General features: G+C 46.3%; 46 protein-coding genes and 1 other RNA gene (1 of these 47 only partly in view). 43 read left to right on the forward strand and 4 right to left on the reverse strand.

Going from position 1 to position 57,671, the window contains the following annotated elements:
• From PG862_RS12985 to PG862_RS13035, 11 genes are all read left to right on the forward strand, one after another.
• On the forward strand, positions 1 to 220 hold the 3' portion of the coding sequence (locus tag PG862_RS12985) for a hypothetical protein (RefSeq protein ID WP_022360338.1). The gene continues 17 nt to the left of window position 1, outside the view; only the last 220 of its 237 coding nucleotides appear in the window; its start codon lies off the left edge, out of view; it ends in the stop codon at positions 218 to 220.
• 375 nt (positions 221 to 595) lie between these two features.
• Positions 596 to 1,381: a ZIP family metal transporter gene (locus PG862_RS12990; protein ID WP_117795818.1), complete on the forward strand. Its 786-nt coding sequence runs from the start codon at positions 596 to 598 to the stop codon at positions 1,379 to 1,381.
• Positions 1,382 to 1,864: 483 nt separating this feature from the next.
• Positions 1,865 to 3,784, forward strand: a complete 1,920-nt coding sequence (locus PG862_RS12995) for a DNA gyrase/topoisomerase IV subunit B (RefSeq protein ID WP_270707657.1) — start codon at positions 1,865 to 1,867, stop codon at positions 3,782 to 3,784.
• 85 nt (positions 3,785 to 3,869) lie between these two features.
• Positions 3,870 to 6,113 carry a DNA gyrase/topoisomerase IV subunit A gene (locus PG862_RS13000; protein ID WP_107000028.1) on the forward strand — a complete coding sequence of 748 codons (2,244 nt, stop codon included), beginning with the start codon at positions 3,870 to 3,872 and terminating at the stop codon, positions 6,111 to 6,113.
• Between the two features lie 53 nt (positions 6,114 to 6,166).
• On the forward strand, positions 6,167 to 6,889 hold the full coding sequence (deoD, locus tag PG862_RS13005; RefSeq protein WP_270707659.1) for a purine-nucleoside phosphorylase: 723 nt from the start codon (positions 6,167 to 6,169) through the stop codon (positions 6,887 to 6,889).
• A gap of 187 nt (positions 6,890 to 7,076) precedes the next feature.
• A complete protein-coding gene (locus PG862_RS13010) occupies positions 7,077 to 8,648 on the forward strand; it encodes a nitrite/sulfite reductase (RefSeq protein WP_107000026.1) in 1,572 nt (523 codons plus the stop codon).
• 254 nt (positions 8,649 to 8,902) lie between these two features.
• On the forward strand, positions 8,903 to 9,988 hold the full coding sequence (gene asd / locus PG862_RS13015; protein WP_118468829.1) for an aspartate-semialdehyde dehydrogenase: 1,086 nt from the start codon (positions 8,903 to 8,905) through the stop codon (positions 9,986 to 9,988).
• Between the two features lie 699 nt (positions 9,989 to 10,687).
• On the forward strand, positions 10,688 to 11,737 hold the full coding sequence (locus PG862_RS13020; RefSeq protein ID WP_270707662.1) for an aldose epimerase family protein: 1,050 nt from the start codon (positions 10,688 to 10,690) through the stop codon (positions 11,735 to 11,737).
• A 46-nt stretch (positions 11,738 to 11,783) separates the two neighbouring features.
• Positions 11,784 to 12,674, forward strand: coding sequence for a DMT family transporter (locus tag PG862_RS13025; protein WP_270707663.1), 891 nt, complete (start codon positions 11,784 to 11,786; stop codon positions 12,672 to 12,674).
• Positions 12,675 to 12,727: 53 nt separating this feature from the next.
• Entirely contained in the window at positions 12,728 to 15,025 is a 2,298-nt protein-coding gene (locus PG862_RS13030; protein ID WP_270707664.1) for a DNA topoisomerase, read from the forward strand.
• Between the two features lie 58 nt (positions 15,026 to 15,083).
• A complete protein-coding gene (locus PG862_RS13035) occupies positions 15,084 to 15,809 on the forward strand; it encodes an acyltransferase (protein WP_117795651.1) in 726 nt (241 codons plus the stop codon).
• On the opposite strand, the gene mgtE is transcribed toward PG862_RS13035, so the two are convergent.
• Both mgtE and PG862_RS13045 read right to left on the reverse strand, forming a co-directional pair.
• The gene (gene mgtE / locus PG862_RS13040) at positions 15,801 to 17,252 is read right to left on the reverse strand and encodes a magnesium transporter (protein WP_242995717.1); all 1,452 of its coding nucleotides are present in this window, start codon (positions 17,250 to 17,252) and stop codon (positions 15,801 to 15,803) included. The genes PG862_RS13035 and mgtE overlap by 9 nt on opposite strands.
• A 418-nt stretch (positions 17,253 to 17,670) precedes the next feature.
• Positions 17,671 to 18,255: a TetR/AcrR family transcriptional regulator gene (locus tag PG862_RS13045; protein WP_270707665.1), complete on the reverse strand. Its 585-nt coding sequence runs from the start codon at positions 18,253 to 18,255 to the stop codon at positions 17,671 to 17,673.
• 410 nt (positions 18,256 to 18,665) lie between these two features.
• On the opposite strand from PG862_RS13045, the gene PG862_RS13050 reads away from it, so the two are divergent.
• Genes PG862_RS13050 through PG862_RS13065 form a run of 4 tightly spaced genes read left to right on the forward strand, consistent with a single transcriptional unit; the run spans position 18,666 to position 25,383 of the window.
• Positions 18,666 to 19,298 (forward strand): cytidylate kinase-like family protein, encoded by a 633-nt coding sequence (locus PG862_RS13050; RefSeq protein WP_118468738.1) that lies wholly within the window; start codon positions 18,666 to 18,668, stop codon positions 19,296 to 19,298.
• Between the two features lie 25 nt (positions 19,299 to 19,323).
• Entirely contained in the window at positions 19,324 to 20,292 is a 969-nt protein-coding gene (locus tag PG862_RS13055; RefSeq protein WP_270707666.1) for a cell surface protein, read from the forward strand.
• A 35-nt stretch (positions 20,293 to 20,327) separates the two neighbouring features.
• Positions 20,328 to 22,769 (forward strand): efflux RND transporter permease subunit, encoded by a 2,442-nt coding sequence (locus PG862_RS13060; protein WP_270707667.1) that lies wholly within the window; start codon positions 20,328 to 20,330, stop codon positions 22,767 to 22,769.
• Positions 22,753 to 25,383 carry a prolipoprotein diacylglyceryl transferase gene (locus PG862_RS13065; RefSeq protein ID WP_270707668.1) on the forward strand — a complete coding sequence of 877 codons (2,631 nt, stop codon included), beginning with the start codon at positions 22,753 to 22,755 and terminating at the stop codon, positions 25,381 to 25,383. The genes PG862_RS13060 and PG862_RS13065 overlap by 17 nt, the downstream gene beginning before the upstream one ends.
• Before the next feature lie 74 nt (positions 25,384 to 25,457).
• Here PG862_RS13065 and ssrA read toward each other — a convergent pair.
• Positions 25,458 to 25,798, reverse strand: a transfer-messenger RNA (tmRNA) gene (gene ssrA, locus PG862_RS13070).
• Between the two features lie 471 nt (positions 25,799 to 26,269).
• Here ssrA and thrS point away from each other — a divergent pair.
• From thrS to PG862_RS13180, 22 genes are all read left to right on the forward strand, one after another.
• Positions 26,270 to 28,207, forward strand: coding sequence for a threonine--tRNA ligase (gene thrS, locus PG862_RS13075; RefSeq protein WP_270707669.1), 1,938 nt, complete (start codon positions 26,270 to 26,272; stop codon positions 28,205 to 28,207).
• Positions 28,208 to 28,562: 355 nt separating this feature from the next.
• Positions 28,563 to 28,877 carry a DUF1540 domain-containing protein gene (locus PG862_RS13080; protein WP_107000017.1) on the forward strand — a complete coding sequence of 105 codons (315 nt, stop codon included), beginning with the start codon at positions 28,563 to 28,565 and terminating at the stop codon, positions 28,875 to 28,877.
• Between the two features lie 498 nt (positions 28,878 to 29,375).
• On the forward strand, positions 29,376 to 29,870 hold the full coding sequence (gene infC / locus PG862_RS13085; RefSeq protein ID WP_107000016.1) for a translation initiation factor IF-3: 495 nt from the start codon (positions 29,376 to 29,378) through the stop codon (positions 29,868 to 29,870).
• Positions 29,871 to 29,907: 37 nt separating this feature from the next.
• Complete coding sequence (gene rpmI / locus PG862_RS13090) at positions 29,908 to 30,105, forward strand: 50S ribosomal protein L35 (RefSeq protein ID WP_022358435.1); 198 nt, start codon at positions 29,908 to 29,910, stop codon at positions 30,103 to 30,105.
• Between the two features lie 31 nt (positions 30,106 to 30,136).
• Complete coding sequence (rplT, locus tag PG862_RS13095; protein ID WP_270707671.1) at positions 30,137 to 30,493, forward strand: 50S ribosomal protein L20; 357 nt, start codon at positions 30,137 to 30,139, stop codon at positions 30,491 to 30,493.
• A 399-nt stretch (positions 30,494 to 30,892) separates the two neighbouring features.
• Positions 30,893 to 32,386 (forward strand): oxaloacetate decarboxylase subunit alpha, encoded by a 1,494-nt coding sequence (locus PG862_RS13100; RefSeq protein WP_022358437.1) that lies wholly within the window; start codon positions 30,893 to 30,895, stop codon positions 32,384 to 32,386.
• A 372-nt stretch (positions 32,387 to 32,758) separates the two neighbouring features.
• A complete protein-coding gene (locus PG862_RS13105) occupies positions 32,759 to 35,293 on the forward strand; it encodes an SH3 domain-containing protein (RefSeq protein WP_118472747.1) in 2,535 nt (844 codons plus the stop codon).
• Between the two features lie 124 nt (positions 35,294 to 35,417).
• Entirely contained in the window at positions 35,418 to 37,799 is a 2,382-nt protein-coding gene (locus PG862_RS13110) for a cadherin-like beta sandwich domain-containing protein (protein WP_270707673.1), read from the forward strand.
• 359 nt (positions 37,800 to 38,158) lie between these two features.
• Positions 38,159 to 38,533: a GntR family transcriptional regulator gene (locus PG862_RS13115; RefSeq protein WP_022359631.1), complete on the forward strand. Its 375-nt coding sequence runs from the start codon at positions 38,159 to 38,161 to the stop codon at positions 38,531 to 38,533.
• A 73-nt stretch (positions 38,534 to 38,606) separates the two neighbouring features.
• Positions 38,607 to 39,173, forward strand: coding sequence for a UvrB/UvrC motif-containing protein (locus PG862_RS13120; protein WP_270707674.1), 567 nt, complete (start codon positions 38,607 to 38,609; stop codon positions 39,171 to 39,173).
• On the forward strand, positions 39,157 to 40,191 hold the full coding sequence (locus tag PG862_RS13125; RefSeq protein ID WP_107000011.1) for an ATP--guanido phosphotransferase: 1,035 nt from the start codon (positions 39,157 to 39,159) through the stop codon (positions 40,189 to 40,191). Before PG862_RS13120 ends, PG862_RS13125 begins: the two co-directional genes overlap by 17 nt.
• A gap of 28 nt (positions 40,192 to 40,219) precedes the next feature.
• Positions 40,220 to 42,667 carry an ATP-dependent Clp protease ATP-binding subunit gene (locus PG862_RS13130; RefSeq protein WP_117795637.1) on the forward strand — a complete coding sequence of 816 codons (2,448 nt, stop codon included), beginning with the start codon at positions 40,220 to 40,222 and terminating at the stop codon, positions 42,665 to 42,667.
• Between the two features lie 124 nt (positions 42,668 to 42,791).
• Positions 42,792 to 43,205, forward strand: a complete 414-nt coding sequence (locus PG862_RS13135; protein WP_022359635.1) for a hypothetical protein — start codon at positions 42,792 to 42,794, stop codon at positions 43,203 to 43,205.
• A 161-nt stretch (positions 43,206 to 43,366) separates the two neighbouring features.
• Positions 43,367 to 44,770: a DNA repair protein RadA gene (gene radA / locus PG862_RS13140; RefSeq protein WP_270707678.1), complete on the forward strand. Its 1,404-nt coding sequence runs from the start codon at positions 43,367 to 43,369 to the stop codon at positions 44,768 to 44,770.
• A 464-nt stretch (positions 44,771 to 45,234) separates the two neighbouring features.
• Positions 45,235 to 46,584: a tyrosine-type recombinase/integrase gene (locus PG862_RS13145; RefSeq protein WP_270707682.1), complete on the forward strand. Its 1,350-nt coding sequence runs from the start codon at positions 45,235 to 45,237 to the stop codon at positions 46,582 to 46,584.
• Between the two features lie 429 nt (positions 46,585 to 47,013).
• Positions 47,014 to 47,451, forward strand: a complete 438-nt coding sequence (locus tag PG862_RS13150; RefSeq protein ID WP_270707683.1) for an HU family DNA-binding protein — start codon at positions 47,014 to 47,016, stop codon at positions 47,449 to 47,451.
• Between the two features lie 292 nt (positions 47,452 to 47,743).
• Positions 47,744 to 47,911: a DUF5659 domain-containing protein gene (locus PG862_RS13155; RefSeq protein ID WP_182427379.1), complete on the forward strand. Its 168-nt coding sequence runs from the start codon at positions 47,744 to 47,746 to the stop codon at positions 47,909 to 47,911.
• Positions 47,912 to 48,096: 185 nt separating this feature from the next.
• Entirely contained in the window at positions 48,097 to 48,435 is a 339-nt protein-coding gene (locus tag PG862_RS13160; RefSeq protein WP_270707684.1) for a hypothetical protein, read from the forward strand.
• Between the two features lie 83 nt (positions 48,436 to 48,518).
• Positions 48,519 to 49,103, forward strand: a complete 585-nt coding sequence (locus tag PG862_RS13165) for a hypothetical protein (RefSeq protein ID WP_270707686.1) — start codon at positions 48,519 to 48,521, stop codon at positions 49,101 to 49,103.
• A 367-nt stretch (positions 49,104 to 49,470) separates the two neighbouring features.
• Positions 49,471 to 50,757: a hypothetical protein gene (locus PG862_RS13170; RefSeq protein WP_270707688.1), complete on the forward strand. Its 1,287-nt coding sequence runs from the start codon at positions 49,471 to 49,473 to the stop codon at positions 50,755 to 50,757.
• A gap of 275 nt (positions 50,758 to 51,032) precedes the next feature.
• Positions 51,033 to 51,290, forward strand: coding sequence for a type II toxin-antitoxin system HicA family toxin (locus PG862_RS13175; RefSeq protein ID WP_270707689.1), 258 nt, complete (start codon positions 51,033 to 51,035; stop codon positions 51,288 to 51,290).
• A 22-nt stretch (positions 51,291 to 51,312) separates the two neighbouring features.
• Positions 51,313 to 51,636, forward strand: coding sequence for a type II toxin-antitoxin system HicB family antitoxin (locus PG862_RS13180; protein ID WP_331478519.1), 324 nt, complete (start codon positions 51,313 to 51,315; stop codon positions 51,634 to 51,636).
• A gap of 108 nt (positions 51,637 to 51,744) precedes the next feature.
• Here the strand turns inward: PG862_RS13180 and PG862_RS13185 are convergent, their stop codons facing one another.
• Positions 51,745 to 52,029 (reverse strand): helix-turn-helix domain-containing protein, encoded by a 285-nt coding sequence (locus PG862_RS13185; RefSeq protein WP_270707691.1) that lies wholly within the window; start codon positions 52,027 to 52,029, stop codon positions 51,745 to 51,747.
• 163 nt (positions 52,030 to 52,192) lie between these two features.
• On the opposite strand from PG862_RS13185, the gene PG862_RS13190 reads away from it, so the two are divergent.
• The 6 genes from PG862_RS13190 to PG862_RS13215 all read left to right on the forward strand — a co-directional run bounded on the left by PG862_RS13190 (position 52,193) and on the right by PG862_RS13215 (position 56,941).
• The gene (locus PG862_RS13190) at positions 52,193 to 53,044 is read left to right on the forward strand and encodes a hypothetical protein (protein WP_270707694.1); all 852 of its coding nucleotides are present in this window, start codon (positions 52,193 to 52,195) and stop codon (positions 53,042 to 53,044) included.
• 44 nt (positions 53,045 to 53,088) lie between these two features.
• A complete protein-coding gene (locus PG862_RS13195; RefSeq protein ID WP_270707696.1) occupies positions 53,089 to 53,925 on the forward strand; it encodes a zinc ribbon domain-containing protein in 837 nt (278 codons plus the stop codon).
• Positions 53,926 to 54,071: 146 nt separating this feature from the next.
• A complete protein-coding gene (locus PG862_RS13200) occupies positions 54,072 to 54,920 on the forward strand; it encodes a hypothetical protein (RefSeq protein WP_270707698.1) in 849 nt (282 codons plus the stop codon).
• Between the two features lie 30 nt (positions 54,921 to 54,950).
• Entirely contained in the window at positions 54,951 to 55,190 is a 240-nt protein-coding gene (locus tag PG862_RS13205) for a hypothetical protein (protein WP_270707700.1), read from the forward strand.
• Between the two features lie 6 nt (positions 55,191 to 55,196).
• Positions 55,197 to 56,327 carry a hypothetical protein gene (locus PG862_RS13210; protein ID WP_270707702.1) on the forward strand — a complete coding sequence of 377 codons (1,131 nt, stop codon included), beginning with the start codon at positions 55,197 to 55,199 and terminating at the stop codon, positions 56,325 to 56,327.
• A gap of 125 nt (positions 56,328 to 56,452) precedes the next feature.
• Positions 56,453 to 56,941 carry a hypothetical protein gene (locus PG862_RS13215; protein WP_270707704.1) on the forward strand — a complete coding sequence of 163 codons (489 nt, stop codon included), beginning with the start codon at positions 56,453 to 56,455 and terminating at the stop codon, positions 56,939 to 56,941.
• Positions 56,942 to 57,671 lie beyond the last annotated feature (730 nt).

Raw genomic sequence — 57,671 nt, forward strand, 5'->3', positions numbered from 1 at the left:
ACGTTCTGCATTAGAAGTAAACAAAGAGAAGCTGGCAGCGGTAGAAGAGAAGCTGGCTAAATTAGAAGAAACCGTTAAAGCTCTGAAAGCAGAGAAAAAGGAATTAGCGGCTGAGATTCGTAAAGCTGAATTAAGCGAATTACTGGATGCGATCGAAGAGAGCAATTTAAGCGTAAACGATGTTCATGAGTTTATTAAACAGAATTCTGAGCAGAAATAAATTAAAGAGTGATAAATTATTGTATTCAAAGAATGAAAAGAGAACTGGAAATTAGGGACATCCTGATTTTTGGTTCTCTTTTTTTGTTTGCGGAAAGACGTTTGCAAACGAGAAACATATGAAAGAATGCCGATGTATAAACAGAGGGTTGTTTGAATCGGATTTGAGCCGGGATTGGTGGATGAAACTGGCTTAATGATAAAAAGGAACCGTGCAAAAGAAAGGCGCATATGCTACAATAGGAATATTCAATCAGAGGAACTTGAGATGACTTCTTTGAACGACCCGGTACATCAAAGAGAAATAGAAGAAAAAAAACGAGGTTCCGGGAAAAGAACCGTTCAGATATTTAAAAAGAAAAAGAAAGGAATGAATATGGATCAAAATACGCTTCTTGGGGTTTTGATTCCGTTTGTCGGTACGACGGCGGGAGCAGCCTGCGTCTTTTTTTTGAAAAATGAGTTAAAGCCGATCATCCAGAAAACGCTTCTGGGATTCGCATCGGGGGTGATGGTGGCGGCGTCGGTCTGGTCACTTTTAATTCCGTCGATGAATATGTGCGAAGCGATGGGGCATCTGGCATTTCTGCCGGCATCCATTGGTTTTATGGTGGGTATTCTGATGCTGCTTTTGCTGGATCGTGTGATCCCGCATCTGCATCTGGGAAGTGATGAGCCGGAGGGGCATGTGTGCGGGCTCAAGAAGACGACGATGCTGGTTCTGGCGGTCACACTTCACAATATCCCGGAGGGCATGGCAGTCGGAGTGGTATTTGCCGGATTCTTAGCAGAAAAGAGCGGTATCACGCTTGCAGCGGCGCTGGCGCTTTCGCTTGGAATCGCGATTCAGAACTTCCCGGAGGGAGCGATCATTTCCCTGCCGCTTCGGAGTGAGTCAGGGATGAGCCGGAAAAAGGCATTTGCGATGGGAACACTCTCCGGTATCGTCGAGCCGATCGGGGCGCTTGCGACGATCGCCGCGTACCGCTATCTGGAACCGGTTCTGCCGGTTCTCCTGGCGCTTGCAGCAGGGGCGATGATTTACGTGGTTGTGGAGGAGCTGATTCCGGAGTCGGCGCAGGGCAGTCATTCCGATATGGGAACGATCGGATTTGCGGTTGGATTTGTGCTGATGATGATTCTGGATGTGGCGCTGGGATAAAAGAAAGCTGGCAGTGCTGGCATGGAATCTGGCTGCCTGAAAAGCGAACATTTGTTCTGAAAAATGCGTTGCAAAATTTTTGAATTTATGTAATAATATTTGTAGCTGTTCAGTAGGTCCACGCATTTACTGCGCTGACCGTACGAAAACATGGGCTAGCAGGCAAAAATCCCATTGCCGCAGGCAATTTTTAATGGATTTTTGCGCGTGACGGTGAAGGTACTGAACAGTTACTAATATTTTATAGTAAATGAGAACGGTTTACTACTTTTTCGGTAATGAAAAGTCTATAAAACAATGGCTGGCGGGTGTGATGCCAGAGAGTTAGAATGTTCTATTTGCATGATTTCAAAGTCATAAAATAAATACATATTATAAGTAGAAGAAATCAGCTTGACCTGTGAAATAAAAGCTGCCGTTTGCATCACTCGTGTAAATGGCAGCAAATATGATTCCCAGGTCGGGCACAGGAGGAATGAATCTATGGGTAAAACACAGTATGATGCGGACAGCATAACGGTCCTGGAGGGACTGGAGGCTGTCCGTAAGCGTCCTGGTATGTATATAGGAAGTGTGGGAACGAAGGGACTGAATCACCTGATCTATGAGATCGTGGACAACTCGGTCGATGAGCACCTGGCGGGTGCCTGTTCCCAGATCCGCGTGACACTGGAGGCGGACGGCTCCTGCACCGTCCGGGACAATGGACGCGGTATTCCGGTGGAGATGCATAAAAAGGGTGTGGCGGCGGAGCGAATCGTACTCTCGACCCTGCACGCGGGCGGCAAGTTTGACAACAATGCGTACAAGACGAGCGGTGGTCTGCACGGCGTCGGTTCGTCGGTTGTCAACGCCCTCTCAGCGCATCTGGAGGTCAATATATATAAGAATGGACAGATCCATCACGATGCGTATGAGCGCGGCATCCCGACGGTTGAGCTGATCGATGGTCTTCTGCCGGTGGTTGGAAAGACAAGAGAGAGCGGAACGGAGATCAATTTTCTGCCGGATCCGGAGATTTTTGAAAAAACGCGGTTCAAGGCGGACTGGCTCAAGAGCCGCCTGCATGAGACGGCATATCTGAACCCAAAGCTGACGATTCTTTATGAGAATAAGCGGGCGGGCGAGGCTGAAAAGGTGACTTATTCGGAGCCGGACGGCATCGTGGCGTATGTGCGTGAGCTGAACAGCACGAAGACGCCGATTCATGATCCGATTTATTTCAAGGGCGTCAGCGACCAGATCGAGGTTGAAGTGGCATTCCAGTTTGTCGATGCATTTGAGGAAAATGTACTCGGCTTCTGCAACAATATTTTCACACAGGAGGGCGGCACGCATCTGGCGGGCTTTAAGACACGTTTTACCCAGATGATCAACAGCTATGCGAAAGAACTGGGAATCCTGAAGGAAAAAGATACAAAATTTACGGGACCGGATACGAGAAATGGCATGACGGCGGTTGTGGCGGTCAAGCATCCGGATCCGATCTTTGAGGGGCAGACGAAGACAAAGCTGGCGAGTGCCGATGCGACAAAAGCGGTGTTCAGCGTGACAGGGGAGGAGCTGCAGCTTTATTTTGACCGGAATTTAGAGGTGTTGAAGGCGATCATCGCCTGTGCGGAGAAATCTGCAAAGATCCGGAAGGCGGAGGAACGTGCCAAGACCAATATGCTGACGAAATCCCGTTTTTCCTTTGACAGCAACGGAAAGCTGGCAAACTGTGAGAGCCGCGAGGCGGAGAAGTGTGAGATTTTCATTGTCGAGGGAGATTCCGCGGGCGGTTCAGCCAAGATGGGACGAAACCGCCGCTATCAGGCGATCCTGCCGATCCGGGGCAAGATTTTAAATGTGGAAAAAGCTTCGATGGACAAGGTATTGGCGAATGCCGAGATCAAGACGATGATCAATGCGTTCGGCTGCGGTTTTTCGGAAGGATACGGCAATGATTTCGATATTGCGAAGCTGCGTTATCACAAGATCGTCCTGATGACGGATGCCGATGTGGACGGAAGTCATATTGATACGCTGCTTCTGACGTTTCTTTACCGCTTTATGCCGGAATTGATTCAGAACGGGCACGTATATATTGCGATGCCGCCGTTATTTAAGGTGATTCCGAAAAAGGGAAAAGAAGAGTATCTATACGATGAAAAAGCATTGGAGCGCTACCGCAGAACCCACACAGGGGAATTTACCCTGCAGCGCTACAAAGGTCTGGGCGAGATGGATGCGGAACAGCTCTGGGAGACGACGTTAAACCCGGAGAACCGTGTGCTCAAGCGTGTGGAGATCGAGGATGCCCGGATGGCGTCGGAGATCACGGAGATGCTGATGGGAAGCGACGTGCCGCCGAGACGGCAGTTTATCTACGATCACGCGGATGAGGCGGAGATAGATGCTTAATAGAAAGATTATGAGTAACTGTGAAGGCACTGAACAGTTACGATTATGAAAGTATATGACAGGAATTTAGGAGATAGAAAATAGAATGGCTGAAACGATCATTACGACAGAATATTCAGAGGAAATGCAGCGCAGCTATATGAACTACTCGATGAGTGTCATCACGGCCCGCGCCATCCCGGATGCAAGGGATGGTTTGAAACCGGTACAGCGCCGCGTTCTTTACGATATGGGGGAGCTGCATCTGGGGCATGACAAGCCGCACCGGAAATCAGCGCGTATCGTCGGTGATACGATGGGTAAATACCACCCGCACGGCGACAGCTCGATCTATGAGACGCTGGTCGTGCTTTCCCAGAGCTTTAAGAAGGGAATGCCGCTGGTAGACGGACATGGAAACTTTGGTTCCATCGAGGGCGACGGGGCGGCGGCAATGCGTTACACGGAGGCGCGTCTCCAGAAGTTTGCGGAGGAAGTGTATTTAAAGGATCTGGACAAGACCGTCCGGTTTGTGCCGAACTACGATGAGACGGAGAAAGAGCCGGAGGTTCTGCCGGTCCGCGTGCCGAATCTGCTGCTCAACGGTGCCGAGGGAATTGCGGTCGGCATGAGCACCAGCATTCCGCCGCACAATCTGGGCGAGGTCATCGATACGGTGATGGCGTATATCGATCAGCCGGAGATGGAGACGGAAGCGCTTCTGAGCGTCTTAAAGGGACCGGATTTCCCGACCGGCGGCATCATTGCGAATAAGAGTGAACTTCCGGCGATCTATGAGACAGGAACGGGGCGCATCAAACTGCGTGCCCGGATGGAGGTGGAGCTTGGAAAACGCCGTTCTGACCGGGACAAGTTGGTGATCACGGAGATTCCATACACGATGATCGGCGCTGGCATCAATAAATGTCTGTCGGATATCGCAGATCTGGTTGAGTCCAAGAAACTTGCCGATGTGGTGGATATTTCCAACCAATCGAATAAAGAAGGAATCCGGATTGTTCTGGAACTCAAGAAAGACGCGGATATTGAAAAAATCCAGAATATTTTGTATAAAAAGACAAAACTGGAGGATACGTTCGGTGTCAATATGCTGGCGATCGCGAATGGACGTCCGGAGACGCTGAATTTAAAGGGAATCTTAAAGAATTACCTGGATTTCCAGTATGAAAATAATACTCGCAAGTATCAGGTGCTTCTGGAAAAGGAGCAGGAGAAGAAGGAGATCAAGGAAGGTCTGATCACAGCCTGCGACTGCATCGATCTGATTATCGCGATCCTGCGTGGTTCGAAGAATCTGAAAGATGCGAAAGCCTGCCTGATGGAGGGCGATATTTCCAAAATCCAGTTCCGTACACCGGGATTTGAGGAAGATGCCAAGAAGCTTCATTTTACGGAGAAACAGGCATCTGCGATTCTGGAAATGCGTCTCTATAAACTGATCGGCCTGGAGATCTTGGCATTGCAGAAGGAGTACAAAGAGACACTTCGCAAGATCAAAGAATACCAGAAGATTCTCGGCAGCCGTGAGGCGATGGACGAGGTGATTAAAGAAGATCTGCAGTCAATCAAGGAAGAGTTTGCAGTGGAACGCCGGACGAAAATCGAGGATGGACGCGAGGCAGTGTATGACGAGGCGGCGGAGAGCGCCAGACCGGGCGTGTTCGTGCTGGACAAGTTTGGTTATTGCAAGATTCTGGAACCGTCGATCTACGAGCGGAACCGGGAGACAGTGGACACGGAGAATGTGTATGTACTGCCGTGCCATACGACGGATAAGATAGGATTGTTTACAGATCTGGGTGCATTCCATCAGGTGAAGGTGACTGAGATTCCCTTTGGAAAGCTGCGCGATAAGGGGGTGCCGATCGATAACCTGAGTAAATTTGATGCCACCAAAGAACGTCCGGTCTGTGTGGTGAATGCGGCGCAGTTAAAGGGACAGAAGCTATTATTTGCAACGAAGGATGCGATGATTAAGATCGTGCCCGGCGGGGAATTTGAGACAAATAACCGAACAGTGGCGGCGACCAAGCTGCAGGAGAATGATATGCTTCTCTCGGTACAGCCGGCGGACGGCATGAAAGAGGCGGTCATCCAGACGACCAGCGGTATCTTCCTGCGATTCCCGATCGAGGAGATATCGGAGATGAAGAAGAATGCGAAAGGTGTGCGCGGCATCAAGCTGGGGCGTACCGAGTCGCTGGAGACAATCCATCTGCTGGACGGCACTGAGGATGATCCGATCGTTATGTATAAAGAAAAAACGGTTCATTTGAGCCGTTTGAAAATAGGGCACCGCGATGGCAAGGGAAGCCGGGCGAGAAGCTAGAATCAAACAGAAAGATTCCGAGAGTACATTTACGAAAAAAGGAGGTATTTCATATGGCTGAACATCAGAACACACCGACCCCTCATATCGGGGCAAAGCAGGGCGAGATTGCGGAGACGATTTTGCTTCCGGGCGATCCGCTGCGGGCAAAGTATATCGCAGAACATTTTCTGACGGATGCAAAACAGTTCAATACAACGAGAAATATGTACGGTTATACCGGCTATTATCAGGGCAAACGCGTGTCTGTCATGGGAACCGGCATGGGCTGTCCGTCGATGGGAATTTATTCCTATGAGCTGATTCATTTTTATGGATGCAGGAATCTGATCCGGATCGGAACTGCCGGTGCGCTGCGTCCGGAGGTAAAGGTGCGCGAGCTTATTTTCGCGATGGGCTCCTGTACGACATCCAACTATGTAAAACAGTTCCGCCTGCCGGGGGATTATTCCTGCGTGTGCAGCTATGAGCTGCTGGAAAAGGCAGTTGAGTCCGCGAAAAAGAGAAATTTAAAATATCATGTCGGTAATATTTTGTGTTCCGATATGTTCTACAACCCGCCGCTTGAGCCGGACGGAACTAGCTGGGCGCAGATGGGCGTGCTGGCGGTGGAGATGGAGTCGGCGGCACTTTACAGCAACGCTGCCTATGCGGGCGCAAATGCGATCTGTATCCTGACCGTATCGGATTCGGCAGTGACCGGAGAGGCGACGACGGCAGAAGAACGCGAGAAGACGTTTACCAATATGATGGAAGTGGCGCTGGATCTGGTGTAAGATAAGCTGGTAAAAGTAGAATTTGAAGTAACTGTTCAGTAGGTCTGCGCATTTACTGCGCTGATCGTACGAAAACAAGGACCAGCAGGCAAAAATCCCATTGCCGTAGGCAATTTTTAATGGATTTTTGCGCGTGACTGTGAAGGTGCTGAACAGTTACAATTTGAAGAGAAAACAGGAGAGAAAAATGATAGGAATTGCTCCACAGGAGTGGAAAACAGATCTTCCGGAGTTTTGTGAAAAAACGAGGGATTTTTATGCAGGAAAGATGGATAAGGGCTCATATAAGGGCTTTTCAGGACGTTACGGCAGTTATGCACAGAAAGGCGGCGCGGCGAGCATGCTGCGTCTGCGTATGACGGCAGGATGTGTGTCGAAGGAGAAGCTTGCATTTATCGCAAAGGCAATCCGCGCATATCAGGTAAATATGGTACATTTTACGACTTGTGAGAGCGTGCAGTTTCACAATCTGGATGAGAAATCAGTCTGTGAATTGATGGAGCAGGCACTCGATGCCGGGATAGTGACGATGGGCGGCGGCGGAGATTTCCCGCGAAATGTGATGTGTTCTCCGCTTTCCGGTGTGGAAGAGGGCGAATATTTCGACGTTATGCCGTGGGCGAAGGCGGCGGGCGAATACCTGATGACCTTCATCAATGCGGAAAAGATGCCGCGCAAGCTCAAGGTTTGTTTCTCTAATTCACCGGCGAATGTGACGCACGCGACCTACCGAGATCTGGGATTTGCGGCTTGCCCGGACGGAACGTTTGAGGTATACAGTGCAGGCGGTCTGGGAAACAATCCGCAGTTTGGCGTTAAAGTTGCCGAGGGCGTTGCGCCGGAGAAGATTCTTTATTACATTAAGGCGATGTGGCTGACATTCCGGGCATATGGCAATTACGAAAACCGCGGAAAAGCGCGTACCCGGTATATGCAGGAAGCACTCGGCGGAGCGGAAAATTACCGGAAGGCGTATCAGGAAAAGCTTCAGGAGGTACTGGCATCCGGGGAACAGCTGGATCTTTCACGTGAGGAAGTGATGGCAGCGGCAGGAATGAAAGAAAAGCAGGGCAAAACAGGCGATGGAAGCAGCGCGTCGGGAGAACGTGTGCTGGAGCAGAAACAGCCGGGACTTTATACGGTTATCTGGCATCCGATTGGCGGACAGCCGCGCCCGGAGACGCTGGCATCCCTGGGAGAACTGATGCAGTCGATTGACGGCACAGAGCTTCGCTTGGCACCGGATGAAACTGCTTATATCATCAATTTGACCGGAGCAGAAGCAGAGAAGATTCTGGAGGCGACGAAGGAGACGGCTCAGACAAAGTTTGAGACATCGGTAAGCTGTATCGGTGCGTCGATCTGTCAGGTTGGTGCACGCGATTCGCAGGCTCTGTTACAGGCGTGTGTAAAGGCGGTCGGGGAGGCACAGATCCCGGACGGCGCACTTCCGCAGATTCATATTTCCGGATGTCCGTCTTCCTGCGGTACCCACCAGACTGGACCGATGGGATTCCGCGGAGGCGTGCGGATGGCAGATGGCAAGGCACAGCCGGCATTTGTATTTTATCTGGGCGGAAATGAGGTACAGGGAAAAGAGACGATGGGACGTGAGCTTGGCACGATGTTTGAGAGCGAGATTCCGTCGTTCTTAGTCAAACTTGGAAAAGAGATTGCGGCAAGGGGGCTTGATTTTGAGAGCTACCGGACGCAGTACCCGGATGGGATTGAGAAGGCTGCAGCGGAATACTTAGCTTAGAAGAACCTATTTTGAGTTAAAACATCGTTAAATCCGTGACAGACGTTATAAATTTATCAAATGTCCGCGAGTGACGTACAAATGTATTTTTCTTGCGGAAAAATGTTGATTTTTTGTTTGTTTTGTTATAGGATAGACAAGAATTACAGCGGCAGAGTGAAAACGTGTTGCAGAGCAGGAGCTTCCTATCCAAACTCCATCCTGCCATGAGAAGCTGAAAAAGCCGCTGTCAGAAGAGGAGAAAAACGATGAACATGGAAAAGAAATTACGTGTAGGCATTCTGGGAGCAACTGGTATGGTAGGTCAGCGTTTCATCACGCTTCTGGCAAATCATCCGTGGTATGAGATTACTGCGCTGGCAGCAAGCCCGCGTTCTGCAGGAAAAACATATGAGGAGGCAGTCGGCGGACGCTGGAAAATGCAGACCCCGATGCCGGAGTGTGTGAAGAAGATGGCCGTTATGAACGTAAACGAGATCGAGAAGGTAGCATCCGAAGTTGATTTCGTGTTCAGCGCCGTAGATATGACAAAAGAAGAGATCCGTGCGATTGAAGATGCGTATGCAAAGACAGAAACACCGGTTGTTTCCAACAACAGCGCACACCGCTGGACACCGGATGTTCCGATGGTAGTACCGGAGATCAATCCGGAGCACTTTAAGGTGATTGAGTTCCAGAAAAAACGTCTGGGAACCAAGAGAGGCTTCGTAGCGGTAAAACCGAACTGCTCCATCCAGAGCTATGCACCGGTTCTGACTGCATGGAAGGAATTTGAGCCATATGAGGTAGTAGCTACGACGTATCAGGCAATCTCCGGAGCTGGCAAGACGTTCAAAGACTGGCCGGAGATGGAAGGCAACATCATCCCGTACATCGGTGGTGAGGAGGAGAAGAGCGAGCAGGAGCCGCTTCGTCTCTGGGGAGAGATCAAGGACGGCGAGATCGTGAAGGCATCCGAGCCGGTGATTACCTGCCAGTGCATCCGTGTACCGGTTCTGGACGGACATACAGCAGCCGTATTTGTAAAGTTCAGAAAGAAACCAACCAAAGAGCAGCTGATCGAGAAGCTGGTTAATTTCAAAGGACTTCCGCAGGAACTGGAGCTTCCGAGCGCACCGAAGCAGTTCATTCAGTATCTGGAAGAGGATAATCGTCCGCAGGTACAGCTGGATGTCAACTATGAGAAGGGCATGGGCGTATCTGTTGGCCGTCTGAGAGAAGACAAAGTTTACGATTGGAAGTTTGTAGGTCTCTCCCACAACACACTGCGCGGCGCAGCCGGCGGTGCGGTACTGTGTGCAGAGCTTCTGACCGCACAGGGATATATCCAGGCGAAATAAAGAAATCTGTTTAGAGAATCCGTGAAATAGAAAATTAAAACTGATAAAAGTAAGAACTGCCGCCCAGTGGCGGAGAGGCTGTTTAAAAAACGATGGCTGACTCTGTCCGAAACGGCAGTTTTTGTTTGTGTCATAGGAAACTTCGTCCTAAGACACAAAAAATGCTCCGCGTGATGTGTCAAGGAACCTTCTTTTTTAGCTGAAATGGAATCTTGGTAATTGTTCACAGGTGGGAATTTTCTGAACTGAAAATTCCGTAAGATACAGTTCTGGCTGCAGCTTTTGCCGATTTGGAATGTGAAGCATCGGCAAAAGCCTGTTACTGGGCACACATGTGTGAACAGTAACGAATCTTTAAATTTTTATAATGGGATTTGGAAAAAATGGGTGTGCATGAGAGGAAAAGTATTGTATACTTAATAAATCAGCTATTTATCTCAGTCGAGAAGACTCCCACCTCTTCAGGTGGTGAGTAATAGCAAATTTGTCTCAGTGGAAGCCTTGTCTCCGACTGAGATAAACGCTCCGCGAGGATGCACAGTGATTCTGATAGGAATATGTCAGTTTCGCTGACCAGAATCACGCGCCAAGTCTCACGGACGTTCGATTTGAAAAGGTAAATAGATTTAATCTGATATAGGTAAGCATAAAAAATGCGAAAAATATTTTTCGGATTCTAAAAATTAAGGGGGATTTGGCATGGTTGAGAAGACAATCTTTGGAACAATGGAAGATGGCAGAGAGGTCAGCCGTTATACATTGACGAATCAGAATGGAGTTTCTGCATCCTTTTTAGATCTGGGTGCAATCTGGTCCACGATGCTGGTGCCGGATCGGAACGGAGAGATGGCGGATGTCCTGCTGGGACATGAAACAGTAGCAGACTGCCTGGTAAGCGATGGGCATCTGGGCGAGGCTATTGGACGAAATGCAAACCGGATTGACGGCGCGGCGTTTACGTTAAATGATAAAAAATACGAATTGACGGCGAATGATGGTCCGAACAACCTGCACAGCGGCATGGATTTTTACCGGAACCGTATCTGGGCGGCAGAATATGAGACGGGTGTTAATCAGGTTTCGTTTACACTGGAAAGCCCGGACGGCGATCAGGGATATCCGGGAAATGCCTCGATCCGTGTGACCTACACGCTGACAGATGAAAATGAAGTAAAGATTCATTACGAGGGAACCTGCGATCAGGATACCATTTTTAATATGACAAACCACGCGTATTTCAATCTGGCAGGCCATGAGAGTGGTCCGGCGCTTTCGCAGATGGTTTACATTGACAGTGATGCGATCACGGCGGTAGACAAGGTGCTGATCCCGACCGGTGAGATCCGCAAGGTAATGGGGACTCCGATGGATTTCTCAGATTTCAAGCCGATCGGACGTGATATTGAAGCGGATTACGATCAGTTAAAACTGGGCGGCGGCTACGATCATAACTGGATTCTCAACCATGAGTCAGGCGTATTCAGTCTGGCGGCGGCTGCGATCGACGAGGAGAGCGGGCGCAAGATGGAGGTATACACCGATCTGCCGGGAGTTCAGTTCTACACGGGCAATTTCCTGGACGGACAGGTTCCGGGTAAGGGCGGCGTGAAGTATGTGAGACGCCAGGGATACTGCTTTGAGACGCAGTATTACCCGAACGCAGTCAACATGCCGGGATTTGCATCCCCGATCGTGAAAAAAGGCGAGAAATACGATACAACGACCAGTTACAAATTTATGACGGTTTAAATTTGTATTTGATTTGTGATCATTTTGACATAGGATAGAGATTGACATGAGTGAGACAAACAACAAGGGAGTAAAAGTGCTGGCATCTGCCAGCCTTTTATTTGTAACAATTATCTGGGGCAGCGCGTTCGTTGTGATGAAAAATTCGATGGACGCGATCACACCTACATACCTTTTGGCGTACCGGTTTACGATCGCGGCGCTTGGGATGGCGGCTCTTTTCTGGAAACAGATCCGGGGAATGTCGATGCAGGAGTTTAAATGCGGCGCACTGGCGGGATTGTTTCTATTTATCAGTTATTATTTTCAGACGTATGGGCTGAAATACACGACCGCGAGTAAAAATGCGTTTATTACGACGTTGTATGTGGTGATCGTGCCGTTTCTGGCATGGGCGGTTAATCATGTGCGCCCGAAGGCAAATAACCTGGTCGCAGCGGGATTTGCTGTTGTGGGATTGGCTCTTTTATCGCTGAAAGGCGATCTGTCGGTCAATTTTGGTGATTTCCTGACGCTGGTGTGCGGCATCTGCTTTGCGGTTCATATGATTTTTTTGGATCGCTTCACGGCATACTGCACTCCGATCCGCCTGACGGTCATGCAGATGGGAACAGCGGCGGCGTGTTCGTGGGTGCTGGGGCTTCTCACGGAAGGCGCGTTCCATCCGGAAGTATTTACACTGCCGGGAGTAGCAGTTTCGATGCTGTATCTGGGACTCGCATCCAGTATGCTCTGTTTTCTGCTTCAGACAGTGGGGCAGAAATATCTGAGCGCCAGCACATCCTCGATTCTACTGTCGTTTGAATCGGTGTTTGGACTCCTGTTCTCTGTCTGGCTGCTGCATGAGAAGCTGACGGTGCGGATGCTAATTGGCTGTGCGCTGATGTTTGCGGCGGCGATTCTGGCGGAGTGGACGCCGAAGCGGAAAAGGAATTAGAGGAAATTAGGTACTGAACAGTTACGAAATTAGTAAGATAGGAGCAGAACAACGTGGCAAAATCGTTATTTATAGCCGAGAAACCGAGCGTGGCGCGTGAGTTCGCAAATGCACTCAAGGTAAATGGACGATCGGTGGATGGCTATATTGAGTCGGAAAATGCGGTTGTGACCTGGTGTGTTGGACATCTGGTCACGATGAGCTATCCGGAAGTATATGATATGAAATATAAGCGCTGGAGTCTGGAGACACTTCCATTTCTCCCGAAAGAATGGAAATATCAGGTTATCGACAGCGTGAAGAAACAGTTTGGAATCGTGAGCGGTCTCTTAAACCGGGCGGATGTAGATACAATCTACGTCTGTACCGACTCGGGACGGGAGGGAGAATATATCTACCGCCTCGTCGCGCAGATGGCTGGCGTGCAGGGCAAGAGACAGAAGCGCGTCTGGATCGATTCACAGACGGAGGAAGAGATTCTGCGCGGCATCCGCGAAGCGAAGGATCTGTCCGAATACGATCATCTGGCGGATTCGGCATATCTGCGGGCAAAAGAAGATTATCTGATGGGAATTAACTTTTCCCGCGCACTGACGTTGAAATATGGACCATCTGTTTCTAACTATATGCGAAGTTCTGACCGGACCGTGATCTCAGTCGGACGCGTCATGACCTGTGTCCTCGGTATGGTAGTCCGCCGGGAGAGGGAGATCCGGGAATTTGTCAAAACGCCATTTTACCGCGTGATTGGTACATTCGGACCGGCAGGCATCTCGATTGACGGCGAATGGCGGGCGGTGGAAGGAAGCCGGTACTATGGAACGCCTTGTCTGTATAAGGAAAATGGTTTTAAGGAGCGAAAGGACGCGGAGGCGCTGATTGCATGGCTGTGGGAACGCGAGAATGGAAGCGAAAATTCGGGAGTCATGCAGTCAGAGGTCAGCGACGCAGGAAAAGCGAACGCGGGTTTAATGAGCGTATATAATACTTCGCAGGGAACCATTTTAAAAGTGGAAAAGAAAAAGGAAACCAAAAATCCACCTCTTCTCTATAACCTGGCGGAGCTCCAGAATGATTGTTCTAAAATGTTTAAAATCAGCCCGGATCAGACCCTGAAAGTGGTGCAGGAGCTGTATGAGCGAAAACTGGTTACCTATCCGCGAACGGACGCGCGTGTGCTTTCAACGGCGGTGGCGAAGGAGATCAGTAAAAATATCGGCGGTCTGACGCATTATGAGCCGCTGGCGGCATTTGCATCGGAGGCGATGCAGGCGGGGCTGTGGAAAAACATAGCAAAAACGCGCTATGTCAATGATAAGCAGATTACCGATCACTACGCAATCATACCGACCGGACAGGGACTCGGTGCGCTGCGAAGTCTCCCAGAGTTGAACCGTAAGATTTACCAGGTGATTGTGCGCCGTTTCTTAAGCATCTTTTATCCGGCGGCGATTTACCAGAAATATGCGGTTGAGATTGAGGTAAAAGGTGAACATTTCTTTGCCGGTTTCAAAGTATTGAAAGAAGTGGGATATCTCAAAGTGGCAGAAATTCCGAAAAAGAAAAAGGACACTGCCGGGGAAGGTGTCGGCAGAACGAACCGTCTTGAAACAGGTATAGATGGAAATGATGCGGAAAATCCGGCAGGAGAAGCAGATGGAACGGACAGCAGCCAGCCAAAGGTAATTGACGCGTCCCACCCAGAGTTTATCCAGATGCTGGAACAGCTCAAAAAGGGGATGAAAGTGTCACTGGATGATTTGCAGATTAAAGAGGGCGAGACGTCTCCGCCGAAGCGTTATTCCTCCGGTTCGATGATTCTGGCGATGGAAAATGCCGGTCAGCTTATCGAGGACGAAGAGCTGCGCGCTCAGATCAAGGGCAGCGGCATCGGAACGAGTGCAACCCGCGCGGAGATCCTGAAAAAGTTGTTCAACATCAAATATATGGCGCTCAATGAAAAAACGCAGGTTATCACGCCGACCTACCTGGGCGAGCTGATTTACGAGGTTGTACACACATCCATGAAGCAGCTTCTCAACCCGGAATTGACGGCAAGCTGGGAAAAAGGTCTGACCTATGTGGCAGAGGGCAGCATCACGCCGGATGAATATATGCAGAAATTAGAGCGCTTCGTTATCGGACGCACTTACAATGCGGTTCATATGGGAAATGCGTATGGGCTGCGGCCGGCGTTTGATGCGGTTGCTGTGTTTTACCAAAATGCAGAGAAAGTGTCGCGAAGCAGAAGCGTAAAGAGTAGGGGAACTGCGAAGACTGCAAGAACAGTAAAAGCTGAAACTAGCTCTGAGACGACAAGTATTACATCCGGACAGGAACAAAGTAAGTGAAAGTAAACAATCTATTTATAATAATAGAAGAAATTGAATTTCAAGAAAGGCAATGATCATGAAAAAAGAAGAAATGAAAATCACAGAATTATATGATTTAACCCATACGCTGGCTTCAGATTATCTGAAACAGTTTACCTACCCGTGGGAGGCGCTGGCAGGTCTCAGTGATTTTATCATCGAATTGGGAAATAGCCTGGATCCGGCAGAATATGAGAAACGTGGTGAAAACATCTGGGTTCACAAGACAGCGAAGGTATTTGACAGCGCCTATCTGCACGGACCGGTCATCGTCGGCAAAGACGCCGAGGTGCGCCACTGTGCATTCATCCGCGGCAGCGCCCTGATCGGAGAAGGTGCAGTAGTCGGAAACTCTACCGAGCTTAAAAACGTCATCCTGTTCGATAAAGTACAGGTACCGCATTATAATTACGTCGGAGACTCCATCTTAGGCTATAAATCCCACATGGGTGCCGGTTCCATCACCTCCAACGTAAAATCCGATAAACTTCTGGTGGAAATCCACGCCGAAGACGGCAAGATCAAAACCGGACGCAAAAAAATCGGCGCCATGCTCGGTGACAACGTAGAAGTAGGCTGCGGCTCTATCCTAAACCCGGGCAGCATCATCGGACGCGGTACCAACATCTATCCGCTTTCCAGCGTGCGCGGCGGGGTAGATGCAAACTCTATCTATAAGAAGCAGGGAGAAGTTGCTAAAAAGGAAGAGTCCTGTTTTGCGTCCGAATCACAAATACCTATTTTCACCGGTTCTTTACACTAAATGAAACACATCCACCAGCAAAATCTCTGCCAGTCCATAATAAGTCACAACCGCTACCAGATCATTCACCGTCGTGATAAGCGGACCAGACGCAACTGCCGGGTCAACCTTCAGCTTGTGAAACAGCATCGGCACCAGTACGCCGACCAGGCTGGAGATTACCATTGCGGTCAGAAGAGAGATGCCGACACAGCCGGAAAGTGCAAACGAGAAGAAAAGACTCTTCTGCTTCATAATATGGATGAAAATGCCGATTACGACGAACGAAGCCGAGCCCAGCAGCAGTCCATTTAAAAATCCGATTCGCATTTCCTTGAATACAAATCCCAGCTTCTGCATCGCGGAGATATCCTCATCCATCAGGACACGGATGGTGACAGCCAGCGACTGGGTGCCGACATTGCCTGCCATGTCGAGGATCATCGACTGGAAGCAGATAAGAAGTGCGATACGGTCAACGATCGGCTCGAAAATGCCGACTACTGAGGAAACCCCCATGCCGAGGAAGAGTAGCAGCACCAGCCACGGGAGACGTTTTTTCAAACTCTGCAACAGTGGTTCGTGCAGATCCTCTTCCGAAGTAAGACCTGCCAGCTTTGCGTAGTCATCACCCATCTCGTCGTCGATCGCCTCGGCGATGTCCTCGTAAGTGATGGCACCGATGATCTTATGGTTCCGATCGAGTACAGGGATAGAATCCTCGCTGTAATCGATCAGCTCTTCCATACAGTCCGAAGATTTTTCATCCGCGTACACATACGGATAGGAGGTACTGATAATGTCCTCCAGCTTCATGTACTCACGGGCAGTGATTAAATCCTTCAGCTCGATCGCACCGAAATAGCGCCCATTTTCGTCTTCGACGTAGATGGTGTCGATGTTGTCGTTGTCCTCCGCCTGGGAGATCAGATGGCGCATTGCCTGCTTGATCGTACAGTTATTGGGAATGACGATGTAGTTGGTCGTCATCCGGCTACCGATCTGTTCCTCATCGTAGGAAAAGATCAGGTGGATATCATCCTTAGATTCCTGATCCATGCGCGCGATCAGGGCTTCTTTTTCCTCCGGATCTAAATTTTCGAGGATATCGACCGCCTCATCGGCATCCATCTCTGCCAGAACGGCTGCCGCCCGGTCAAGTCCCAGCTCATGCAGATAAGGCGCCGGTTCATCGAGATAGGTGAAAATCTCGGCCGTCATTTCCAGAGAGAGAATATTGTAGAGGCGTTTCCGGGTCGCAGTGTCCAGTGTTTCCAGAACCTCGGCAATATCGTTTGCATGGTAATTGTCGAGGTCATCCCGGATCACGCTTGCCGGTTTTCCGCTGCGGATGATCGCGCGGATATTTTCTTCAAAATTAGCATTATGCTCTGCGGTTGCGGCGATCGGAGCCGTTTCCGGGGAGCTTGTTTTCTTTTCGTCCATTTCTGGAGTCTGATTCATATTTGGTTCCCTCGCTTTCTGTCGTTCTATTTAATGCCGTTTGGGACGTACAGGGCGAGCAGTGCGGGGATAAAAAAATCCACCGCCAGTCGGGAACAGGATGAAATGCCGCAGATGGCAGTTTCAAACCCGCGCCAGGGCGATGGACAAATATATATGAAAACCAATCGTGCCGGGAAACGTTCAGCACTGAATCACCAGCCTGTTAAAGCAGGCGGAAATGTGCTGCCAGACAGCCCGATTCACACTCAAAAAGACCCTGCGGCAGACCAACAGTCTGGTACGCATGGTTGGAATTCATAGTTTGATTTTGCCCATCGCGACGACTTCGCCCGTTGCTGTCACAACTGTCCATGTGGTTCTCCTTTCTGAATTTTTAAAAATTGCAGTTTTATTAAAGCACGGAATTTCGTGAAAGTCAAGCCGGATTTTCCAGCACTCGGATGCCTTTTAAGATAAAGTCCTCTGTCAAGATTGCCATCTGTTCTGTGGATTCCTTCATGCCGCTTTCGATCCAGTACTGAACGGTACCGACACAGCCGGAAACGATAAAGGCGGAAAATGCCGCGAGCGTATCCGGATCGCTGGAACATTTGAGATCCAGCCAGCCTTTTAAACATTTATCGCTGACAATGCGTTTCAGGCGGTTGACAAAATTCAGATCACCGTTTTCTCCTATTAAGATAGAAACAATCTCTGCATTTTCCTGTACAAGAGGAAATAGTTCTGAGAGTGCGAGGAAAGGGCGCGCTACCAGTTCGGGAACGGGATGGTGCGTCAGGACAGACTCAACCTCCTCGATCAGTTCATTTTTGATCTGATCCATCAGGTCAAAGACATCTTTATAATGAAGATAAAAGGTGCCGCGGTTGATGTCAGCCATCTCGGCGAGTTCGCGCACCGTGATATCCTGAATTTTTTTTTCTTTGAGGAGGCGGGTTAAGCATTCTTTTAACTGGCGTCTCGTCTTTCGTACACGCCGGTCGAGTATTTCTTCTTTCATAGTGACTTCCTTTCTGAACGTTTCCAGACGGGGAAACGCCGTATGACTGTGTATCGGAGGCTGTGGATGAAGGGAGTGTTAAAAATAAGTAAAAATGGGCACACCAGATACAAAAAACAAACATAATGTGATGAAATGTTGATTAAAATACAACTGACGTAAAAATGATTATTGTATTCATTCGAACAACTTAGTATAATGCATTATAGTTCAAAAATGAACAAATGTCAATTAAACAGACATGAGTTGTATATGCTCTATTTTAGATGTAACTGTTCACTGCGAAGAAGTCTTTTGTATGGAACGTTTCACAGACGGCAGGAGTGGCTGACAATCGTGAAAGGAACGGCTATGAGAACCTGCAGCATATGCGAAAGCAAAAGGAAATAGATACGAAGGTGGAATCTGGTATGAAAAATTTTGTCATTACAATCGGAAGAGAGTTTGGAAGCGGCGGCCATAATCTGGGGAAGTCTCTGGCAAAGGAACTGGGAATTCCCTGTTATGACCGCCATCTGATAGAGGAAGCAGCGGTGTGCGGCGGATTTAAGATGGAGGAACTGGAAGAGGCGGACGAGATGAAGGCGAACCGTTTTCTTTTTAAGGTTCCGGCCAAGTGCAATCCGTTTACCGGTTATGGAAAGCCGATGAATGATACCTTGTTTGTCGTGCAGTCCCAGTTGATCCGGGAGTATGCGAAGAAAGGTCCATGCATTATCGTGGGACGCTGCGCTGACAAGATCCTGGAGGAGACAGAAGGGCTTATTTCTCTATTTATATATGCCCCGATGGAGGCGCGCGTGAAGGAGATTATGCGGCGTTACGAGACAGATGAAAAAGAAGCTGAATACCTGATCAAACAAGCGGATAAAATACGGAAAAATTATTATAATTTTTATGCAAAAAAGACATGGGCGGATAAAGCAAGTTATAATATGCTGATTGACAGCAGCCGGATCTCGGAAAAGGAGCTGGCGGCGATGCTTCGGGCACTTTTAACGGCACGGGGGGTGGAACTGGAAACAGATGGATCCGATCAATAAGCATAAAGAAGAGTGAGGACAGCGTATGAAGGACAGAAGTTTGTGGATGAAGAAGGAAGAAAAACGGACGGCGCCGGGGTTAAAAAGGGCGCTGAAAGCGGTTCTGGGACATAAGATAGTACGGCTGGCAGGAATTGCAGGAGTAAGTCTCCTTTTCTCAGCGTCTGCCGCCCAGACAGTGCTTGCGGATGATGCGGGTGTCTGGCAGCCGGTGGAGAATGGTTATTATCTGGTGGGAATGGACGGTTCTTACCTGACGGGTTGGCAGCAGATGGGCGGAAAATGGTACCTGCTCGGAGCAGACAGTTTGATGAAAACGGGCTGGGAGCAGGAAAATGGAACCTGGTATTATCTGCAAGGGGACGGCGCGATGGCGACCGGCTGGCAGAATATCGACGGAAAATACTATTTCCTGAAAGACAGCGGCGCGATGGAGGGAACGACCTTCACAAAGGATGAGACGCAGTATACGATCAACGCGGACGGCAGCCTGGCGAACGCCAAAAAGAAGAAAAACACGGGCGGCGGCGCGTACACGCTGGCATTTCTGGATGCAGATACCCAGGCGATGGCGGACAGCTTAAATGAGCTGAAGGCGGACGCGTTTGACGGGGATGAGGAAGAAGATTACTATGACGATGACAAAAAAGATTACGATAAAGATGCCAGCTTTATTTTAAATGGAAAATTACAGCAGATCGCCGAACACCGTCTGGCGATGGCACGCAGTAAGGGCTATGGAAGCAGCCGGATCCCGGATGAAGGCACACTTGATGATTACCTCAAATCCATCGGGGAAAGCACTGCGAGACGTCATACGGAGATTTACCTCATCAACTGTGATGATGTGACGCAGGCAGAAGAAAAGCTTCTGCGTAATCACGACAGCGACGAGAAAAAGCGCGTGGACCGGGTGATTTATTATAAGGAAATGGGTGTTGCACATCAGCAGGTCGGCGATAAGCATTATTATATGATTATTTTGATGCGGTAAGGATCGCAATCATTGTATGACAGGAGCAAGCAGGCATGAAACTGAAATTTTTACATAAACGCAAAGAAGAAAAACAGACGGAAAAAGAAGCCTTCTCCCTGCCGAAATTCATCATTGAGCGGAGCAGGGCGATCGAGATTGTCTTTCTGGTTCTGGTGCTGATATCAGCGCTCATGGCGCCGTTTGTCGAGATCAACTATGATCTGACGGAATACCTGCCGTCGACCGTCCAGTCCAAACAGGGACTGGACCTGATGGAAGAGAAATTCGGCTACCCCGGCACGGGGCGCATCATGATTGATGATGTTTCGCTTTATGAGGCGAAAGCCTACAAGGATAAAATAGAGGCGTTGGACGGAGTCGATCAGGTCATGTGGCTCGATACATCGACCAGCGTATACGCGGCGGACGCATTTATCAACTTTAATAGTGTTGATGAGTATTACAAGGATAATACGGCGGTTATGGATATTGTTTTTGTAAACGGCGACACGGATAAGAGGACGTCCCAGACGATCGATGAGATCAAGGACATTCTCGGAGACAAGGGACATTACGTCGGCATGGCGGTTCAGAATAAATCGCTGCAGGAAAATGTTTCGAGCGAGATGAAGCTGATTATGACGCTGGCGGTCGTGGTTATTTTCCTGATTCTGACCGTGACGACGAACTCCTGGTTTGAACCGGTGCTGTATCTGACGGTCATGGGCGTGGCGATCGTCCTGAACAAAGGAACGAACCTGTTTATCGGGCGGATATCCTTTTTGACGAACAGTGTGTCGGCGGTCCTGCAGCTCGCCTGCTCGATGGATTATTCGATTTTCTTAAGCCACGCGTTTGCGAGGGAAAAGGCAAAGGGACTGGATCAGATGACCGCGTTAAGCAACGCGATCAATGAGGCATTAAACTCTATTTTCGCCAGCAGCCTGACGACGATCGTCGGATTTATCGTTCTGTGTTTTATGAAGTTTAATATCGGATTTGATATGGGACTCGTGCTGGCAAAAGGTATTGTCCTGAGTCTTCTGACAGTGGTGTTTTTCATGCCGGCGATGATTCTGCGTATGACGCCGATGATTGAGAAAACATCCCATCGTTCGTTCCTGCCGTCGTTTGATAAGCTCAGCCACGGTATCTACAACAGCCGCCGCATTGTGCTGATTCTGATTGCGGTGCTGGTGATCCCGGCATACACGGCGCAGAGCATGAACGATTTCCTCTACGGAAATGACGCGGTCGGCGCCAGCGAGGGAACGACGGTATATGAGGATGATGAGCTGATTACAGCGAAATTCGGACGAAGCAATATGATGATGGCAATCGTGCCGGATACTTCTTTTATCAAGGAAAAACAGTTCACGGATGAGCTGGAAGACCTGCCGTACATGAAGAGTGTAACGTCCTTGTCCGGGCAGCTCCCGGAGGGCGTACCGGAAGATTTCCTTCCGTACAGCATCACAAGCCAGTTACATAAAAAAGATTATGCGAGAATCCTTATTTACGTTAAGAGTAAGGGCGAGAGCAAGCTGGCGTACCAGTGCTCGGATGAGATCCAGACGATCATGAAGAAATATTATCCGGAAAATTCGTATCTGGTCGGCACAACACCGTCCACACAGGACATCCAGACGACGATCACGAAGGATTACAGCCGTGTCAATGTGATGTCGCTGATCGGCGTATTTGTGGTTGTCATGTGGAGTTTTAAATCACTGATTATTCCGCTCCTTATCATGATTCCGATTGAGGTCGCGATTTTCGTCAATATGGCGGTACCGTACATCGTCGGAGACACGATGATTTTCATTGGTTACATTATCGTAAGCTGTATCCAGCTGGGCGCGACCGTCGATTATGCGATTCTGACGACGAACAATTATCTGGAATGCCGCAAGACGATGGATAAGAAGGAAGCGGCGATAGGGACGCTGAATCTTAGTATTCCGGCGATTCTGACATCCGGTTCGATCCTGACCTGTGCCGGATATATTGTATACAAGGTATCGAGTGTCGCGGCGATCGGCGATCTGGGACATTTGATTGGACGGGGGGCTCTGATTAGTATGCTTTTTGTCTGCTCCCTGATGCCGGCATTTCTGGTATTGTTTGATCATATCCTGATGCAGAACGAATTTGAGAGGATTCATCTGTTTTTCAAAAAACGGCGCGAACGCCGCCATGCCCGTATGAAACGGGCGGCAAGACGCGTGGCTGGTGCCGTGTGGAAAGGGAAAAAGCCGCTGGTGGATTCAGTTACGTCGAAAAGAAAACAATTCGAAGCTGAAACGAAAGCGCTGGAAGATACAGAAATAACAGAGACGGGCGGTCCTCAAGAGAAAACAGATTCCGATGCGGAGGCGCGGGAGAAACACAGAAGAAAGCTCCGGCTACTTGGAAAAGTGAGAGAACGAAGAAAAGACCGGAAACGGAAGATGACAGAAAAAAGGGAGGCTGGAAGCCATGAAGAAGATCATTAGAAGAGGAGCGGCGGCGACGCTGGCAGCGGTTACGCTGGTAACGAGTGCGGCAGTTCCTGTCCGGGCGGCTGCACCAAGGGTTCAGGTAGATGAAACGATGTATGTCAATCTGGACTATTATGGAACGGCAACGCAGATCAATGTGGTCAAAGGCTGTACCACGAATGGATTGACCGAATATACCGATTATGGTACCTATGACAAGGTGGTCAACATGACGGACGACACGGCGCCGGAAATTGGCGATGGAACCGTCACATGGAAACTGCCGGAGAAGAATTCGCGTTTTTATTATCAGTGTACGATGCCGAAAAACAGCGTCGATCTGCCGTGGACGTTTGACGTTTCCTATAAACTTAATGGAGTGGAAGCGGATGCATCCAAACTGGCGGGGGCGTCTGGTCTGGTTGAGGTCAATGTAAAGGCGACCCCGAATGAGAAGGCGAAGGCGTATTATAAAAATAATATGGTGTTGACCGTGCTTGTGCCGGTGGATATGGAGAAATGCTATAGTGTCGATGCGCCGGGGGCGCAGGTGCAGTCGGTTGGAAGCTATCAGGCGGCAATGTTTGCGGCGCTTCCGGGCGAGGACGGCGATTTTACAGTCCGGGTCGGCACGGATAAGTATGAGAATATCGGAGTCATTATGATGATGGTTCCGGGGACCCTGGATGAGCTGAACCGCATCAAGGATCTGAAAGAGGCGAAAGATACCTGGCGCGAGGATGGAAACAAGATGTATGACAGCATGAATGCGCTGTTAAAGACGATGGAATCCATGAAGTCGGATGTTTCCGGCGTGAAGGGCGGTCTGGCAAATCTCGATCAGGCGCGTGGAACCGTCAGTGCTAACCGGAAACAGATCGAGGCGCTCTCGACACAGGCGCTTGCCGATCTGCAGGCGGTCACGGATCAGACGACGGTCATGATTCCGTATTTACAGACGGCGCGCGATGCGGTGACGGATATTAACAGCAACACACAGGCGCTTTCCAATACGATGGAAGATATGCAGGATGAACTGGATCGCCTGTATGACCGCCTGGGAAGTCTGAGCAAATCGCTCCGGTCGGCTTCGGATGAATTAAATAAGGGTCTTGTCAGCCAGCAGACGCAGGATGCGATCGAGAAAGATATTGTCCAGCGGACGGCGGAAGTCCAGAAAATTTTGGAAGAACTCGATAAACTTCTGGGACAGGGAAATACCTCCCTGGCGGTGACAGAACAGGGGATTGGAAGCCTGAATCAGAGTTTAGCCACGTTAGACGGCATGAAGCTGAAACGGATCCGCAAGATGAAGAGTGCGGAGAAGGAAGAGACATCTGTATCGTCGGAGGCGGCATCTGGAAACGGAAATGGTCAGACAGCGGGGGCGGCTGGCAGCGCAGATATCACCGATTCTGCAGGTGCCGCCGATCATGCAAGAACTACGGGTTCTGCAAATACCACGGATGACGCGGAAATGGCAGCAGGCACTTCGGCCTCTGGCTCAGCAGGAACAGAAAGTAAAGATTCGGCTGAACAGGAAGCAGCGGGCGCAGGCACAGCGTCTGGTGCAGTTGGTAACCAGGCGGAAAAAGCGGCTGAATCAGCGACAAAGACGGAAGAGAAGAATCCTGCTTCGACGGCAGACAAGGCAGAGGCGGATTCTGCTAAGAATTCGGGTTCCGCTTCGGAAGACAACTCCTCGGGTCAGGATGCAGAGGTGAATGCATTTGGAACCGAGGTTTCTGCGGGAACCCTGACAGCCGGACCGTCCGGCGAGCCGGGAAGCGGCGGTGTCAATGATGCGAGTTGGGAAGATGAGATTGGCAATGCAGAAGATGATGTAGAGGAGGCACTGGAGTCTCTGTCAGCGACTACTTATTCTGCGGATGCTGCAAGTCTGGTGGAAGAGACGAAGGGCATTTTCCAGAAAGTGGAGCAGGCGCAGAAAACTGCGAAAACGATTGTGAATAAAGTGAATGGTGCATTCAAGACGGCGGGAGATATTACTGGCAAGACGGGTTCGACTTTATCGGCGCTCAGAAGTTCGACCGATGAACTGATTAATTTGCTGGATGATATGCGGGTCCTGATTGACACAACGGATAAATATGTGCCGACGATGCTGGATTCCCTGTCTGATTCGGAAGAACTGATGAACCGGCTGACCAGGGCGCTTTATACCACACATGATATGCTCAGTCTTTTGAATGACACGCTGATTTCGGCAGGTGATTCGCTGGATGCCGGAACCAAGGCAACGCTGCAGGGCATGGAGAAGATTCTTGATAAGAACCTGACCATGATCGATCAGCTTGCGGCGGTTCGGGAAGCGGGGGAAGACATGAAGAGTACGCTCGATGAGCAGATCGATAAGTTTGAGGATGAGAACAACTTCCTGAACATAGATCCGGAGGCGGAGAAGATTTCCTTTACCTCCTCGAAAAATCCGTCCCCGAACAGCGTGCAGATCGTCCTGCGGACCGATGAGATCAGCGATGATGATGAATCAACCGATATCTCCGATCAGGAGGCAGACGGCAGCAGTGAAGAAGGTCCGTTAAAACGGATGTGGAATGTGCTGGTGGCGATCGTGAAGGCGATTATTGAGATATTCCAGAATCGGTAAAAGATGCAGAATAAAAATAGATAAGAAAAAGAACTGCCGCATCAGCAAATGATTTGCTGGGCGGCAGTTCTTTTTAGTGGACCAGACGGGAGTTGAACCCGTGTCCAAAAACCAATTCCCTGTTCTTCTACTATCATAGTCCGTTCTTTGACATTCCCTCTATCCTGCGGAAACGAACATCCTCAGAATTTCAGTAGTTCCTGATACGCCTGACAGTCCGAAACCCGCCTGTCATCGTTTCTCACATATTCGATGCCAGATTCTTAAAGTGTGAGTGCTCTAAGGCTGACAACTGCCAAATTAGGCAGCGTATGCTAATTTGTTGTTAGCGTTTAATTTTAAGTTTGCCATTTAACGCATCGCATGCGGATAGCTTCACCAGCTTCATGATCCCTGTCGAAACCGGTACTGGCCCTTATATTTAGATCCTTATTATCATACCATGAAAGAGGCGGTCTGTCAATGAGGTGGAAACTCAAGCGGAAAAATATCTTGACAAAATAGAAACAGCTGATATAATCAAGACTGTAAATGATGAACCAGAAACGGGTTTATCTATATAAAGAAAGTGTTGAGAAGACCAGTAGGATTGTGGAACTGGACAGAGAACGGCGTCGCAGGAAAAGCCTGAAATAACAGAGGCAGGTGGCTGTGGGTGGAAGCGCCGGACAGGAAAACAAATCTGAATACCAGCTTTGAATGTCCCTTAATCGGGAACGGTGATTCCGTTATCATCAGAATGAAGTGGAGTCGATCCGAACGATCGATTCAATAAGGGTGGAACCGCGATTTATCGTCCCTTAGTCAGAAACATCTGGCTAAGGGACTTTTTTGGTTCTTCTGGTCAGGAAGCTTTTATTATTTCAGAACGAAAAGGAGAAAAAAGATGAAGATCACATTAAAAGATGGCTCTGTCAAAGAATATGCGAGCCCGATGTCCATCATCGACATTGCAAAAGACATCAGCGAAGGCCTGGCGAGAGTGGCATGTCTGGGTGAGGTTGACGGTGAGGAAGAAGATCTCCGTACCGTGATCGACCATGACTGTCAGTTAAATATCCTGACTGCAAAGGATGAGAAAGGTCTGGCAGCTCTGCGCCATACCGCCAGCCATGTAATGGCACAGGCTGTAAAACGCCTTTACCCGGAGACAAAACTTGCGATTGGACCGTCCATCGCAGACGGTTTCTACTATGATGTCGATCCGGCTACCCCTCTGACTGCAGAGGATCTGCCGAAGATCGAGGCAGAGATGAAGAAAATCATCAAAGAAGCACTTCCACTGGAGCGCTTTACTCTGCCGAGAAATGAAGCGATCGAGTTCATGAAGGAGAAAGAGGAGCCGTACAAGGTAGAATTAATCGAGGATCTGCCGGAGGATGCAGAGATCAGCTTCTACCGTCAGGGTAATTTTACTGACTTATGTGCAGGACCTCACATGATGAACACCAAGGGTGTTGGTAAGGCATTTAAGCTGATGAATCTGGCAGGTGCATACTGGAGAGGCAGCGAGAAGAACAAAATGCTGACCCGTATCTATGCGACCGCATTTGCAACCAAAGAGGATCTGGAAGCATACATCACAATGATGGAAGAGGCAAAGAAACGTGACCATCGTAAACTGGGCAAAGAACTTGGCCTGTTCATGATGCACGATGCAGGTCCGGGTTTCCCGTTCTTCCTGCCGAAGGGCATGGTACTGAAAAATACCCTGCTTGATTACTGGAGAGAAATCCATAAAAAAGCTGGTTATGTAGAGATTTCCACTCCGATCATCCTGAATCGCAAGCTCTGGGAGACTTCCGGACACTGGGATCATTACAAAAACAACATGTATACAACTGTGATCGATGAAGAGGATTACGCAATTAAACCAATGAACTGTCCGGGCGGCGTTTTGGTATACGCTTCTGAGCCACGTTCCTACCGTGATCTGCCGCTGCGTATGGGTGAGCTTGGTATCGTTCATCGTCATGAGAAATCTGGTCAGCTTCATGGTCTGATGCGTGTACGCTGTTTCACACAGGATGATGCACATATCTTCATGACACCGGAGCAGATCAAGGACGAGATCAAGGGCGTTGTACACCTGATCAACCAGGTATATTCCCTGTTTGGGTTCAAATATCACGTAGAGCTGTCCACCCGTCCGGAAGACAGCATGGGAAGTGATGAAGATTGGGAGATGGCAACCGAAGGCTTGCGTTCCGCTCTGGAAGAGCTGGGACTGCCGTATGTGGTAAACGAGGGCGATGGCGCATTCTATGGACCGAAGATCGACTTCCATCTGGAAGATTCTATCGGAAGAACCTGGCAGTGTGGTACCATCCAGCTTGACTTCCAGCTTCCACAGCGATTTGAATTAGAGTACACCGGAGCAGACGGCGAGAAACATCGTCCGATCATGATTCACCGTGTTGTATTTGGCTCCATCGAGCGTTTCATCGGTATCTTGATCGAGCACTTCGCAGGTGCATTCCCAACCTGGCTGGCACCGGTACAGGTAAAGATTCTTCCGATCTCTGACAAATACGCAGATTACAGCAAGGAAGTTCTGGACAAGCTGACCGAGGCTGGCATCCGTGCAGAGATGGATACACGTTCCGAGAAGATCGGCTACAAGATCCGCGAGGCACAGACCCAGAAGATCCCGTACATGCTGGTTGTTGGACAGAAAGAGGAGGAAGAGAAGACCGTTTCCGTCCGCAGCCGTTTTGCGGGTGACGAGGGCGCAAGCAGTGTAGAGAGCTTCATCGAGTCCATCCAGAAGGAGATCGAAGAGAAAAACCTGCGTGAGACTGTGAAAGCAGACGAAGCTAAATAATTTTGAAAAATTAAAAAATCAGGCAGACGCATCTGTGAGATAAAATCATGGATGCGTTTGTTTTAGTTTGCACGAATAAATCCAAAAAAGAAGCAGATACTACTCCTGAATCTAAAAACCAGTAACTGTTCACAGGCAGGAATTTTCTGAACTGAAAATTCCGTACGATACAGTTCTGGTTGCGGATTTTGTCGATTTGAAATGCGAAGTATCGGCAAAATCCCGTTACTGGTCATACATGTGTGAACAGCAACGAAAACCATGACACATTGAAAAGTGTATCGCTGAAAAGTTTGACGGCTGGATGCCGGAGGAGACTTTCGGTGATGCATGTCAGAAAACAGGAGGAAAAATCATGACAAAACTGGATTGTAGTGTAACCGGATGTATGCACAATGCGGAAAACTGCTGCTGTAAAAATACCATTCTGGTAGAAGGAAAGACAGCGCAGGATAAATGCGATACCTGCTGCGGCAGCTTCGACGAGAAGAAAGGCGGCACATTCCGCAACCTTTTTAAAACACCGGAGAGCCGTCTCGAAGTAGAGTGCGAGGCAACGAACTGTGTTTATAATACAGACCGCCGGTGCAGTGCGGAACACATCGGAATCACCGGAGGCAATGCGACGGTTTCTATGCAGACGGAATGTTCGAGTTTCCAGAAGCGGTGACTCTGATGCGGTTTTCTTTTTAATTTAAATAGAAGAAAGCCTGCATAAGCATTCGAAATAAAAAATGCCGCCGGATATGGAAAATTCTGTCAGGAAGGAAGCAAAATCGGGCAGAGGTAATGATATCCGGCGGTAGTTTTTAGTATGTCCGTAAATGTATTTGCGTACGTTGCCGTCATTTGCGCAACACGTGAACCATATTTAAAAATCATTTGTAAATCTTCTCAAAAATCTCGAAAAAACCGGTTGACATTCCAAAGAAACCATAGTATACTAACAAAAGTTGTGAGGAAACAACTTTACGAAGACAGGAAAGCAGGTTATCTACCTCACCTCAGCACGAGCAAGTGACTGTGGGTTCATAAATTTGAGAAATTTCCTATATTGGATTTCCTATTATGAGTAAGTGGATGGTCTGTACTGTTCACTTATTTTTTTTGACACTGAATCAACCAAAATCATCACATATCATGGGGGTGCACGACTATTAGCGAGTTAATGATTAACGAACAGATTAGAGACAGAGAGGTTCGTTTGATTGGCGAAAATGGAGAGCAGCTTGGAATCATGTCCGCAAAGGATGCTTACAAGTTAGCGAAAGAAGCGGAATTGGATTTAGTAAAGATTGCTCCGACTGCGAAGCCGCCGGTCTGCAAGATTATCGATTACGGTAAATACAGATACGAGCTTGCAAGAAAAGAAAAAGAAGCTAAGAAGAAACAGAAGGTAATCGAGATCAAGGAAGTTCGTCTTTCCCCGAATATCGATGAAAATGACCTGAATACCAAGATGAACAATGCGAGAAAATTCCTGGAAAAAGGCAATAAAGTAAAGGTTACACTTCGTTTCAGAGGTCGTGAGATGGCACATATGTCAAAGACAAAGTATATCCTTGACGATTTTGCAGAGAAGCTTGCCGATATCGCAGCCGTTGATAAACCGGCAAAAGTAGAAGGAAGAAGTATTGTACTGTTCCTTTCTGCGAAACGCTAGATATAAGGACATAACTATTATTAAGGAGGACTACACCATGCCTAAAATGAAAACAAGCAGAGCAGCTGCTAAACGTTTTAAAACAACCGGAACCGGAAAGTTAGTAAGAAATAAAGCTTACAAATCCCACATCTTAACTAAGAAATCTACAAAGAGAAAAAGAAATCTTAGAAAAGACATCGTTACTGATGCTACAAACAGCAAGGTAATGAAGAAGATTTTACCGTACTTATAAGATTCGAGGATTAAGAAGGAGGAAATAACCGATGGCAAGAGTAAAAGGCGGATTAAACGCTAAAAAGAAACACAATAGAGTATTAAAGCTGGCAAAGGGTTACAGAGGCGCACGTTCCAAACAGTACCGTGTAGCTAAGCAGTCCGTAATGAGAGCTCTTACAAGCTCCTACGCTGGTCGTAAAGAGAGAAAGAGACAGTTCAGACAGCTGTGGATCGCTCGTATCAACGCATCAGCACGTATCAATGGTCTGTCCTACAGCAAGTTCATGTACGGCTTAAAGCAGGCTGGTGTTGAGATGAACCGCAAGATCCTTTCTGACATGGCTATCAACGATGCAGAAGGTTTCGCAAAACTGGCAGAGCTGGCTAAGTCCAAACTTGCGTAAGCAAAGAGCAGTGCGAAAAAAAGAAGCCACACACAGAAGCGTTGTGTTTACACAAAAGCAGCTGTGTGCGGCTTCTTTTTTTCATAGGGCGAATGCCCGACAGCGAGGAAAAACGAAGTTTTTTCGAGCTGCTGCACTGCGGACTAGAAAGAAGTGACCAAGAAATTTTTTTCCTCCAGCCGCCCCCACGCGGCGCAGAGGAAAGCTCCCTGACATCAGCAAAAATCACAACCCACATTTCCACGATATAGAATTTACTTATGAAATTATATTAAAAAAACTATCCAGAAATCGGAAAACTTGTGGTATAATAGATAAAAATATGGCTGTGAATTATTTGATCAGTCAGGTCGCAGATAGTTGACTCATAATAAAAGTGTATTGGGAGGTATCTTTAGAATGGCAAATGAAAAGAAAAAGCCGGTTAAGATCGTGGAAACTGTCCTTCGTGACGCGCACCAGTCTCTGATTGCAACCAGAATGACAACGGAGCAGATGCTTCCGATCATCGGAAAGATGGATGAGGTTGGATACCATGCAGTAGAATGCTGGGGCGGTGCGACATTCGATGCCAGCCTTCGTTTCCTGAAGGAAGATCCGTGGGAGCGCCTTAGAAAGCTGAGAGATGGTTTTAAGAAGACAAAACTTCAGATGCTGTTTCGCGGACAGAATATTCTGGGTTATAACCACTATGCAGATGATGTGGTAGAATATTTCGTACAGAAATCAGTTGCCAATGGTATTGATATTATCCGTATTTTTGACTGTTTAAATGATATCCGCAACCTGGAGACAGCGGTAAAGGCAGCCAACAAAGAAAAAGCACACGCACAGATAGCGCTGAGCTATACACTGGGTGATGCATATACACTGGATTATTGGAAAGACATTGCAAAGAGAATCGAGGATATGGGCGCTGATTCTCTGTGTATCAAGGATATGGCAGGTCTTCTGACCCCGTACAATGCAGAGATCCTTGTGAAAGCACTGAAAGAAGCAGTTGATCTTCCGATTGATATCCATACGCATTACACCTCCGGCGTTGCATCCATGACGTACCTAAAGGCAGTGGAAGCGGGCGCTGACATGATCGATACCGCGATGTCTCCGTTCTCGATGGGAACGAGCCAGCCGGCGACCGAGGTTATGGTTGAGACCTTCAAAGGTACTCCGTATGATACCGGACTGGATCAGGAAAAACTGGCGGAGATCGCAGATTACTTCCGCCCGATGCGTGAGGAAGCGTTAAAGAGTGGTCTGATGAATACCAAGGTTCTGGGCGTTGACATCAATACCCTGCGTTATCAGGTTCCGGGCGGTATGCTTTCCAACCTGGTTTCCCAGCTGAAAGAAGCGCGCGCAGAGGATAAATACTACGATGTTCTGAAAGAGATCCCGAGAGTCCGCAAAGACTTCGGTGAGCCGCCGTTAGTTACTCCGTCTTCCCAGATCGTTGGTACGCAGGCTGTATTAAATGTCCTGATGGGCGAGCGCTACAAGATGTTCACAAAGGAATCCAAGAAACTTCTGATGGGCGAGTTCGGACAGACTGTAAAGCCGTTCGACAAAGAAGTTCAGAAGAAAGCAATCGGCGATGCAAAACCGATCACCTGTCGTCCGGCAGATCTGATCGAGCCGCAGCTTGAGAAGATTGAGGCGGAGATGAAGCAGTGGAAGCAGCAGGATGAGGATGTCCTGACTTATGCACTGTTCCCACAGGTGGCAAAAGAGTTCTTCGAGTCCCGTCCGGCAAAGAAACCGCCGGTTGAGAAACGTGAGATCCTGAAAGCGGCTGCACCGGAAGTAAAGAAAGCACCGGTGTCCACTGAGGAGATGGATGGAAACGGCATCAATACCTGGGCTGGAAGAAAAAGCGAGTCTTACCAGATCTAAGCTAAAAAGAATTTAAGGATTTTGAGCCAAAAGGAGTGCCAGAATCGGTAGAGTGTACCGGGTTGGCACTCCTTTTTATGCTACTATGCATTCAAAAATCATATATCCGGAAAACATTTCAAAGCCAACTTATACTGCTTCTAAAAATTAAGGAAATCTTACAATTTCGCGCAAAGGCCCCAAATTTTGCGAAGTTTTTTCGGTAAGGTTGACACATATGGTCTTTTTTCATTATAATAGATACGATTGTAAAAACGTGAAAAAGATGGAAAACAGTCGAGCGGCTGTCTGGAAATACGGCGGCAGACAGAATAAGAATTCCGTTGCGGGGGATGAATTGCAGAAAACGCAGCAGAATGAGGAGATAGACGGATGAAAAAATGGAAGTTATTGGGGAAACGGGCGGCGGCGTTTCTGCTGGGTGCTGTGATGGCGGTCAACCCAGGGCTGGCAGGTACTGCAGCAGAGTCTTTGCTGGGGATCGTCAGCTATGCGGAAGAGAGAACCGCGTCGGTCAATGCGACAAACCTGAATGTCCGGAGTGGTCCGGGCACTTCGTATCAGGCACTAGCGAAGCTGTCCAAGGGCGCACCAGTTACAGTACTTGGTGAGCAGACGGGAACGGATGGCGTCGTATGGTATCAGATACGATATAGCGGAAGCGGCGGTGAGCAGACGGGTTATGTTTCGAGCAAATACATAAAGTTTCCGACTGCGATCAAATCGGATTCGGATTTTGAAAGCTATCTGACAAAGCAGGGATTTCCGGAGAGCTATAAACAGGGGCTCCGGGAATTGCATGCACAATATCCGAATTGGACGTTCACGGCGTTCCAGACAAATCTGGATTGGAACACAGCGTTGAAAAATGAAAGCGTGATCGGGCGGAACCTGGTTGCGAGCAGCAGCATTTCGTCCTGGAAATCGACCGAGACAGGTGCGTATGACTGGGGAACCGGAACCTGGCCGGGTTTTGACGGAAGCTCCTGGGTACAGGCGTCTTCGGATATTATCGCCTATTATATGGATCCGCGGAATTTCTTAAATGATAAATATATTTACCAGTTCATGAAACAGTCGTATGACAGTTCGCTTCACACGAAGACGGGGCTGCAGAACATGGTGAGCGGAACCTTCCTTTCCGGCACGGTGTCGGGCGGCTCGTCGGTATCGGCCGGTACGGGAAGTAGTTCAGGAAGCTCTTCTTCCGGTTCAGCGACGGGACCGGGAAGTTCGTCAGGTTCGAGCGGAAGCAGCGCCGGTCTGTCGTCTCCGATTGCTTCGATCAGCGATCATAAGACGGAGCGGGTGGCAGCGACCAATGGACCGGGCATGGCGGGAGATGGATTTTCTTCCAACAATGCAGACGGGGAGACGGCGCCGGTCAGCAGCGGCACATCGAATAAGTCATCGGGGACAACCAGCAGCACGGCTGGAACCACCAGTGGCAGTACAAGCGCACCGGGAAGCAGCACAACTGGAACAACTTCTGGTTCAACCAGCAGCGGAAGAACAAGTGCACCGGGAAGTGGCACTTCCAGCAGTTCGGGAACTTCCACGGGAGTGGCGCAGCAGTCTGCAATCGGCACTTCCTATGTAGATATCATCATGAATGCGGCATCCGAATCGGGAGTCAATCCATATATTCTGGCATCGATGATTCTGCAGGAACAGGGCAGCCAGGGAACCGGACGCAGTATTTCCGGAACGGTGTCCGGCTATCAGGGTTATTATAACTTCTTTAATATAGAGGCATATCAGTCCGGCTCGATGAGTGCGGTAGAACGCGGACTCTGGTGGGCATCCCAGTCGGGAACCTATCTGCGCCCGTGGAACAGCATCGAGAAATCGATCCGTGGCGGTTCGGTTTATTACGGCGAGAATTATGTAAAAAAAGGACAGGATACGCTGTACTTAAAGAAATTTAATGTGCAGGGCAGCAACCTTTATAAACACCAGTACATGACGAATGTGCAGGCGGCAGCTGCCGAAGGACTGACGCTTTCGAAGATCACGGCATTGGCAAATACAACACTTGAGTTCTCGATTCCGGTGTATAAAAATATGCCGGCGGGCGCCTGCGTCAAACCGACGCTGGACGGCAGCCCGAACAACAAGCTGTCGGCGCTGGGTGTCGATGGATTTGCACTGACACCGACCTTTAACCGAGATACAGAGTCCTACGATCTGATCGTGGATCCGTCGGTGGCAAGCGTGACGGTAGCAGCGAGCGCGATTGATTCCAAGGCAACGATTGCCGGAACGGGAACGGTCGATCTGCAGAGCGGTGTCAATGAGATCACCGTGACGGTCAAAGCGGCAAATGGAAATCTGCGAAATTACGTCCTTCACGTAGTGCGCCAGTCAGGCGGTCCGACCTACTCAAGCTCGATTGGAAGCGGCGTTTCCTCTGGAAGCAGCTCTAGCGGTCCGGCGACGGGACCGGGCATGTCTTCAGGAAGCAGTTCAGGAAATTCTTCCTCCGGCGGTTCGGATGTGCAGATTGTCGGTCCGACCTCTTCGGGAAGCAGTTCAGGAAGCTCTCCTTCCGGGCAGTCCGCACCGGGATCGAATGTGAATGGATTTGGGAGCGGCAGTTCCGGAACCCTGATTGCGCCAAATGGGGAGTCTGTCGGGAGCGCCGGCAGTCCGCAGGGGAGCCAGTCGCCGACCAGCGCGGCGGCACCATCCCAGTCCACATCGGGAACGCATGCGGCATCGTCGGTGCGCGGGGATGTCAACGGCGACGGTAAGCTGAACATCATGGATATCCTGCTGGCACAGCGGTCGATACTGGGACTTGGAAAGTTAAGAGCGGAGGAAATCGCGCGCGCCGACCTAAATGGAAATGGAAAAGTAGATATTTTGGATATTCTTCTGATGCAGAAGAAGATTCTGGGACTGTAGGGATATTTCACGTACCTGCGGCTGGTCTTGAGAGATGGCAGCGGGTACGTGAAAATTTGTAAAGAAAGGGAACGGTGCAGATATGGGACCGTTACCAATAAAGAATATAGGACAGGGCAGTTGAATGAAAAGGTTTAAAAATATCATATTAGGTATACTTGCGGCAGGTATGCTGACGGTGGCGGCGCCGGTTGGCGGGATCAGCGCCTATGCATCCAGCGCAAAAATTTCATTTTCCGATCCGAGTGCGACGGTGGGTCAGGAGTTCAGCGTCAATGTGAAGATCTCCTCTCAGGATGGAAATCTAGGGGCATCCGACGTGGTACTTTCCTATGATCCGTCGGTCATTGAGTTTGTGAGCGGAAATAACGCAAGCGGCGGTGCAGGTTCCGTCCGCCTAGTTGGAACGATGGATTCCAATTCGACGAAGGCATTTTCCTATACGCTGAAATTCAAGGCAGTGCAGGCGGGAAATACTTCGATCTCTGTGGGAAGTTATGAAGTCTATGACTCAGATGCACAGGCAGTCACAGTTTCTAAAACGGGGACGGCGAGCGTCAAAGTAAAAGCACCGGCAACCTCCTCGGCGGAAGCGGCGCTTTCGTCCTTGAAGATTTCTCCAGGAACACTTTCCCCTGCATTTTCGCCAAATGTGACTTCCTATACGGCGCAGGTAGGAGCCAGCGTCGATAAGCTGGCGGTCAGCGCGAGTGCGAAGGACAGCAAGGCGAAAGTCCTTGTCAGCGGTGATTCCGGCTTAAAGGTAGGTGCTAATACCGTTGTCTGCAAGGTGACGGCGGAGGATGGACAGACAACTAAGAGCTACACGATCACAGTCAATAAGCTCGATACGGTCGATGTGCCGTCAGAGGCGGAGACAGGGGCTGAAACAGAGGCAGTTGGGACAACGCCGGTTGTGAAAAACGGGCTGGATGTGGAAATAGACGGCGTTTCCTATACGGTGGCGACGGAATTTGATGCCTCCCTGCTTCCGGAAGGATATACGCAGTCTACCTGTACTTATGGCGGTTCAGAGGTCCAGTGTGGAAATGGCAATGACCTGACGCTTTTGTATTTGCAGGGTGCCGATGGAAATGGTGCATTTTATATTTATATACCGGAATCCGGTGTGTTATCGCCGTATGTGACGATCGATGTGACAGCAAAGTCGATTCTGGTGCTTCCACCGGATGAGTCGGTTCAGATTCCGGATGGATTTATGGAGACGACCATTCAGTTAAACGGCACGTATAAAGTGCAGGGCTGGGTGTGGAAGAGCGATGAACAGCAGAAGTATTGTGTCGTATATGGTATGAATGAGAGCGGCGAGAAGTCGCTGTATCGGTATGATATTGCAGAAAAGACCTTCCAGCGGTATTTTGAAGACCCGTCTCTGGCAACTAAATACGATGATGCACAAGTGGAAGAGATTGTAGATAAGTACAACGCACTTTGCAGGGATTATAATATCCGCTTTGTCATGCTTGCGGTTCTGGGCGTAGCGTGTGTAATCTTGTTCTTTATCGTGATCAATCTTCTGCTCAAGCGGAAAGAGTGGAGAGAGGAAGCGCAGGCAGCCGGAGGCAGACAGAGGTCCAAGCGTCGTCCGTCATCGCCGAATGCACGACCGGCGGCAGACGCACGGGTGAAACGAGGCACTGGGCGCGACAAGAGAGAAGATGGGGAAATGATGCCGGCAAGACCGGCAGCGCGGAGTGAGAAGGAGCGCATGGCAGCGGATGACAGACGCCGCCCGTCCGCAGAGCGGATGGAGGAAGGGCGTCGGAGTGCGCGCCGAACCCAAGAGACGCTGGAGACAAGACCGGTTCGCCGGGAGCGGGAAGAGGAGCGCGAGATGCAGCCGATCCGCCGGACAAGGGAAGATGAGCGCGCGTCCCAGCCTGTTCGCCGAGAGCGGAGTATGGAGGCAGCATCGGCAGACCGCGCAAAACGGATGCCGGAGGAAAGACGCCGCCGGGAAGCAGGAAGCGAAAATCGTTCCGAACGCGTTCGTAGAGAAATGCCAGAAGAAAGCAGTCCGGCTTGTGTCCGCAGAGAGGCATCAGAAGAAGAACGTCTGCAGCGCACCCGCAGAGATGCGGCAGAGGAAAGCCATTCAGAGCGTCCGCGCAGAACTTCGGCAGACGGAAGCCGCGCAGAGCGGGAACGCCAGGCAGTGGCAGAAAGCCGACGCACAGAACGGGAACGTGCCGTTTCAGCAAAAGAAAGCCGCCTGCAGCGCGATTACACGCCTGCATCGGCGCATCGTGCGGCGAAAGAGTCTGCAGCATCGGGAGAACGCCGGAATGCGCGCCCGGCGATTTATGTGCGCCCGGCATCCCGCTCGGAGCTTTACTACACGCTGGAACGGGAGGAATACGGTGATCGCCCAACGAGATATGAGTCGGAATCAGAGCGATCCAGACGCGCCCGCGAGGCAAAAGCCCGGTTAGAGCGGGATCGGCGTGATGAGGATGGATTTGAGTATATCGACGATCCGCAGTAAATAAAAGAGGAAAAGATGGATATCTGTCCAGGAGATTTCTGGCGGGTATCTGTCTTTTCTTTTATATCGCTTTTTTTGTAACAAGTTCACGTTACTGTTCACGCATACGTGCCCAGTAACGGAATTTGCCGTGGCTTCGCATTTAAATACGGCAAATTCCTGCTGCCACCACGTTTTCTTACGGCACTTTCAGTTCCAAAAGTGCCTATCCGTGAACAGTAACAAGTTCACACAATTAACACAGTTTTACAGTTGACGAAAACATCTGTTTGTTATACAATCTATATAACAAATGATAAAACAGGCGGCTGACTGTATTTAGAAACGGGGTCTGCCGTCAGAATGAAAGATGGTGGAGTATGATTGTAGAGATTGATTTTAACAGTGAGGAAGCGCTTTATATTCAGCTCATAAACCAGATCATCATCGGGATTGCGACCGACCAGATCCGGGAGGGCGATACGCTGCCATCCGTGCGCCAGTTAGCGGATAACATCGGAATTAACATGCACACGGTCAACAAGGCATATTCTGTACTGAAACAGGAAGGTTTTCTGCGTGTGGACCGCCGCCGCGGGGCAGTGATTGCACTTGACACGGATAAGATGCGGACGATCTCGGAGATGCGCCGGGATCTCAGTGTAATTCTGGCAAGAGGTGTCTGTAAAAATGTGAGCCGCGAGGAGGTTCACAATCTGGTGGATTCCATTTATGACGCATTTACAGCGGAATAGCAGGTTCCGGCTGCGGGCGATGGTTTTTGTGTATTGGAACCGTTGCGGGATGTGTATGTTGGGAGGATAAATTATGCTGTGTGAGAAATGTGGGATTCGCGAAGCGAATATTAAATATACAGAAGTGTTTAACGGCGTCAAGACAGAGCATAATCTCTGCGCCCAGTGCGCGAAAGAGATGGATCTGGGACCGTACTCGGCACTGATTGAGGGAGAATTTCCGCTTGGAAAACTGCTTTCGAGCCTTTTGGGACTGACGGATGCGTCTGCCAGCCAGGCACCGAAAGAGGATGTGGTATGCCCGACCTGCGGCACGACGTATGAAGAATTTGTCAAGAACAGCCGTTTCGGATGCGCGGACTGTTATCATGTGTTTGATCCGTTGCTTGGAGAGAAAATTAAGAAATTGCAGGAAAATTCGAGCCATACCGGCAAACATCCGAAGATCCAGCCGCGCAGTCAGGCGGCTGCAGAGGTGACGAAGAAAGGAGAACTGGAATTCAGCCCGGAAGAGCAGATTAAGCAGCTGAAACGCAGGCTGGAAGCGGCGTTGCAGGAAGAAGACTATGAGACGGCTGCTGCCTGCCGGGATAAGATACACAGTCTGGAAGGAGAGATGAGACATGACGAAATGGTTTGAGGAAGTGGCGAATGATGCGTCCAATATCGTTTCCAGCCGGGTGCGTCTGTCTCGGAACTGGGAGGAATATAAATTTCCGAGCCGTCTGGAGCCGGATGAGGCGCGGACGATGATTGCCCGTTTAAAACAGAATTTCCGCGATCTGGGTGACCGGGACGGTCAGTTTTATGAATATGAAGATCTGGAATTGATGGAGAAGCTTGACCGCACCGCATTGCGGGAACGGCGGCTTTTAAACCGCACGCTGGCGGAGAAGACGACGCCGGGCGGGATCCTCTGTTCGGAGGATGAGCGGGTCAGCATGGTATTAAATGCGGACGATCATATCCGGTTACAGGTGCTGGCATCGGGACTCGATCTGCAAGAATGTTATGCAAAAGCGGATGCGCTGGATGATTATATCAACGAGAAGATTCCGTATGCATTTAATGAGAAATATGGATATCTGACGTCCTATCCGACGAATGTCGGAACAGCAATGAAGGCGTCCGTGGTCGTGCATCTGCCGTCTCTGACAATGAATAAGAAATTTCAGGAACTTCTGGGCGATATGGGACGTTTCGGCACGACCGTGCGCGGCGTTTATGGCAGAGGCAATGAAAACTACGGCGATTTGTACGAGGTAGTCAATCAGAAGACACTCGGCATCACCGAACAAGAGATTCTGGAGCTGGTAGCCAACGTGGCGGGGCAGCTCTCGGCGCAGGAAAATCAGTTCCGCGAGGTTTCTCTGTCGAGGCACCGCCTGGAGCGGGAGGATGAGGCGTACAAGTCCTACGGCGTTCTGAAATATGCGCGCCGGATGACGCTCAAGGAAGCGATGACATTTCTATCTCATGTCTGGGCGGGCATCGCGGACGGGCTGTTAAAACCGGCAGAATTTGTGAGCATTTACCGCCTGATGATCGGCATCCAGCCGGCAAACTTACAGAAACGTTCGAGCAAGCCGCTGGGACGTGAGGAATTGGAGGCAGAGCGGGCGCGGTATCTGCGTGAGGAACTGCCGAAGCTGGTGTAAAGTAAAAAGAAACAGGAGGAACAGTAAAATGATCGATCGTTTTACTCAGAAAGCCAGAGAAGCGATCCGTCTGGCAGTCGAGACAGCGCAGGAGCTGGAACACGGCTATGTGGGGACGGAGCATCTGCTTTTAGGACTGATAAAAGAGGGAACTGGCGTGGCGGCAGCGGTTTTGGCAGAACATGATGTGACAGAAGAGCGTGTCATGGAACTGATGGAGCGTCTGATAAGCCCGGCAGTGGCGACTCAGGTAGAGGGACAGATTGAATATACGCCGGGGGCGCGCGCCGTGCTGCAGGCGAGTTATGATGAGGCGGTTTTTTTCAAAGCGCCTCTGATTGGAACGGAGCACATCCTGATTGCCATCATCAAGGATGGAAAATCAACTGCGTGCCGTTTACTCAATACAATGAATGTTAATATTCAGAAATTATATGTGGATCTGATGGGGGCTATGGGCGATGATGCGCCGTCCGAGGCGGCGGAAGATGCGGCAGCAGGACGGGTGCGCCCGGAGAAAGGCAATACACCGAATCTGGACAATTTCAGCCGGGATCTGACTCAGATGGCGCGGGACGGAAAGCTCGATCCAGTCATCGGCAGGGAACGGGAAATGAAACGTGTTATTCAGATTTTAAGCCGCCGGACGAAGAATAATCCGTGCCTGATCGGGGAACCAGGCGTCGGAAAAACGGCGGTTGTGGAAGGTCTGGCGCAGTTCATTGTTTCCGGCAATGTACCGGAGACGATCGCGAAAAAGCGGGTTGTCAGCCTCGATTTGTCCGGCATGGTCGCAGGATCCAAGTACCGCGGTGAGTTCGAAGAGCGGATTAAGAAGGTACTTGCCGAGGTGCGGGAGAGTGGAAATGTGCTCTTGTTTATTGACGAGATTCACACGATCATCGGCGCAGGCGGCGCGGAGGGCGCGATCGATGCCTCCAATATCCTGAAACCGTCGCTGGCGAGGGGCGAGATTCAGCTTATCGGTGCGACGACGCTGGAAGAATACCGCAAATACATCGAAAAAGATGCGGCCTTGGAACGCCGGTTTCAGCCGGTTATGGTGGATGAGCCGACGGAGGCGGAATCCATCGAGATTTTGAAGGGGCTTCGCAGCCGCTATGAGGAACATCACAAGGTGACGATCCAGGATGAGGCACTGGTGGCAGCGGTGCGCCTGTCTGCCCGCTATATCAATGACCGTTTCCTGCCGGACAAGGCGATCGATCTGATCGATGAAGCATCCTCGAAGCTGCGTCTGACTGTATATACGGAGCCGGAGGAGATCAAAAAGCTCGAAGCGGAGATCAAAAAACTCGAAGGCCAGAAGGAAGAGGCGATCAAGGCTGAAGCCTATGAGAAAGCCGGTGAGATCAAGAAGAAGCAGCAGAAAAAGCAGGAAAAGATTGAAAAGATTCGTGAAAAATGGGAAAAAGAGAAAAATTCACGCAAGTTAGTGGTCGGTGAAAATGAGATTGCGGACATTGTTTCTGACTGGACGAAGATCCCGGTTCGCAAGCTGGCAGAAGAAGAGTCAGAGCGGCTGTTGAAACTGGAGTCCATTCTGCATGAGCGCGTGGTCGGACAGGAGGAAGCTGTATCCGCCGTGGCGCGTGCGATCCGCCGTGGTCGTGTGGGACTCAAGGATCCGAAGCGGCCAATCGGTTCGTTTCTGTTCCTGGGGCCGACGGGTGTCGGAAAAACAGAGCTTTCCAAGGCACTCTCGGAGGCGATGTTTGGCACGGAAAATGCGATGATCCGCGTTGATATGTCGGAGTACATGGAGAAACACAGCGTTTCCAAGATGATCGGTTCGCCGCCAGGATATGTTGGCTACGAGGAGGGCGGACAGCTCAGCGAGAAGGTGCGTCGCAATCCATATTCGGTTATTCTCTTTGATGAGATTGAAAAAGCGCATCCGGATGTATTTAACATTCTGCTGCAGATCCTCGATGACGGGCACATTACGGACGCACAGGGACGGAAGGTGGATTTCAAGAACACGATTCTGATTATGACCTCCAATGCGGGCGCTGAAAATATTATTTCCCCGAAGCGGCTTGGATTCTCGTCGGAGAGCGGTGAGAAAGCGGATTATGCGTTTATGAAAGAACGCGTGATGGAGGAAGTGCGCCGGATGTTTAAGCCGGAGTTCTTAAACCGAATCGATGAGATTTTAGTCTTCCATCCTCTGACGAAGGAGAATATCAAGACAATCGCAGGCATTCTGCTGCGCGGCATCGAGAAAAGGACGAAGGATCAGCTTGGAATGACGCTCACGATCACAGATGATGCGATCGATTTTCTGGCAGACAAGGGATATGATTCCAAATATGGTGCAAGACCGTTGCGCCGGACGATCCAGACGCAGATCGAGGATCAGCTTTCTGAGAAGATCCTGGAAGGCACGATCCGGAAAAAAACAGAGGTTCGGATTGAAAAAGATGGCGATCAGCTGAAATTTGAGACGGTCTAAAGGGCTGGAAGCGAAAAGACTGGTAAACCCGGTCGAAGTGTGTTAAAATGATACTACTGAGTAACTGTGTAAGTGCGGAGCAGTTGCGATATTGATTAAAAGGATACTAGGAGGATAAAGCATTATGCCAGTAGTTAGCGAGTTAATCCGCATCGAGGATGACGGAACCATCAGTTTTGGCAATTATATGTTAGCAGCAAAGTCCAAGCTGCAGGATTTTGAATTTCAGGGCGATCTTTATAAGGTAAAAACATTCGGCGAGATTACCAAGCTGGAGCGCAACGGAATGTTCGTATATGAGTCGGTACCGGGCACGGCAGTCAATCATTTCCAGGCGGGAGATACTTCCGTACAGTTTTCGGTTGAGGGCGAGAAGGATGCTCAGATTACCATTCAGTTAGAGGATGAGCGTGAGTATGAGGTATATGTAGACGGCGTATCGGTCGGCGGCATGAAGACCAACGTCAGCGGCAAACTGGTACTGAGCGTGGAGCTGAACCCGGGCAAGGCAACCGCAATCCGGATTGAAGCCAGATAAGGAAAAGAAAAACAAAACGTTACGTACAAGTTACAATGCATGAGATGAAAGCTGCTGCATGGCAGGAATGGCGGGCGTGTGCGCCGGAAGCCGGTTTCCGCCATGCAGCGGCTTTTTGTGTAATAAGAAATATGAGAAGAAGTGTTTGGAAAGGAATCAGCATGGCAAAGGCAAAATCAACGGGATTTTTCTGCAGGGAATGCGGTTATGAATCTTCCAAATGGATGGGGCAGTGCCCGGCGTGCAAGGCGTGGAATACGATGGTGGAAGCGCCGTCCGCACCGGCATCATCCGGTACGGCAGCAGGGCGGTATGCGGCAGCGGCTTCGCTGACGGCGGCACCGGGGAAACGGGCTGGCGCGCAGGCAAAGCCGGTCAGCTTAGATGAAATTGAGCTTTCCGATACGGATCGGACGAGAACCGGATTTGCAGAACTTGACCGGGTGCTTGGAAGCGGCGTGGTGCGTGGCTCCCTGGTGCTGGTCGGCGGAGATCCGGGAATCGGAAAATCAACCCTGCTTCTGCAGGTCTGCCGGAACCTGGCAGGACAGGAACAAAAGGTTTTATACGTCTCCGGCGAGGAGTCATTAAAACAGATCAAACTGCGGGCAAGCCGGATCGGGACGGTGCGCGGACCACTTTCGTTCTTGAGTGAGACGAACCTGGATACGATTGCGGAGGTGATCCGGGAGGTACGCCCGGATGTGGTCGTGATCGACTCGATCCAGACCATGTTTATCGAGGCGGCAGGTTCTGCACCGGGCAGTGTCAGCCAGGTAAGAGAGTGCACCGGCGTCCTGATGCAGCTCGCAAAAGGACTGGGTGTGACAGTCTTTATCGTCGGTCATGTGACGAAAGAGGGTGTTGTGGCGGGACCGCGTATGCTGGAACATATGGTCGATACAGTGCTATATTTTGAGGGCGATCGCCATGCGTCCTACCGGATTCTGCGGGGAGTGAAGAACCGTTTCGGTTCGACCAATGAGATCGGCGTGTTTGAGATGCGGGAGGAAGGACTGGCGGAGGTGCCGAATCCATCCGAATTTATGCTGGAAGGGCGCCCGGCGGAGGCATCCGGTGCGGTGACTGCCTGCTCGATGGAGGGAACCCGCTCGATTCTTCTGGAAGTGCAGGCGCTGGTGTCAAAGACGAATTTCGGACTGCCGCGGCGGACGGCAGCGGGCGTCGATTACAACCGTGTGAACCTGCTCATGGCAGTGTTGGAAAAACGATGCCGTTATGCCCTGTCCGGGTACGATGCCTATGTCAACATTGCAGGCGGCATGAAGATGAACGAGCCGGCGCTTGACCTTGCGATCGTGATGGCGCTGATTTCCAGCTATAAAGACCGTCCGCTGGATGAGAAAACGATCGTATTTGGCGAGGTCGGACTCTCCGGAGAGGTGCGCGCCGTCTCGATGGCAGAGCAGAGAGTCCATGAGGCAGTCAAGATGGGATTTACAAGGTGCATTCTTCCGATGGTCAATGTCAGTAAATTGAAACCAAGGTCGGATATCCGGCTGGAAGGGGTGGCAAATGTGCGGGAGGCGATTGGGCTGCTGTAGGTTGCTTGGATTTTGGGAAAATTTAAGAAAAATAATATTAGCGTAATGTGAGTAACAGCAAATTTGTCTCAGTGGGAGTTAGGTCTCCGACTGAGATAAACGCTCCGCGAGGATGCGCAGTGATTCTGATAGGAATATGTCAGCTTCTCTGACCAGAATCACGCGCCAAGTCTCATGGACGTTCGACTTGAATGTTTAAAAAAATAAAAAACGCCAATGACTCATCTCTGAATCACTGACGCCTTTAGAAGCAGGGGAAGAGGGATTCGAACCCCCATTAACGGTTTTGGAGACCGTGACGAACACCCCGAAAGTATTGTAAAATAAAGGATTTTTAGAATCAGTGACATTTTCAGTGACAGTTCTAATATTTGTTACTGATGGTCTGTTTCTACAATGTCTTTTTCCTATGTGATGTTTGGAACACCAAGAACTTCATTATATTGTTGAGAAAGGTGTTGCTTATGACGGAGAAAGAATTGGAAAAGAAAATCGAATCCACAGACAAAAAACTTGCGAAGATGAAGTTACCGCGAGGGGAAGGAAAGATTACATGGAAAAATAAGGCTACTTGTTACTTGGAGTACAAGAAAACATTGGCATTGCCAGATGGTACATCTAAAAGAATTTCTGCATATGGATATAGCATTGAAGATGTAATAGATGCTATGCGAAAAAAAGAAGTAGATACCTTGCAGGAATGGCAGATTGGACAAAGACCAGTATTTTCATTAAATGGAAAGCGTCTGACGAACAAAGTAATTCTTGCTGATGCCATCAAACATTGGTTTTACAAATTCAACTATCTGAATAAGAGAGGCAGGACATTTGACAGAGAAGAATCTACATTGAAGAATCAGATTCTTAAACAAACCAGCTTTGCCAATATCCAGATTCGTGCCATCACGGATGAAGTGATCCAGAACTTTCTATCGGAGCTGATGAAGAAATACTCATATTCCACGGTAAAAAAGACGTATGAGTTGTTAGATCAGTTCTTTCGATACTACTATTCAAAGGATGTGAATAACAATCCTATGACTACGGTGGTTAAACCTAAAGAAGTGGATGTAAATAAGGTATCTGTCCATCAGACGAAAGATATTCGATGCTTTACACCCGATGAGATAGAACGATTCGTTCATGAAGCATCTGCAATCTGGTCTACAGGAAAGCCAAGATACAAATTTGGAGAAGGACTGATCTTTATCATGTACACAGGGGTACGTTTTGGAGAAGCAGTTGCATTGACATGGAAAGATATAGATGAGAAAAACGGATATTTGAATGTCAGTGTAGCAGAATCCTACGAATTGAAGCGAGATGCTAATATGCAGTCAACAGGACAGCGGATCAAGAAAAAAGACAAGCCTAAAACAAAAGCTGGTATCAGAAAAGTATATCTTATCTCCAAGGCACTGTACCATTTGAGACGTTTGAAAGAATTGCAGAAACCAGATTCAGAAGATGAGTATATTTTTGCAACAGGACTACACGCACCAGCGGTCAGTTATTACAACCTGCATCGAGCATTTAATCTGATCTGTAAGAACAGCGGAATAAAAGAGATAGAAGAATCGGTTGGTCTACATACCCTTAGACATACATTTATTTCTCTGCTGTGTAGAAAGAACATAGACAAGATGGTAATAGCAAGTATTGTAGGACAGGCTGACACAAAGACGATAGAACGTGTATATTATCATATCATGCAGGAAGAAAAGGATTTAGCTTTATCTACGCTGGATGAGAAGGAATATGTAATGCTAGATAAGATTTCTTCTCCATCCCAACTTTCACGGTTTGAATTGTAAATAATAGAGATAGGGAGTATTCAGCGATGGATAGTCCCTATTTTTGTGAGCGGAGAAAAATCCAATTGCGTCCACGTGGTTGGAATTGGGAAATAGGGTTATGCTTTCCGTCAACGTGGTCGGAGAGCAGAAAAACATGTAATTTTGGTTGCGTCTACGTGGTTGCAACCAACTTCAGACAGAATCAAACAAGGTATCTTCAATTCAGATGAAACTCATATTTCAAATCACATGAGATAGAACAAATCAATCTATTACCCTTATCAAAATCCATATATGCCTCTGTAATGCACTAGAATCGATTCTAAGCCATTTTATATATTAGACAGCAACTTTATCAATGAATCAAATAAAATCCAACTACAGGTCAAATATGAAGCCTATAAGAACCTGCTACCACAGCTAAAAGAAGAAAAGGAGTGATACACGATGTACAACAAAATTAATACGGGTCAAGTCTATAAAAAAGAAATAGTTTCCAAAATAAAAGAAAAAACCGGATTCTGGAAGAAAGATATTGAGTTAATGCTACTGGCATTAGGAGAAGTAATCACAGAAGCAGTAGAAGAAGATAAGTCTATTTCTCTGAAAGGAATCCTCACAATTACCCCCATTATGACGAAAGACAGGATGAGATACAACCGATATAAGGGCGAAATGGTTCAAGAGCAAGGACACCAGAAAGTAATCATCACAGCCGGAGAACAGCTAGATAAAGCAGTTGTGAAATCATTAGAACGAAAAGAAAGATTAGAAGAAGAGAAGAAAGCTAGGAAAAGAATGTATAATCAGACCTATTATCAAAATAGAAAAAAGAAGAAAGTAGAACAAAAACAATCAGAATCTAAGGGCAAGTCTAAATCATGATTCAGCGCAATTTCGCACTCTATTCCGGTTGAAGAATTAAAAATGAATATAATCAGATGAAAAGTTGTCACTCCTTGAGTAATACATATTAAGTTGTCCTTGCGGACAAGAATCTGGATCTTGGGATGAGATATTCCAAATTTGTCTCTGGAGAAGGACATATTAAATGATTTTTAAAAGTGATAACTTTTGAAAAATGAAAAAGTGAATATAGTAGAGAAGGATATTGTATGTGCTTCAGCACAGACAACTTGAACTGTGTAAATCAAAAGACGAAAAGGAGAACGAAATTATGTACTTATGTAGAAGAATGAAATTGTGTGGATTCTTATTAAAAAAGGGATTTAACTATGAGAAGATTATTGCTGATAAGTATAACCCTAGATATAATTGCTGGCTGTTTAAGAATACACCAGAATTAAAAAATGCAGTAGAAGAATATTATGCACAAATCAAATAGATAAGAGTTCAACTTCGATAGAAGTGAAAAATATTATCTTTTACTTAATTATTATGTACTACTTATACTGTAAGAGTTCCAGCAAAAAAGTGTTGTAGTTTTCGAAGTGTAACTACCTTTGCCCAACAAAAAAATGTTGCAACTTTTACTCCAAGAAAAATTTAAAGAACGAAAGAGCGAATGGAATGAAAAATTTATTTATTATTAAGAAAATAACAGAGAACAAAGAACTATCCGATCAAGCATTTGTTGTATGGTGTGGACTTAGGAATATTATGCAAATGGATAAAGTGGAATATTTTATATCTTATAATATGATTGCACATTCTATATTCAAACGTGTACCTAACAGATATGAATTGACTGCGATTAAAAATGGTTTGGAAGAATTGCTAAATAAAAGAATGATTAAGATTGAAACAACATACAGCAAGTCAGAGATGGTTTTGAATTTGACAAATTTATATTATAAAAAGATGATGGATTCTTCGCTGATTTATCAGAGGATGAAATGCATAAAATAATGAATCTTAGTGGTAATTTTGACAGATATAAGTTGCTTCGGTATTTTACCTGTCAGATCGGTTCTTTTAATAGAAGTGAGGATATGGGTAAATATAAAGGAAAACTTGGTGGAATGGGATTGGACTATTTTGCAAATCTAATATCTATAAGTAAGCCTACGGTTATCACTTTTAATAAGATTTTAGAAGAAAATAAAATTATGTTTATCATAAGACATAAAGATTTCTTTCAAGGCATTGCACATAATGGCAGTGGTGAATTAAGAGAGATACCTAATACATATAGCAGATGGTGTGATAAAGCATTAGCGGAAGCGTATTCAGAGAACATTCATGGATATAAGTATAATGAAGCTAATAAGAATAAAAAGACAGAAAGGGCGAACAAGAATCGTTCGTTGGGACAAAAATTACATTATTTTGCTACAGAAATGAAAGAGTATTCAGAAGATGAAATAAGAGAACTTTATGCTTATGCAGTAGACAAAAATAAAAGATTAAAAAGGAATTATGATTTGAATGTGGAGAAAGGTTATTCTGCGGATGAACCAAAATATATTGATATGAGTATTTTTAATGAATATGATTACCTTGAAGCAGATTCCCAAAATGGGAATACGATCGAAGAAATGTTAGATTTTTCTATTGCATCTGATGTAGTAGCCTAGATAAGGAGAAAAAAGAGAGTGAATGAAGCACATAAATGTACATTACAATTACGATATTCCAGAGTGTAACTGGATCATCAAACAGGGAGCAAAAGTAATTGGTTGTGGGAATCATCCCATAACAGGAAATACGTTTATTGTTTTCCAAGTGACAGATTTTTATAAATCTCTATGTGAAACATATAGAGCAAAACATAAAGAATAATTCAAAGAAATATTTCAAAATTTAATATCATATAAGTAATTGGGACAGTATGAAATCATACTGCCTTTTTTATTGTTCAAATTTATCGGAACGCTGTTCTTGCGTTCTGTCTATGGCTGAAATAAGCCGTCTTATTTTTATTCAAGGAGGAATTTAATAACTATGTCTAATATTAATAAAACTGAAAATTTAGAAGAAACAAGAGTATGTAAAGAATGTGGTCGGGAATTGCGGATGAGTGAGTTTAGAACCAAAACAATAGGATGGACAACACATACATATCACGTTTGTAATGAATGCTTTAAGGATAAAATGCTAACTGCACGTAAACAAAATTTCTATGAAAAAGGTATCACTCTATATAAGTCTGATAAATCCATGAGAACGGTTAGGAAATATAAGGCTGTTCATCCATCCAGAATTTTACCAGAATCCGTGTCTGGAATAGAATCAATGGCATCAGATGAAGTATTTGCCCGACTGCTTGATTATAAAGATACATGGGTATCAAATTATGGCAGAGTGATAGAGAAGAGACAGGACAGCTATCAGTTGCTTAAATCCACCTGTTCCAGAGCAGATAAGGAGTTATATTATACTCTCAATAAGAATGTATACAACGAGAAGAAAGAAGAGTGGGGATATAAGAAGTTCAAAGTCAGAGCGTGTGATCTAGTGATTCAGACGTTTATTGTGAATGAAGATATGAAGAATAATATCGCCTGCTACCATCGTAACGGCGATAGACAAGACAATTATTATAAGAACCTCTATCCTGTGACGGAAACGCAGTATGAAGCCATTGAAACTGAATATTTGAAGAATGATACAATTTCAGAAGATAGGATCATGAAGATTGTGAATGATATGAAATATAAGGCTGACGGTTGGAATCCTTGGTATTATCGCCGGAGTTTTGAAGGAGTAGGTTATCTGGGGACAGATGATGTTGACTATTATTCTGATGCATATAACAGATGGACAAACATGATCCAGAGATGCTACAACTCAAAGATTCATGCGTACAAGCCATATTACAAAAATACAAGAGTCTGTGATGAATGGCAGAACTTTTCCAACTTCAAAATCTGGTATGATGAACATTATATTCCGGGGAATGCGATTGATCTTGATAAAGATCTTCTGTGCAATGAAGCTAATATATACAGTCCAGAAACGTGTGCATTTCTTTCTCATTATCTGAATACGGTATTTGAGGACAGAGAAGCACCTAATACCACTCTGAATGATGATGGGAAGTATGAGGTCAGCATAATGATTTTAAATAAGAAAATTGACTTGGGTACATATGATACAGAAGATGAAGCAAAGAAAGGTGTGATTGAGGGTAAGAAGAATTATATTGATGAGCTGGCAGAGAAGAGCAAGGGGAAAGTTCCAGATTGTGTGTATGATGCTATGAAAAATTGGGAGGTTAAAGTGTCTTAGAAATAGACACTTTAGTTTGCTAAAGTGAATAATTAAAAAACGTAATAATATCAATAGGTCACTTTAGTGCGATAAGGTATGAAAAAAATATAACAATGTCAATAAAAATTGGTAAAATACTTTAGTGTACTAAAGTGAAACTATAATACATAAGGGCATATTGGATGTGATAATATATCTGATATGCCTTTTTTCGCCGTTTTGGGGTGGTATATGATAAAAGATATTGACACCATATATGACACCACATATAATATAAATAGGAGGTATGAAGAATGTCAAAATGGGATAAACTAATAGCGCGTATATGCAATTTATCAAAAGACCTCCGGTTTGATGAGTTACGGAAGGTATTAGAAAGTTATGGATATGAAATGAATGCTCCGAAAGGTGGAAGCAGTCATTATACTTTTAGAAAACAAGGATGTATGCCAATTACAATACCAAAGCATGAACCAATCAAAAAAGTGTATGTAGAAATGGTAAGGCAGATTGTTGAAAGTGAGGCGAAAAATAATGAAGACGCTGAATGATTATATGGCAATGTCCTATCGTATGGAAATTGTAGAAGATAAAGATGAAGGCGGATTTGTGGTTTCTTATCCGGATTTGCCTGGCTGTATTACCTGTGGAGAGACTGTGGAAAGTGCAGTAGCGAATGCATTGGATGCGAAAAAGGCATGGCTTGAAGCAGCATTGGAAGATGGTGTGGAAATTCATGAGCCGGACAGTCTGGAGGATTATTCTGGACAGTTTAAATTGAGAATACCAAGAAGTTTGCATCGTTCACTTGCAGAGCACTCACAGAGAGAGGGGATCAGCATGAATCAGTATTGTGTATATCTTCTTTCCAGAAATGATGCGGTATTTTCAAAATAGTAGATAGGTTAAAAATGTAGAGGAATAATTCGTATAGGGTATATTGGATAGAAAAATCCGGTATACCCTATTTTTTACGTTTTTTAGTATGGTAGCAGGAGAGAAGAATTAATTTTGTTTCATAGCTTTTATGAGATTCAGTAGAGCATCGACCTCTGACTGTGTTAGACCAGAAAGATCTAGTTCATGTCTTCGCTCAATTCCAAGTAGAAAATCCGTGGTAACATTAAATATTTTAGCAATCTGGATCAGCACATCATAGGATGGTAGACGTAAGCCTGTTTCATATGCGCTGATAACTGATTTTGTAAGCTGGAGTTTTTGTGCAAGCTGTGCCTGGGTCAGATTATCTCGTAGGCGCAGAGTCTTTAATGTGTTTCCAAAATCAACCATTAGAATACCTCCTGCTGCCATGATACTATAATTAATGTATTCTATTGGTTGATTAAATATTTATTTAGTTGACAAAAATTAAATATATAGTAAAATTGTATGTAAGAAAGCAAAATTTCTAATAAATTGGAGGAAAGTATATTAAGACACGGGAGGGTATTATATGAAGAAGGTATTATTGAAAACTTTTGCTGTAGCAGGTTGTTTGTCTCTTTTGGCATCAGTTCCGGCATTTGCAGGATGGGAGAAAACGGATGATGGATTGTGGCATTATTCGAATAATGGCTCTTATGTGACTAATATGTGGAAATTGGACGGTGGAAGCTGGTTCTATCTGAATGAGAATGGGACACTGGCACTTAGTCAATTTGTTTCTGGGGATGATGGTAGTCTTTATTATGTCAATGCTGATGGACAGATGGTAGAAAATCAGTGGATCAATATTGGCGGAACATATTATTATGCTGGTAATGGTGGTGCAATTTTAAAGAATACTACAACACCAGATGGGTATTATGTAGATGCTAATGGTGTATGGGATCAAAGTGCGGTAGTGCAGACTCCGAAAAAAGAAGAGGGACTTCCTACACTTAGTGTGCATATGCTAACAAAAACAAACCCAAAATGCTCTTCTGTATTGGTGGAATTAACAAATAAGAGTGATTCAGATATTATAGTTTATGGACAGGGGTCACGATATGAAGTACCAGATTATGAATCATTTAAACGTAATACGCATTTAACTATTTTGTCAGACGATAATTCTAGTGTAGTAACGCTTACACAATTAACATTAAAACCGGGAGATGATAAAACAGTCTTTTTCAGAATTGATGGAGAAAAAACATGGTATGATAATACTTCAGAAATGACATTCTGCATCGAATATAAAAATAAAGGATATATGTGTACAGCAGATCCTAAATGGGGAATAACTATATATTCTTTTGATTATCTTGCTGAAGTATCTGGAACACAGTTTACACTGGATCAGCTGAAAATATTACCATATTAGAATTATAAAAGCATGGAGAAATGTATTATAGAAGGAGTAATGTTATGGCAATGGTTAAGTGCCCGGAGTGTGGAAATTGGATTTCAGATCAAGCAGAATCCTGTCCGCATTGTGGATATTCTGCTAATAAAAATAAGCATAAGAAAATAATAAATGAATTAAAAGATAAAATAATAAAATTTAAAGATAATAAAAAGATACTTATTGGATGTGGGTGCTGTGTCGCTGTAGTTATATTAATTTGCTGTATGCCTACAATATCAAAAGAGTGGGAAAAAGCACAGCATGAAACACAAGTAAAAAATGATAAAGAAGCGCCTAAAGTTACATATACAGGAGATGGAATTACTATAATACAAGGAGATAGTATATCAGAAAGTGAAGTGAAATCAGATTTAAAGGCAACAGATAATGTGACGAGTGCAGATAAACTTATATATAATATCCCTATTAGTGATATAGATACTGATGCAGAAGAAGATACAACTTTGAAGTGTACAGTTAAGGATGAAGCTGGAAATATAGGCACAGTTGATGTACCAATTACGATCACTAGCCGATATACAAAATATGAAAAACTTAAATATTTGGCTTTGTCTATAGCAATAATGGAACTGGAAAACAGATTAAAAGATCCAAGTAGCTTAAATATCCGTGGAATGGGATGGGACACAAGTGGATGTGCATATCTATATTATTCTGCAAGCAATAGCTTTGGTGGTACAGTTTCGGGATACTGTCAGTATGATACAACCGATCAATCATTTTATGCACCAGGAGCAACCTCAGAAGGATGGGAAGTTAGATACCTTCAGCGGAAGTATGAAAGTTCTGAAAAAGTATCAATGGCAGAATTACAGGAATTTCAGCGATATAATTAAGTTGGAATATATATGATATAAAATGAAAGAATACCTCTCATTAAGAACAAATTGTGTTTTGAATGAGAGGTATTCTTATAATATTGTATGATTTTCTCTTGATATATGTTATAATTATAAAAAATAAAAGATGGGAGAAGGTAGGTATGGGAGAGATAAATCAGCTTCAAGAAGAATATTCTAATTTAAAATCTCAAAGAGATGAAATGGCGGATGAAGTAGACGAGTTAAAAGGAAAAGAGAGAAAATTATCTTATGCCATAGAAGAAGAAAAATCGTCTATTGAGCAAATAAAAAATAGTATTGAAACGTTGCAAGAAACTCTTTCGGATTTGAGAAATTTACTGGAAATCCATGAGAATGAGATGCCGTTTGTTTCTGAAGAATTGGAAAGTAAGAATAAAGAATTATCGGAAATAGAACAAAAACTTATCGACAAGAAAAAGCAATTAGATATAATTAAAAATAGTGAGATATGTCAAAAAGCATTAGAGGCGAATGCTAATAATTCCTATGTTGTTTCCTTAAGAAAATCTACAGCAACTACGCCAATAATCACAGAGTATTGTAAAAGTGATAAAGAATTTATGATACTTAATGCAGAAATGCGATTGCCAGAATATAAAAAGTTTTCATATATAATTATAAGAAGTAATAAAACAATAACAGAAAAACAAGAAAATGTACCAACTATGTCAGAACTAAAAAGTGTTGCTGAAAAATCAATATCTGGTGTTGGTATACCAAGAATGCAGTATTTAAAAAAACATATTATGGAAGCGATTAGTGGATGTGAAGATTTAACATCCAATTTGATTATACCATTATCAGAACCGTGTCCATTAGGAGGACAGTCAGATCTTAATAAAACAGGATATGGCTGGGAATGGGATTGGTCTTATGGAGCAGGAGATTATATAGAAGGTACATATTATGGTGAAATGACAGGATTTTCAGTAATAGGTATTAGAATAAATCGGTCAGATTATTATTAATAGTTTTAAATCATACAGGGGGGTATACATATGAGTAACAATTTTCCTCATGATGGAGAGCATGGAAGAAATTGTACAGGCTATGGATGTGATTGTGATGAAAAGAATTATGGAACGCGTGGTAGCGGCTATGGTGGTGGAGGTGGTTCTAGTAGCGGATGCGGATTTTTGATTTGGATCATTGTTGGCAGTGCTGTTGGAGCATATAATGAATTACTTGGCGTAATTGTCCTTATTGTTGGTGCGTTTATTTTGTTGATGTGTAGGTAATTATAAATGGGAAAGAAAAAAGCTAATAATGCAGTAAAGATATTAGAACCTAAATGCTCTAAATGTGGAAAAAAACTAAGTTATGGAAAATATATATCCGCTCGAAAAAAAGAAATTCCAATATTACACTGTGAAAAATGTAAGTTATATTATTGCGGAAAAACAGAATATAATGCATTAAAAGAGATATTCAAAAGTAAAGGAAAAAATTTATCGTCAAATGTACTTACAGTAAAAAATAGTACGTTTGAAAGATATTTGTTTTTCTTCGGAAAATTACCAATAGAAAATAAACAATATAATAAAAATAGCAAGAATAAAACAGAAGAGAATAAAAGAAAAAATAAAGATTCAGTGGTTGAGATTGTAAAAAGAAAATCAGCAATGGACGTTTCTTGCCATTACTTTAAAAATGAAATGTGCATGTATTGGAAAATCCCTTGCAATAAAAATTCCCTTCATTGTGTAAAGAAAACATATTTAAGTGTTGAACATGAGAGTGAGGAAAAAAGGAGACAGAGAGAAAAGCAGTTAGAAGAAAAATTACGTCAAGAACAAAATGAATTGAAAAAATTACCAAGAATCGGAGTGAAAGATTTTGTTGTAAGAGGTAATATTTTTAAATGTATTCATAATCACCATACAGTGGAAAATTTAGATGCAACAGTATTGGTTATTGATAGAAAAGATAAGCAAAGGTTAGTAAGAATTTCTGCTGGACATTGTAAAAAATGTAATACATATTTTATTATGGAAAGTACATTTAGAAGATTGAAAGAAAGTTATAGTCATATTGTATGTCGTATTTGTGATGAAAAAACATATCAGAAATCATATTATATGGGAGAAATGCAATTAGCACAGGAGTCAATTTTAATGCAGTATGGATATAATGTGTCAGAAACTACAGGTTTATCATCAACTGCAAGACAAAAAATATTGGCAGTAATGATTGATAATAATATTCTTTCAAAAAGCGGTATAATTAGCTATCTGGATTTCTTTATTCGCCAGCGTTCACATATGAGTAATATGGAGACAGCTATTTCTAAATGGGAAGAAGATGAAGAATTTGTTGAACATTATAGAATTGGAGAGTATACGAAATTTGGCGTAAATGCTATTTATCGAAGATGATTTTATTGGTTTTTTTAGCTATATTTGAATCAAAACCAAATATCATGTCATATTTACAAGTGTTTGAAGCTTGTTTGTTATTATGAATGATGGTATAATTATCTAAAATTGGAGGTGGGTAGTTTATGTTAATGTATTGTAAAAAATGTGGTAGAGTTTATATGGGTAACAATGATGATACAGAAACTTGTGATATATGTAAATCAAAAATGTATCCTGTTCCCAAACAATATCTCGATTTGGAAGAAGAAGATGAAGATATAAAATATGACTTTTTTGGTGATGACATGGAGGATAAATTCATCGAAGAATGTGTTAAAACTTCTCCAGAGTTTGATCAAGAGTTGTTTGATAAAAGACCATATATCCAGAAAAAGCGTAGCCAAGAATATAATCGGATGCTTAACGCACACGAAGCTATCCGCGCAGGAGCAGATCCAAAATTAGCATTTAAAAATGGTGGACAAAATTTACCGAAGTGTCCTGCGTGTGGTAGTTTAAATGTAAAGAAAATTGGTAGTGTAGAACGTGTTGCGTCAGTTGGCTTCTTTGGGTTGTTTAGTAAAAAGATTAACAAAAGTTTTGAATGTAAGAATTGTGGTTATACGTGGTAAGGGTTAATAATACCCATACCGTCAATACCGGGGCATCTGATTAGGTACTTAAATTTTACAGGTTTGAACATACCCCCCCGGTAGGGTAGGAGATGGAGTCCTAAAATGGGATGGCAGAAATCTGAATAGGTATGCAGAGCAATGAGTGAGAGTTTTTGATTTGTTTCTGTCAGAAATCACGGCGCAATTTTCCGCAGTGAAAATCTCTTGCATATTCAACAGTAAAATGATATATTATATATATAAAGGATGCTACCGATAGACGGTTGTCCTGAATAATTGTGTTATAAAATAACCGCTCTTGTTTTCTCAGGACAGGGGGCGGTTATTTTTGTGTCTTATTACTATCTCGACCAACTTTGTAGCCGAGACTAAAGCACATAAAGCATAAGCCTATCAGTGCAATAACATCTGCTGTACTCATTGGTTAAGCCCTCCTTTCCTAGATTCTGTTTCCAGTTTCTATCTAATCAGAGGGTCACAGTCCCTCTGGGGAAGGACAACCGCCTACCGTGATATGGTAGCACCCATGAAATTATTATAGCATAGGTTAGAGGAGATTGGAAGAGGAAAGGGTGGGTTTATCGAACTGATGTTTTTCCTAGATGCTTTGCTGGATTGTGGTGTTGATAGGATGTGATGGGAGATTCATTTTATCGAACGTTTGTTTTTTAACCGTGTGTAAAGATGAACCTGCTATTACCCAAATCAAGAAACCGTTTAGAATCAA

It is taken from the genome of Clostridium fessum (assembly GCF_027698965.1).
Classification (GTDB): Bacteria; Bacillota; Clostridia; order Lachnospirales; family Lachnospiraceae; genus Otoolea; species Otoolea fessa.

Coding starts and splice junctions, on each gene's coding strand:
- PG862_RS13100 (WP_022358437.1), top strand. CDS start 30,893: ATGGCAAATGAAAAGAAAAAGCCGGTTAAGATCGTGGAAACTGTCCTT.
- PG862_RS13120 (WP_270707674.1), top strand. CDS start 38,607: ATGCTGTGTGAGAAATGTGGGATTCGCGAAGCGAATATTAAATATACA.
- asd (WP_118468829.1), top strand. CDS start 8,903: ATGGAAAAGAAATTACGTGTAGGCATTCTGGGAGCAACTGGTATGGTA.
- rpmI (WP_022358435.1), top strand. CDS start 29,908: ATGCCTAAAATGAAAACAAGCAGAGCAGCTGCTAAACGTTTTAAAACA.
- PG862_RS13060 (WP_270707667.1), top strand. CDS start 20,328: ATGAAACTGAAATTTTTACATAAACGCAAAGAAGAAAAACAGACGGAA.
- PG862_RS13215 (WP_270707704.1), top strand. CDS start 56,453: ATGTTAATGTATTGTAAAAAATGTGGTAGAGTTTATATGGGTAACAAT.
- PG862_RS12990 (WP_117795818.1), top strand. CDS start 596: ATGGATCAAAATACGCTTCTTGGGGTTTTGATTCCGTTTGTCGGTACG.
- PG862_RS13145 (WP_270707682.1), top strand. CDS start 45,235: ATGACGGAGAAAGAATTGGAAAAGAAAATCGAATCCACAGACAAAAAA.
- PG862_RS13080 (WP_107000017.1), top strand. CDS start 28,563: ATGACAAAACTGGATTGTAGTGTAACCGGATGTATGCACAATGCGGAA.
- PG862_RS13115 (WP_022359631.1), top strand. CDS start 38,159: ATGATTGTAGAGATTGATTTTAACAGTGAGGAAGCGCTTTATATTCAG.
- PG862_RS13160 (WP_270707684.1), top strand. CDS start 48,097: ATGAAAAATTTATTTATTATTAAGAAAATAACAGAGAACAAAGAACTA.
- mgtE (WP_242995717.1), bottom strand. CDS start 17,252: ATGAATCAGACTCCAGAAATGGACGAAAAGAAAACAAGCTCCCCGGAA.
- PG862_RS13035 (WP_117795651.1), top strand. CDS start 15,084: ATGAAAAAAGAAGAAATGAAAATCACAGAATTATATGATTTAACCCAT.
- PG862_RS13000 (WP_107000028.1), top strand. CDS start 3,870: ATGGCTGAAACGATCATTACGACAGAATATTCAGAGGAAATGCAGCGC.
- PG862_RS13175 (WP_270707689.1), top strand. CDS start 51,033: ATGTCAAAATGGGATAAACTAATAGCGCGTATATGCAATTTATCAAAA.
- deoD (WP_270707659.1), top strand. CDS start 6,167: ATGGCTGAACATCAGAACACACCGACCCCTCATATCGGGGCAAAGCAG.
- PG862_RS13025 (WP_270707663.1), top strand. CDS start 11,784: ATGAGTGAGACAAACAACAAGGGAGTAAAAGTGCTGGCATCTGCCAGC.
- PG862_RS13165 (WP_270707686.1), top strand. CDS start 48,519: ATGGGTAAATATAAAGGAAAACTTGGTGGAATGGGATTGGACTATTTT.
- rplT (WP_270707671.1), top strand. CDS start 30,137: ATGGCAAGAGTAAAAGGCGGATTAAACGCTAAAAAGAAACACAATAGA.
- PG862_RS13065 (WP_270707668.1), top strand. CDS start 22,753: ATGAAGAAGATCATTAGAAGAGGAGCGGCGGCGACGCTGGCAGCGGTT.
- radA (WP_270707678.1), top strand. CDS start 43,367: ATGGCAAAGGCAAAATCAACGGGATTTTTCTGCAGGGAATGCGGTTAT.
- PG862_RS13130 (WP_117795637.1), top strand. CDS start 40,220: ATGATCGATCGTTTTACTCAGAAAGCCAGAGAAGCGATCCGTCTGGCA.
- thrS (WP_270707669.1), top strand. CDS start 26,270: ATGAAGATCACATTAAAAGATGGCTCTGTCAAAGAATATGCGAGCCCG.
- PG862_RS13105 (WP_118472747.1), top strand. CDS start 32,759: ATGAAAAAATGGAAGTTATTGGGGAAACGGGCGGCGGCGTTTCTGCTG.
- PG862_RS13110 (WP_270707673.1), top strand. CDS start 35,418: ATGAAAAGGTTTAAAAATATCATATTAGGTATACTTGCGGCAGGTATG.
- PG862_RS13135 (WP_022359635.1), top strand. CDS start 42,792: ATGCCAGTAGTTAGCGAGTTAATCCGCATCGAGGATGACGGAACCATC.
- PG862_RS13150 (WP_270707683.1), top strand. CDS start 47,014: ATGTACAACAAAATTAATACGGGTCAAGTCTATAAAAAAGAAATAGTT.
- PG862_RS12995 (WP_270707657.1), top strand. CDS start 1,865: ATGGGTAAAACACAGTATGATGCGGACAGCATAACGGTCCTGGAGGGA.
- PG862_RS13055 (WP_270707666.1), top strand. CDS start 19,324: ATGAAGGACAGAAGTTTGTGGATGAAGAAGGAAGAAAAACGGACGGCG.
- PG862_RS13190 (WP_270707694.1), top strand. CDS start 52,193: ATGAAGAAGGTATTATTGAAAACTTTTGCTGTAGCAGGTTGTTTGTCT.
- PG862_RS13045 (WP_270707665.1), bottom strand. CDS start 18,255: ATGAAAGAAGAAATACTCGACCGGCGTGTACGAAAGACGAGACGCCAG.
- PG862_RS13195 (WP_270707696.1), top strand. CDS start 53,089: ATGGCAATGGTTAAGTGCCCGGAGTGTGGAAATTGGATTTCAGATCAA.
- PG862_RS13020 (WP_270707662.1), top strand. CDS start 10,688: ATGGTTGAGAAGACAATCTTTGGAACAATGGAAGATGGCAGAGAGGTC.
- PG862_RS13200 (WP_270707698.1), top strand. CDS start 54,072: ATGGGAGAGATAAATCAGCTTCAAGAAGAATATTCTAATTTAAAATCT.
- PG862_RS13180 (WP_331478519.1), top strand. CDS start 51,313: ATGGAAATTGTAGAAGATAAAGATGAAGGCGGATTTGTGGTTTCTTAT.
- PG862_RS13170 (WP_270707688.1), top strand. CDS start 49,471: ATGTCTAATATTAATAAAACTGAAAATTTAGAAGAAACAAGAGTATGT.
- PG862_RS13010 (WP_107000026.1), top strand. CDS start 7,077: ATGATAGGAATTGCTCCACAGGAGTGGAAAACAGATCTTCCGGAGTTT.
- PG862_RS13210 (WP_270707702.1), top strand. CDS start 55,197: ATGGGAAAGAAAAAAGCTAATAATGCAGTAAAGATATTAGAACCTAAA.
- PG862_RS13205 (WP_270707700.1), top strand. CDS start 54,951: ATGAGTAACAATTTTCCTCATGATGGAGAGCATGGAAGAAATTGTACA.
- PG862_RS13155 (WP_182427379.1), top strand. CDS start 47,744: ATGTACTTATGTAGAAGAATGAAATTGTGTGGATTCTTATTAAAAAAG.
- infC (WP_107000016.1), top strand. CDS start 29,376: ATGATTAACGAACAGATTAGAGACAGAGAGGTTCGTTTGATTGGCGAA.
- PG862_RS13125 (WP_107000011.1), top strand. CDS start 39,157: ATGACGAAATGGTTTGAGGAAGTGGCGAATGATGCGTCCAATATCGTT.
- PG862_RS13050 (WP_118468738.1), top strand. CDS start 18,666: ATGAAAAATTTTGTCATTACAATCGGAAGAGAGTTTGGAAGCGGCGGC.
- PG862_RS13185 (WP_270707691.1), bottom strand. CDS start 52,029: ATGGTTGATTTTGGAAACACATTAAAGACTCTGCGCCTACGAGATAAT.